The following is a 56,435-nucleotide window of genomic DNA, read 5'->3' as shown; positions in this document are numbered from 1 at the left end:
GTACCCCGGCCCCCTGGACAGCCAGAGGCAGAAGTCTGTTGGCCCATACGGTTTTTGGCCTTGGACTCTACCTGACGGCGCTGCTGTTATCTCTGCTTTAAACGCCGGAAACGGGACGTAAAAAAGCCCGCGAATGCGGGCTTTCAATACAGAGAACGGGATTACAGGTTGATCTGTGGATCCAGTTCGCCGGTTTGATAACGCTTGTACATGGCCTGCAACGACAGCGGCTTGATCTTGGAGCCCATACCGGCACAACCGAAGGCTTCGTAGCGAACGGTACAGATGTCGGCCATGGCTTCCATGGAGGCCTTGAGGAATTTGCGTGGGTCAAACTCAGCTGGGTTTTCAGCCAGGAACTTACGTACCGCACCGGTAGATGCCAGGCGCAAATCTGTGTCGATGTTAACCTTACGTACACCGTGCTTGATGCCTTCAACAATCTCTTCCAGCGGCACGCCGTAAGTTTCAGGGATGGCGCCACCATACTGGTTGATGATCTGCAGCCACTCCTGAGGCACAGAAGAAGAGCCGTGCATGACCAGATGAGTGTTGGGGATACGGGCGTGGATCTCTTTGATGCGGTCGATACGCAGTACATCGCCGGTAGGCTTGCGGCTGAACTTGTAAGCACCGTGGCTGGTACCTATGGCGATGGCCAGGGCATCCACATGAGTGTCGGCCACGAAGCGGGCGGCTTCTTCCGGGCTGGTCAGCATCTGCTCGTGGCTCAGGGTACCTTCGGCGCCGATACCGTCTTCTTCGCCGGCCATGCCGGTTTCCAGACTACCCAGACAACCGATTTCACCTTCAACAGAAACGCCACAGGCGTGGGCGAAGGCCACTGTCTTGCGGGTAACATCGACGTTGTACTCATAAGAGGCAGGAGTCTTGCCGTCAGACATCAAGGAACCGTCCATCATCACAGAGCTCATGCCGAGCTGGATGGAACGCTGACACACGTCAGGGTGAGTACCGTGGTCCTGGTGAATACACACAGGGATATCCGGATACTGCTCGAGGGCAGCCGCCATCAGATACTTGAGGAACTGAGGACGGGCATACTTACGGGCACCGGCTGAAGCCTGCACAATCACAGGGCTGTCAGTGGCTTCGGCGGCCTGCATGATGGCTCGCATCTGCTCCAGGTTGTTAACGTTGAACGCCGGGACGCCGTATCCATGTTCGGCGGCGTGGTCCAGCAGTTGGCGTAGGGAAATAAGGGCCATTTTTTTACTCCAATAATAGGGTGAATTGCTTCACCGAGGTCGCTATCGCTTGGATTTAACTTGATGCTCCCGGCAAAGCCGGGAGCGGTTTCTTTATAATTCTTTTGATTTTGCTCAGTTACCGCGGGCCTTGAGCATGGCCACAGCCGGCAACTCTTTACCTTCGAGGAACTCGAGGAAGGCGCCGCCACCGGTAGAGATGTATGACACCTTGTCGGCAATGCCGTATTTGTCCACGGCGGCCAGAGTATCACCGCCACCTGCGATGGAGAAGGCCGGTGACTCGGCGATCGCCTGGGCGATACGCTTGGTACCTTCGCCGAACTGGTCGAACTCGAACACCCCAACCGGGCCGTTCCAGACTATGGTACCGGCTTGTTGCAGGATAACTGCCAGGGCTTCGGCGCTGTCCGGGCCTATGTCGAAGATCATCTCATCGTCGGCAACCTCGGCCACTGGCTTCAAGGTAGCCACGGCTGCAGGGCTGAACTCCTTGCCAACCACCACATCGGTAGGCACAGGGATATCGCCTCCACGGCTCTGGGCATTGGCCACCAGGCGCTTGGCTTCATCGATAAGGTTGGCTTCATAGAGCGACTTGCCCACAGGATGGCCGGCGGCGGCAATAAAGGTGTTGGCGATACCACCACCCACCACCAGTTGATCCACTATGCCGGACAGAGATTCAAGCACTGTCAGCTTAGTCGACACTTTGGAGCCACCGACAATCGCCACCAAGGGACGCGCCGGGTTGTCCATCGCCTTACCCAGGGCATCCAGCTCTGCCGCCAGCAATGGGCCGGCGCAGGCTATCGGGGCAAACATGCCGACACCATGAGTCGAGGCCTGGGCGCGGTGAGCGGTACCAAAGGCATCCATCACATAGACATCACACAGGGCTGCCAGTTGCTTGGAAAGCGCCTCGTCGTTTTTCTTCTCACCCTTGTTGAAGCGGACGTTTTCAAACACCACCACTTCACCTTGGGCAACTTCGACGCCATCCAGATAGTCTTTTTCCAGACGTACCGGGCAGTTCAGCGCCTTGGCCAGATAATCCACCACAGGCTTGAGGGAAAACTCCTCATTGTATTCGCCTTCGGTTGGTCGTCCCAGGTGGGACATCACCATCACGGCAGCCCCTTTTTCCAGTGCCAACTTGATAGTGGGCAGCGAAGCCCGCAGACGCGCGTCGCTGGTGACCACGCCATCGGCCACAGGCACATTGAGATCTTCACGGATAAGCACACGCTTGCCCTGAAGATCCAGCTCTGACATCTTGATAATTGCCATTTTTACGCTTCCTTCTTAATCAAAAACAAATCTGTTTCACTAAGGACGGCGCCTTCCCTGCCACCCTGGAATAATCTGTTGCAGCCTCTCAGGCGCTGCGGGCCTTGATCATCGCCAGCGCCGTATCCAACATACGGTTGGCAAAGCCCCATTCGTTGTCGCACCAAAGCAACAGCTTCACCAGTTGGCCATCACTGACCCGGGTCTGGGTGCCGTCGACCACGCTGGAGCGCGGATCATGATTAAAATCGCATGATACCAGAGGCTCATCAGTATAGCCCAGAATGCCCTCAAGCCTGCCATGGGTCGCCTGTTCCAGCACCTGGTTTACCTTGGCAATATCCACTCTGTCATTGAGAGTCACAGACACATCTATGGCGGTGACATTAATAGTGGGCACCCGCACTGAAATGGCCTCGAACTTATCCTTCATCTGCGGCAGGATACGCTCTATGCCGCGGGCCAGCTTGGTGTCGACCGGAATAATCGATTGCCCGGCTGCGCGGGTTCGGCGCAGATCGTCGTGATAGGCATCTATCACCTGTTGATCATTCATCGCCGAGTGGATAGTGGTAATAGCACCGCTCTTGACCCCAAAGTGCCGATCCAGCACATCGATAACAGGGACAATACAGTTGGTGGTACAGGATGCGTTGGACACCACAGTGTGTTCGGCGGCCAACAGTTCCTGGTTGACACCAAAGACTATGGTGGCGTCAACATCCGCCGAAGAGGGATGACTTATCAATACCTGGCGGGCACCGGCCTGGATATGAGCCTCGCAGCTCTGTCTATCAGACAGGGCGCCTGTGGCTTCGAACACCAAGTCGACATCCAGCTCGCCCCAGGGCAGTTTGTCCGCCTCCGGCTCGGCCAACAGTCTGATGCTATCGTCCCCCAGTTGCATCATGCCGTCTGCAAGACTCGCGCGGCTATGGAAGCGACCATGGGTGGTGTCATAGTTAGTGAGGTGGACTATGGCCTCGGGCTTGGCCAGTTCATTGATGGCAACGATCTGAATTTGCTGCCTTTTACCCGACTCGTATAAGGCACGGAGAATTGAGCGGCCGATGCGGCCATAACCATTGATTGCGACTCTGATCATGGAGATCCTGTTCCTCTAATGAGGGATGCTGATTGGGTAACGGCCTGTCTTCCTGACAGGCCGTTGCACTTCCTGTGCGGCATTCCATTGCCTGGTTGCCGCACAGTCATTTCCAATCAGGCAGGCGCGGCTCAGGCGAGCAGAGCCTTACCGGCTTCAACCACTTTATCTACAGTGAAACCGAACATCTCAAACAACTGATTGGCAGGCGCTGACTCACCGAAGCTGGTCATGCCAATAATGCGACCGTTCAGGCCCACATATTTATACCAGTAATCGGCTATGCCCGCTTCCACTGCCAGTCGTTTTGTGACATTGGCTGGCAGTACGGCTTCTTTATAAGCCGCGTCCTGTTGGTCAAATACGTCGGTAGATGGCATGGAAACCACACGCACCTTGGCACCAGTAGCAGCCAGCTCAGCCTGTGCCTTAACCGCCAACTCGACTTCGCTACCGGTGGCAATGATGATCAGCTCAGGCGCGCCTTCGCAATCCACCAGCACATAACCGCCCTTGGCCACATCGCTCAATTGCTCGGCGCTGCGTGGCATCTGGGTCAGGTTCTGACGCGAGAAGATCAGTGAAGTTGGGCCGTCTTTGCGCTCTATGGCGTACTTCCAGGCAATGGCAGATTCTACCTGGTCACATGGGCGCCAGGTGCTCATGTTGGGAGTCATACGCAACGAGGCAATCTGCTCAACCGGTTGGTGAGTCGGGCCGTCTTCACCCAGACCAATAGAATCGTGGGTATAGACCTGAATGTTCTGCACCTTCATCAGCGCAGCCATGCGCATGGCATTACGGGCGTATTCCATAAACATCAGGAAGGTGGCGCCGTAAGGTACAAACCCGCCGTGCAGGGCAATACCGTTGATGATGGCGGTCATACCAAACTCACGCACACCATAGTGCAGGTAGTTGCCGCTGGCATCTTCGGCCGAAATAGGCTTGGAACCTGAGTACATGGTCAGGTTGGAAGGCGCCAGGTCGGCACTGCCCCCTAAGAATTCCGGCAGCATTTTACCGAAGGCTTCCAGGGCATTTTGCGAGGCCTTACGGGAAGCAATATTGGCAGGATTGGCCTGTAACTGCTCTATATAGGCTTTGGCATCGACGTCAAAGTTGGCTGGCAGTTCACCGTTGAGGCGACGCTTGAGCTCGGCGGCCAGCGCGGGGTGAGCGGCTTCATAGGCGGCGAACTTGTCGTTCCAACTGCTTTCGGCGGCCTTACCGGCTTCCTTGGCATCCCAGGCGGCATAGATTTCAGATGGGATCACGAATGGGTCGTGCTTCCAGCCCAGGAATTCACGGGCGGCGGCGATTTCAGCATCACCCAGCGGCGCACCGTGGCAGTCGTGAGAACCGGACTTGTTGGGAGAACCGTAACCTATGATGGTCTTGCAGCAGATCAGCGATGGACGCGGATCGGCCTTGGCGGCTTCGATGGCAGCGTTGATAGCTTGCGGATCGTGACCGTCGACACCGGCGACCACATGCCAGCCGTAGGCTTCAAAGCGCTTGGGGGTATCATCACTGAACCAGCCTTCAACATGACCGTCGATGGAGATACCGTTGTCATCCCAGAAGGCGATCAGTTTGCCAAGACCCAGAGTGCCGGCCAGAGAGCAGGCTTCGTGGGAGATACCTTCCATCAGACAGCCGTCACCCATGAAGACATAAGTATGGTGATCGACAATATCGTGACCGTCACGGTTAAACTGAGCCGCCAGAGTCTTTTCCGCAATAGCCATACCTACGGCATTGGTGATGCCTTGGCCCAGAGGCCCTGTGGTGGTTTCGATGCCGGGAGCATAACCATATTCAGGGTGGCCCGGAGTACGTGAGTGCAGTTGACGGAACTGCTTGAGATCTTCAATGCCCAGATCATAACCCGCCAGATGCAGCAGTGAGTAATGCAGCATGGAACCATGGCCGTTTGACAGCACAAAGCGGTCGCGGTCAGCCCATTGAGGGTTCACAGGGTTGTGCTTGAGGTGATCCCGCCACAGGACTTCGGCGATATCTGCCATCCCCATGGGAGCACCGGGGTGGCCGGAATTGGCCTTTTGGACAGCGTCCATACTTAAAACACGGATAGCGTTAGCGAGTTCTTTACGGGAAGACATGCTCTCTCCTGCTTGATCTTAGAGGTCTTGGGCAAAATGGAGCCATATTTTCCCCTACCGGGCAGAAGGACGCAAATAAAATTCGCCCACCCACGGCGCCAAAAGCAGCCCAGGCTTTGCTTTGTGTTTACATTTGCGCCTCATTTGCGAAGCCTGCCGCTCACAAAGCTGTCAACTTGCCTGTCCGCTGATCGCTTTCAACGCAAATGCCAAGGCTGAATTGCCAGAGGAAAAGTCTAGATTCAGATACAGATGAATCTGATAAATTTCAGCAAAATAGCTGAAAATAGTAAAAAAAGATTTGAGTCATTTGAGCCGATTCCTGCGCCATGGCGCACAAATATTTGCGACAAGGGGTGTCATCCAAGTCGAATTCTACTAAAATGGCCGTCTAGATGTAGATGCTTCTACACGTTTGAATTCCACAGACGAGATTTTCCGAATTATGGCAAAACACTTGTTTACCTCTGAGTCGGTCTCAGAAGGACATCCAGATAAAATCGCCGATCAGATTTCTGATGCGGTACTCGACGCGATTCTGGCTCAGGATCCCAAGGCCCGTGTAGCCTGTGAAACCCTGGTCAAGACAGGTATGGTATTGGTAGCCGGTGAAGTCACCACCTCTGCCTGGGTCGATATTGAAGAACTGACCCGTAAAACCGTTCGCGAAATAGGTTATACCCACTCAGATATGGGCTTCGATGCCGACAGCTGCGCGGTACTGAACGCCATCGGTAAGCAGTCCCCCGATATCAATCAGGGTGTAGACCGTGCCGATCCCAAAGAACAGGGTGCCGGTGACCAGGGTCTGATGTTCGGTTACGCCAGCAATGAGACTGACGTGCTGATGCCGGCTCCTATCACTTATGCTCACCAGTTGGTTAAGCGCCAGTCCGAAGTACGCAAGAGCGGCGCTCTGCCTTGGCTGCGTCCCGACGCCAAGTCTCAGGTGACTTTCGCCTACGAAGACAACAAGATTGTCGGTATCGATGCCGTGGTACTTTCTACCCAGCATTGCGGTAGCGTCAGTCAGGCGGATCTGGTGGAAGGCGTGATGGAAACCATCATCAAGCCAGTATTGCCTGCCCAGTGGCTGAACAAGGACACCAAATACTTCATCAACCCAACCGGCCGTTTCGTTATCGGTGGTCCCATGGGTGACTGTGGTTTGACCGGTCGCAAGATCATCGTTGATACCTACGGTGGCATGGCCCGTCACGGTGGTGGCGCCTTCTCAGGTAAAGACCCATCCAAGGTTGACCGTAGCGCCGCTTACGCTGCCCGTTACGTTGCCAAGAACATAGTGGCTGCCGGTCTGGCGGATCGCTGTGAAATCCAGGTGTCTTACGCCATTGGTGTGGCCGAACCGACTTCCATCAGTGTGGAAACCTTCGGTACCGGCAAAGTCTCGCAAGAGCTGCTGATCCAATTGGTTCGTCAGCACTTCGATCTGCGCCCATACGGCCTGACCGAGATGCTGGATCTGGCGCGTCCCATCTATCAAGGCACCGCTGCTTACGGTCACTTCGGCCGTGATGAGTTCCCATGGGAGCAAACCAACAAGGCTGAAGCCCTGCGTGCCGACGCAGGTCTGTAATAGACTCAGCTTGCAAAAAAACCGCCTCAGGGCGGTTTTTTTATATCTATTTATCAGGCGATATCTCAGTAGCAGTGATCGAAATGGGCCGTTTCCATACAGAGGTAACCCAACTGCTCGGCCGATAGCGGCGTGATATCCAACACTTTCATTGGAGTGAATTCGGTATCGGTCAACAGACGGATCTGCACCTGATAACTGTTGCTGCGCCCACAGTCGAAACAGACGCCCAAGGCTTGCAGCAGATAATGCGGCTTGCCATCGATTTGGGCTTCAAAGGCCTTTACCTGTTCGCCCTGCAGTGCCAAAACAGACACCAGGTATCTGACATTATCCCAGGCAGATAGCCTTAGCGACTCACAGGCTTGCAGTAGGGTTTCTGGCGTGTTTTGCATCTTGCTCTCCCGCGTCAAAGCGGCTGTTAGCCCAGCAGCAGATAGAAATCCCTGCCGCAAAGGGTGACAAAGTCCAGGGTGCGCATGCGGCCATCCCGGCTATGGGCACGTATAGACGCCTCGTTGTCCTCGGCGATCAGTGCCAGCCAAGGCGCACTGATGTTGGCTCTGGCGGCGCCGTAAAGCTTATCAAACACGCCCTTGCCACGATAATCAGGATGCACCCAAACCGGGCCGTAATGCAGAGTCTGCTGCCAGTTCAGCTCCAGGTCAAAGCGATTCTGGGCCAGTTGCCGACTGAGAGCCTGACATAAAGGCGAATGCTTGAGTTTATCCCAACTGCCGGTTATCAGATAACCGACTACCTTAGTCGCGTCCAACGCCAGCCACACATGACCGGCGGCCACCAGAGGTTCAAGCTCCTTGGCCGAAAAGCCCTGCCCTTGCATGCCCTGTGTACGCTCTCTGGCACTCAATTCGTCCTGGCCGAAGCGCTGCTCCAGGCTGGCAATCGTCTCAACATCGGCCGCCTCAGCCTGGCGGTATTGCATGGTTTCCGGCATCAAAAAGGCTCAGCAATAAAAGAAGCCGCATTATAGCCAAAGCCTGTTGCAGCCGCACTCGATTTGCGAAATTCCCATACTGCTTCCACACTTAAAGTTGAACTTAAGCCACTCGACTCAGGAAGAGATATGCTCCCGGATACCATAGACCCAGGCAAGAGCCTATTGGAAAATGAAAGCCACAGACTCAACCTTATTCGCTGGATGCATCAATGTGAGCTAATGAAACGTTACTACCAGGCCGACAAAGTCTTTGTGCTGCAAAAGACAGATCAGGGATTCGAAGTCATTGTCAGCGCCGCCGATGCCAGCCACAGGTTCCCGCCCGGCAAGGTATTCTCTGCCGATGAAAGTGTATTCCAGCGAATGGTCGATAGCCCACCCGAGGGCGTCAATCTGGATCTCACCCGCTCCACCAATGATGACAACCCAAAAGAGTTCAGCAATGTCCTGGGGATTCTATCCCGGCCAGTGCTCTGGCCCGACGGCTCGGTATTCGGTTGCCTGTGTGTCATCAATGCCCATGCCAACGAGCAGCAACACATCAGCCCCTATATGTTGGAGCCGTTCCAAATTCTGCTGCAGCAAGACTTGGCGCTCTTATGCCAGAGTCACAGAATTGAGTCGCTGTCCATGCGTGACCGGGAAACCGGCATGCTCAACCACTACGGCTTTATCATGATGGCACCCAGGCAGCTCAATCTCGGCCGCCGCTTCGGTGCTCATTCAGGCATTATTTTTTTCGAGTTGATACCCGGGATGAATATGGATGCCGAAACGCTGGCACGTCACCATAGAGAACTCGGCAACCTGATCCTCAATACCATAAGAACCGCAGATATCGCTGCCCACTATAACGACAGCCAATATGTCCTGCTGGTGTTTGTCGATCTGGAGCGGGATCTAGAGCATATCATCAAACGCCTTGAGCGGCAGATGAGCCAGTTTTCGGCCCCATTACAACTGGACTCCAGCAGTTGCTTTTTCAGCCCTGACTCTGCCGCCAAGCTGGCGCCTATGCTGGAAAGTGCCAGGGCGGGACTCAAGTCATCCAAACAGCAAAAGAAAGAAGCATGAGCCCCTTGATTCAAAGCACAGAAGAGACGTTAAAAAGACCCAGATCCAACAACCGAATTTTTTCATTTTATTAACGCACGCAGTTGGGTATTCTGAGGCAATCCTTGCCATCACAAATACTATAACTATATGCATGCGCAACTGACGGAAAGAACCAGCAGCTTAAGAGACCATCCCAACGACCCTTTGCAACTCGGCCACTGGCAGAGTCGCTTGGTTACTGTCAGAGAGATGTTTCACGCCCAAACTGTGCTGTTACTGCAGCATATGCCAGATACCAAGCTGCAGGTCCTGAGCCACAGCTCGGCGGCTGAAACCCCAACCGAATTTGAAGGTATCGCCTCCCTGCAGCAACACTTTGCAGCTAACCCGGCGGAGACCATCAAGTACCCACTTCATTGGTCCGATGGCAAGCTGTTTGGCGAATTACTGATCCTCAATGGCAAACCCAAGGTGGCATTAGAGCAGTTGCAGTCTTTGCTCGAGCCTATGCTGGCGCTGCTCAAGGCCGAGCTTGGACAGTTGCAACTGATGGAGCAGCTGGAGTCTCTATCTCTGCAGGATGAACTCACCTGTATGCTCAACCCCAGAGGCTTTAACCTGTTGGCGCCGAGGCAACTGAGCCTCAGTCGCCGTTTGGGCTCCCATGCCGGGCTTATGCTGCTGGAAGGCAAGGAGCTGGATTCAAACCGCATTGGCGGACTGCAGCAGGATCAATCCCTGAAAATGCTGGCACGGGTGATACTGGAGAACATGCGCGAAGCCGACATATGTGCCCGATTGAATCACAACCAGTTCATTATTCTGGCATTTGTGGACAGCCAGGCGCACCTGGATATCCTCGCCAGTCGCCTTAAAAAACAGGTCAGCCGCAGTGATTGTGGCCTGCAGTTATTGGTGGGGCAAAGCTTCTTCGCACCGGACTCCCACTTCGAACTCTCACCCATGTTGGAACAGGCAGAGCAAGATCTGCTGCAATATAAAACTTAACGCCAATCCGGGATAAGCCGCTTATGTTGAGTAAACCAAGCTGCGAACTTGGGCGATTATTGCGGTTTTTGCTCCTGAGCCTTGGCCCATTGGATAAAAATAACCACAGGATAAGGGGACATGAATACCAACCCCAAGCCTATCAGTGAGGCAATGGTCAACATTCCACTGACCTCAAGTGCCATATCGGTCAACATGTAAAGCCCAATGCCGCCAAGCAGCATTAACACACCTATCCAATGTAACAATTTCAGAAGGCCTATCACTGAGTTAGCCCTGGATATCACCCTTCTCCCCCTTTTTAATCCGCGCTATTCTTGTCACACTATAGAGGCTTAATAGACTAATGGAAAAATGACCATGATTAAGAAAACCTTCGTAGCCGCTGCGCTGCTATTTGGTCTGGCTGCATGCCAAACCACCCCGGATACCCAAGGTCAGTATCTGCCACTGGAAGGCAGCTGGCATGTAGAAAGCATTATGGGGCAACCCACTATAGATTACAGCCCTGCCCAGTTGGTTTTTACCAATGACGGCAAACTGTCCGGCAACAACAGCTGCAATAACTTCTTCGGAACCTATTCCCAGGAAGGTCAGAAGCTGAAACTCTCACCGGCCGGCAGCACAATGAAAGCCTGTGTCGATGCCCTGATGGCCCAGGAGCAACTGGTGATGCAAGCTTTGCCTCAGGTCACCCAAGGTGAAGTCAGCAATGGCAAACTCTTGCTCAAAAGCGATGACGGCAAGGTGTTACTGCAACTCAGCAGTCTCTGAGTTCTGCCTCAAGTCATAAAAAAACCGCCCTCCGGCGGTTTTTTTATGACTGCAACACACTCTCAGTCGCGCTCATATTGCAAAATTCAGCTGCGCCCTTCCTCTGCAGCGCTGACGGCATTCTGCTCGGCTATCAGAGCACTCTGCTGCATATCGGCGTTATAGTGCTCTATATCCAGCTCATTTTCCGACTTGGCAATCACAGTGGTTGCCACCAAGTCGCCGGACACATTAACGACAGTTCGGGCCATATCCAGAATACGGTCGATACCGGCAATAATCGCCACCCCTTCCAGTGGCAAACCTACAGTGGTCAGCACCAGCGTCAGCATCACCAAGCCGGCACCGGGCACACCCGCAGTACCTATGGAAGCCAAGGTCGCGGTCAGAATAATGGTGATGTAATCGACCCAGGTAAGGTCTATGCCAAAGGCCTGAGCCACAAACAGCGCGGTCACCCCTTGATAGAGGGCGGTACCATCCATGTTGATTGTGGTGCCCAGCGGTAGCACAAAGCTGGAAATCTTCTTGTTCACTCCCAGGTATTCGCTGGCACACTTCATACTGGCAGGCAGACTTCCCGCCGAGCTGGATGTGGTGAAGGCGACCGCCATGGCATTGCTGATCCCCTTGAAGAACTGCAGTGGATTGAGGCGGGCAAACACACTCAATACCAGGCTGTAGAAGCCGACAATATGCAGGAAACACCCGATATAAACGGCAACAATCACCTTAATGAGCGGCAGCAGCATCTCCATGCCGTACTCACCGGCTACCCAGGCCATCAAGCCAAACACCCCATAGGGCGCCAGACTCATTACCATATCGGTCAGCTTGTACATGGCTTCCGCCAGGCTCTCGAATACACGAATCGCTGGCCTGCCATGCTCACCAATCAACACCAGGGCTATCCCCAGTGCCACGGCGAATACTATCACCTGCAGTATCTGCCCTTCGGCCAGAGCCGATACCGGGTTGGTGGGCACTATGTTGATCAGGGTTTCCATTACAGAAGGCGCCTGGGTAACCTTTTCGGTACCGACCTCAGGGGTCATATTCAGCCCGGAGCCCGGACGTATGACTGAACCGACTATCAACCCCAGGCTGATGGCAATGGAAGTGGTCCCCAGATAGAAGGCAAAAGATTTGAAACCTATCCGCCCCATCTTGGCGGTATCCTGCATTGAGGTCACACCCACTATCAGCGAGCAGAACACCAATGGCACTATCAGCATCTTGATGGTGTTGACGAACAGAGTCCCTATGGGCTTGAGATAGATGGCATCTTTACCCAGTATCAGTCCGGTACTCATCCCCAGAACCATACCTATCAGTATTTTCAGCCACAGCGGCAGCCCCGACCAGCGTGACCATAGACGGCCGACAAGTGAAGGTTGGTGTTTTGACATGTGTAAACCTTGATATTTGAAAAAGAGAGGGGCCATATCCTTGGCGGATGGCCGAGATCAGACATCAAGGCCGGTGCGCGAGTTTAGCACAGCTCGCCTGCAGCAAGGATGATCTGTATCACGCTGCCCGGTTACAGGTTTGAGTTCCCTTGAGCCGTTATCTTGAGCCGAGCCAGGGTAATCCAGATAAAACCGGAAATGACGACTTTTAATCCAGTCCCCCTTTGCACCAACATAGGACTGCTGATAAATTGTGCCCGCCCCTACGAGCATGCAAGCAAACAGAACTCAAAGGAATAACTATGCTAATAAGAAAAGGTACCCCAAAAGACACCGAGGCCCTGGTGGCTTTCAACCAGGCGATGGCTCAGGAAACCGAAGGATTGGCACTGGACAGTGACACCCTGAGCCGGGGCGTCAGCACCCTGCTGGAAAATCCCGCCAAAGGTTTTTATCTGGTAGCAGAAATCGAAGGTGAAATCGCAGGTTCCTTGATGGTTACCTTCGAGTGGAGTGACTGGCGCGCCGCAGACTACTACTGGATCCAGAGCGTCTATATCAAGCCAGAGCACAGACAAAAAGGCATCTATCGCGCCCTGTATCAGGAGGTCAAGACGCTGGCCGAAAAGCAAGGTGGGGCAGCCAGTTTCAGGCTCTATGTGGAGCAGGAAAACACCCGTGCCCAACAAACTTACCAATCACTGGGCATGAGTCAGAGCCACTACCTCATGTACGAGGAAAAGCCCGCCTAAGTTCAGCGCAGATATAGATTGTCATGTTAGCCAGGCCACTTTGACTGTGTTGGCAATCACAGGCAAAAAAATGCCGCTCATCTCGATGAGCGGCATTGAAGCTGAAAGAATAGCGCTTAACGCTCGAGCGTCAGTTCCATCTTGGATACAGTTGCTGCATCAATATCCGCTTCTTTGAACAGCAAGGGGCGGAAACGTTTCTCACTGGAGTAGAGCGCGGTCTGATCGGCAAACTCAGGACGCAGAATATTACTGGTCTCTGAGTAGGTAAGTATCCCTTTCGCCTCCGGGCCCTCATCGGTAAAGCTCACCGCCATCATCCAGCTGGAACCATAACGAACCTGATAGCCCTTGGCGCTCAGACCGGAATCCAGCGCTTTGCCGCTCAGTACATCGGTTGCCGGAGCGTAAGAGTGCTGCGGGATAAGCGTGTCGTCACCACTGGTCTTGGTGGAAAATACGTTGAAACCACCCTCGGCATGATGACTGCCGGGCCAGGGCAAACGCACGCCACTGGCGCTGCCATCCGGCAATGAACGCTCGACAAACTGCACACTGCCAAGGGGCGCATCGACGGCAAAACCGGCCGCTTCCAGGTTGAGCGCGGCATGTGCCAGCGCGGTGAGCGCCGAACCGTCAGAACTCAGTCCAGTGGGAGTGGTCGCTGGCTGCAGATAATCAAAGCCTTGGGTCAACATGGTTTTGTCATTGAACAAATGGGCGAATTCCCGAAGCAAGGCGCCGCCTTTACTGTCGTTGTCCTGATGACCATTCCAGGCCTTGAGCGCCGCGCAGGCAGCGCCGATATCCTTGGCAAGGGTACCGACCATTACAGGTTCACTGCCCTTGGCCTCACACTGGGCAATCAGATCATCCAAAACCATTTCGGCCAGATAGCTGCGGTTGTTGAGCACTGCCGCTTCCAGTTCATCCAGGTTGAACTTGCCATCACTACCGGCGGCATCACCAAGCAGCTTGAGTCCCATACGGGTTCTCATGCTCAGTTGGCCACGCTCCGGGCCGTACATGGGGGAGAAATACTCCAGCGGCTCGGCCGGGTTGGTAGACCAGAAGGAGTTATTGGAGTTTTGCACAAAGTCTGTGCGTTCCAACTTGGGCGCCCGCTCGAAAGGCGTGGGGCCATCGAAAGCGAACAGTGAGGTATTGCCCGGCAATATGGTAAAGCCCGCCTGCGCCTTGGCCGCCTTGATCTCAGGGGAAGTCTTCAGCAATACCACAGCCGCCTCGGATAATCCAGGCACGGTAGAGTCATCGATATAGAAGGCGTTGCCTTCCCTGTCGGCATACATGGTGTTATTGAAGATCATGCCGTCATAGTCTTTAAATGCCTGCACAAACTCCTGCTTGTTGGCGGCCATGTTCATCGCCAGCCAGTGATCCACGGGATCCATGGTCGCCATGTTGGCATCCTGCAACATAAAGGCCTGGCCATCATCCCAACCAAAAGGTGCCTGGGTGGCAGGCGCTTCGACTATAGGTCCCTTGGGAGTGGTATAGATATCTTTTTCGGCTACCAACATACCCGCCGGACCGGCATTGACCAGCACCTGCACGGTTTCCTTGCTGATAGGCATAGGCTCACCATCAAACAGATACTGCATTCGGTCGCCGGAAACCAGCTCCAGGTTATAGACCACAAAATGTTCGGCGGTGGAGAAAGTATGGGTCCAGGCGAGATCTTTGTTGAAACCAATATTGATTGGGCCCGGCATGCCGACCAGAGAGCCGCCCATCACATCCAGGTGTCCGGGAATGGTGGCATGGGACTGCCAGAACCTCAGGTTACCTGTATGCGGGAAGTGCGGGTTCCCCAGCACCATGCCCTTGCCGTTTTCCGTCTTGTCTTTGCCAAGGCCCCAGCCGTTGGAGCCCAGTTCACCCGGGTTGGTCTCCGGGGTGGCAATATTGGCGGCTCTGGCAATCAGCTTGCTGTTGATGTCATTGACAAAAGCGGTCTGGGCGGCAGAGGCAGGAGCCGGGCCGACTATTCGCGGCAAATATTCATCACCATCACCCGGATTGGCGTAAAAGATCAGATCCAGGAAGTTGGCCGCCCCCGGTAACAGGGCAATTGAAAACAGGTAGGTCACCACATCTTCAGGTTCAATAGGCTTGACCCAGGGTTGCCCGGCACAGAAGGGCTCAGCCTGTTGCTTGCCTTCGGCCACATCGCTCAAATACCGGTTGTAGCCGGCGACAAACCCGCTGATAAGTGCCCGGGAGTTTTCGCTGAATTCAGGCCATTTGGCCTCGGCCTGAGCTCTGACCTTGAGCGCCTTGTAGGCAAAGTCGGAGATCAGGTTACCATTGTCTTCACGGGCCGGGATCCCTGTGGTGAAGTCCAGGCTGGCATGGGGGCCGAAATACATGGAACGCTCTGAGTTGGCCTTAACAAAACCATCGGCCAGGATGCACAGATTGTCCTGCGCCTGCACATAGCCGTTACCGAATCCCAGGCTTTCCAAATTGTCGGCTTGAATGTGAGGTACACCGAAACTGGTGCGCCGAACGCTGACCGAGAGCTTGCCGTCCGGTGCAAATGCCTGCAGTGTGTTGTCGACCGGAGGCGGATTCTGATCATTGTCGTCATCCGAACAGCCAACGAGTGCCAGGGTGCCTGCCAGCCCCATGGCGTACATGAGTTTGTTGAATTTCATTATAATTATCTCTTTTTTAATGCCATTTATCCGACAAGGCCCAGCCCCTTGAACAATACAACTCCCCAAAAGCCATACGGGTCTGTCATGGCGCTTATGTCGTGTCCCTCGGTGTACCTTGCGTTGTGATTTACGGCGCGTCACAATGACGCCCAACTCAAGGTCGCACCTCCGACCATTTAAACAATGATTTAAACAGTCGTCCACATTAAAGATCCACCAAATAAACAAACATGAAACAAAAACAGTTACAGATAGTGGTGGGTTCTACCAACCCGGTAAAACTCAAAGCCGCCGAGAATGCGGTTCGCGCCCTGCATCCCGACGCCGAAATCCACTGCCAAGCCATGAAGGCGCCATCCGGTGTGGCGGAGCAACCCATGACAGATGCCGATACCCGCCAGGGAGCCATCAACAGGGTGGAATGGTGCAAGGCGAATGCAGATGCCGATTACTATCTGGCAATGGAAGGTGGGGTGGATGATTTTCCCCAGGGGCCGGCCACCTTTGCCTATGTCGTCATAGCCACCAAAGAACGCCTCTGCGTCGGCCGCAGTGCTCACCTGCCCCTGCCGCCCAAGGTTTATGCCGCGCTCAAGGCCGGTGAAGAACTGGGGGATGTGATGGATTCGCTGTTCAATACCGTCAATGTCAAACAGGCAGGTGGTGCAATAGGGCTCTTGACCCAGGGGCATGCTACTCGCGAGAGTATTTATCACTCGGCCTTGCTGCTCGCATCGGCGCCACTGCGTTACCCGGAGCTTTACTGATACCAGTCACCGCTGTTATTAATAACGGCGGTGTTGTTGACCGCCCCACCTCAATCTTTCCCAAGCGACCTGTGTAAATGCGGGACAATTACCAAACCCAGCTGTTGCAAATAGATACAGACTGAGCTAACTTGAATTCAGCATTAGTTGCTTATCGCAACCATTTTATCTTTTTGCGAGGTATCCCCTTAGATGTCCCTCAGTACAAAACCGCTAAATTCGGGCTCATCCAAGCCTGATGTTAAAGAGCCGGGCAATCGCCAGGAACCCTCTCAGGATGAACTGGCCCAGGTTAGCCCTGTGCTCAGACATCTGTCTCGTCATCTGGTACGGCAGCTGGGTATGTTGTCCGGTGCCTGCGGGCAACTGCCGCTGACACCTGTGCAGGCACACACACTGCTGGAGCTGGGACAGCAAGATCTCAGCATTAAAGAACTGAGTAGCCTGCTCAATATCGATAAATCCAATGCCAGTCGTGCCGTCAGTCATCTGGTCAAGAAACAACTGGCCCAAACCAAGGCCAATCCCAGAGACAATCGTTGTCTGCAGGTCAGTCTGACTCCGGCCGGGCATAAGATGTTGAAACAGCTGGATAACCAGCAGGATAATCAATTTGCTGACATTCTTGCCCAGTTGGCACCGAGCGAAGTGACCCAGCTGGAAGCCAGCCTGCGCTGCTACAACAAGGCGATTACCAAAGCCAAGAGCCAACAGGGGGTGGTAATCAGGCCACTACAGGCGGCAGACGATGCCGGGCTGGCCGCCGTGATACGTGCTGTATCGGCCGAATATGGCCTGACTCCCGATAAGGGTTACAGTGTGGCCGACCCGACCCTGGATCACCTGAGTCGCCAATATGGGCAGCCAGGCAGCCGGTATTGGGTAATTGAAAAACAGCAGCAATTGCTCGGCGGTGCCGGCATAGCACCCTTGCCCGGCGAAAGGGGGGTGTGTGAGTTGCAGAAGATGTACTTTATGCCCATAGTGCGAGGCCTGGGGCTCTCCCGCCGTTTGGCACTGCAATGTCTCAGCTTTGCCCGCGAGCAGGGATATAAGGCCTGTTATCTGGAAACCACCAAACTGTTGCCGGAAGCGCTCGGCCTCTACGCCAGTCTGGGCTTTACCGTCCTGCCCAAGCCCCTTGGCAATACCGGCCACAGCGCCTGTGAAATTCCCATGTTGCTGACACTCTAGCCGAGCAAGCCTCTAACCAAGCAAGCCGCTGCCACCGGAGGCTCTGGTGGCAGCTACGGCCCACGCCTAAAAAGCGCACCAACACAATAGATGCAATGCCGCTGTGATTGCTGCAGCTATTCCCGGAGTGTGACTTTGGCAATCGGTTAACTCGGCTGTTCGCCTGCCCAAAGTCCTCAATTGCCACCTCTCCCTTGATTGATTCATCAGCGATGGTGTTATGCAACAGATTGAAATCCAAACCATACTTCCCATTCCTGCACCTCCCGCTCAACAAACTGAAAAACAACAAAAGTGACACGAAAACAGTTTTATTTATTGACAATCAACCTCTGTCACTTGTTAGCTTGCAGATAAGGAAATTAGCGGGAGCTTTCAATGGAATACAGACGTATCCCCCACTCCACTCTGGAAGTGAGCAAACTGTGCCTCGGCACCATGACCTGGGGCGAGCAAAACAGCCAGGCCGACGCCTTCGCCCAGTTGGATATGGCCCTAGCCAAAGGGATTAACTTTATCGACACTGCCGAGATGTATCCGGTGCCGCCAAAACCCGAGACTCAGGGTGAAACCGAACGCATCCTTGGCGCCTATCTCAAGGCCCGCGGCAACAGAGACAACCTGGTGATTGCCACCAAGGTGGCGGCTCCCGGCGGCAAGAGTGACTATATCCGCAGCAAGATGGCACTGGACTGGCGCAATATCCAGCTAGCGGTGGATGCATCATTGCAGCGCCTGGGCGTAGACTGTATCGATCTCTATCAAATCCACTGGCCCCACAGAAACTGTAACTTCTTCGGCGAACTCTTCTATGAGCAGCAGGAGCAGGAGTCGATGACCCCCATCCTGGATACCCTAGAAGCCTTGAGCGAAGTGATCCGCGCCGGCAAGGTGCGCTATATCGGGGTTTCCAACGAAACCCCATGGGGCCTGATGAAATACCTGCAACTGGCAGAAAAACATGGCCTGCCGCGAATTGTCAGCGTCCAGAACCCCTATAACCTGCTGAATCGCAGCTTTGAAGTGGGCATGAGTGAAATAAGCCACCGCGAAGAGTTACCACTGCTGGCCTACTCGCCATTGGCCTTCGGTACTCTCACAGGCAAGTATCTCGACAGTCAGTGGCCAGCAGGCGCCAGGTTGACCCTGTTCAAGCGCTTCGCCCGCTATACCGGCACCGAGTTGGCGCTTGAGGCCACCGAGGCCTACGTCAAGCTGGCCCAAAAATTCCACCTGAGCCCGGCACAGATGGCACTGGCATTCGTCAACTCCCGTCCCTTTGTGGGCAGCAATATCATAGGCGCCACCAATCTGGAGCAGTTAAAGGAGAACATTGCCGCCTCGCAGCTTAAGCTGAGTGATGAACTGCTCGGTGAAATCAACACGCTGTCGAGCCGATTTCGCCTGCCCTGTCCTTAAGGGCTGAGATATTTCGCCTTGCATTGGGCGCACAAATCCATAAAGATCTGTGCGCCCTTTTGATTGAAGATCCACAGCAATGAGCACTCCACAGTTGCGCGCCCAGTTTCCCGCGCTCACCCAGATGTTGGGGGATTATCCCCTGGTCTATCTCGACACGGCCGCCACCAGCCAAAAACCCCGGCGGGTGCTGGAAGCTATGGCGCGTTTTTACCGTGAAGATTGCGCCAATGTGCACAGAGCGGCCCATCAGCTTTCCGCCCGGGCGACCCAGGCCTACGAAGCTGTGCGTGATGCCTTGCAACATTTTATCCATGCCGCCCGGCGGGAAGAGATCATCTTCACCCACGGCACCACCGAAGCCATCAACCTGCTGGCCTGGGGCCTTGGCAAGCGCTTTGGCAAGGATGACCTCATTCTGGTCGACAGCTGCGCTCATCACGCCAATCTGCTGCCCTGGCAACAACTGGTCAAACGCAGTGGTGCCAGGCTGGAACCCATTCCGCTGGATAAAGATCTGCGCCTCGATAAGGCGGCCTTTAGTCTGCTGCTCCAGCAAAAGCCCAAATTGGTGGCCCTCAGCCATGTTTCCAATGTATTGGGTACGGTCAATGACATACAAGCCTTGTGTCAGGATATTCGCGCCGCCGGCGCCATCAGTGTGGTGGATGGTGCCCAGGCCGTCGCCCATCTGCAGTTGGATATGCAGCAACTGGGGTGCGACTTTTATGCTTTTTCCGGCCACAAGATGTATGGCCCCAGCGGCATAGGCGTACTCTGGGGCCGCTATGAATTGCTCGACACCTTGGAGCCACTGCTGACCGGCGGTGAGATGATAAAAACCGTCAGTTTCCAAGACAGTACATTTGGCGACTTGCCCAACCGCCTCGAGGCCGGCACCCCGCCGATAGCCGAGGTCATAGGTCTGGGAGAGGCCGTTGCCTTTCTCGAACAGCAGGACAGACAAGCCCTGGCACTTGCCGAACAAAAACTGCTGAACAAGCTGCAACAGGGGTTATCCGCCATTGCCGGGGTCGAACTTTACGCCGCCCACGGGGATAATCTGGGCGCCGTGGCCTTTAACCTCAAGGGTGAGCATCACCAGGATGTAGGCATACTGCTGGATCAACAAGGCATAGCGGTACGCTGCGGCCATCATTGTGCCATGCCACTGATGTCGCTGATGGGTATCAAGGGCTGCTGCCGGGCCTCTGTGGGGATCTACACTGATGAGCAAGATATCAAACGTTTTCTCGATGCCCTGAGGGCAAGCGCCGAGCTACTGGGATATTGAACCATGACAAAAACACTCTCTGCTGCCGACTTTATCCAATTTGCCAAGCAAACCCAGGCGCCCCTGGCCGACTTATTTGAAGCCGTCTCCTCGGCCAATAATTGGCAGGACAGATACCGCCAGTTGATGCAAGGAACCAAGCTGTTGCCGGCCCTGCCACCCGAATTGCAGACTGAAGCCGCCCGGGTACGCGGCTGTGAAAGCGCCGCCTGGCTCTACCACTGCCAAATCGAGGGCAAGCATCTGTTTATTGCCGACAGCGAGGCCCGTATCGTCAAGGGGCTGATCGCCCTATTGCTGCATGCGGTGAATAACAGCGATAGCCAAACCCTGGCGCAATTTGAGCCCAAGGCTTATCTCAAACAACTGGGTTTGGAGGGGCAACTGAGCCCATCCCGCAGCAACGGCCTCTATGCCCTGATAGGCAGAATCATCGAGCTCAGCCGAGGGTAATGCCATGATGCTTTTTTCAGCGCTTCAACTATCCAGCTCACATCGGAGAATAATTTTGCGGCCTGGTTGGCATTTTTTCAATTAAGCTTCACTTACCATCTGGTTCCAGAGTCGGAGCGTAGCTCAGCCCGGTAGAGCGCTGTCTTCGGGAGGCAGGGGTCGCAAGTTCGAATCTTGTCGCTCCGACCAATCAAACCGCTATCCAAGCGGCACAAAGACTCAAGGGCAGGTTCATTGAACTTGCCCTTGTTGTTTCTGCTCCGTCACACAGCCACAACCATCATCAAGCCGGCCAGCAACAAGCAAGTGCCGAGCACGTATTGCAGCTGCTTCTTGGCCAGCACTTTACAGGTTACCTCCCCCACCATGCTGAGGATCAATACTGTCGCGCCGATCCCCACCAGATAACCCAAGAACAAATTGGAGCCACTGAGGGTCCAGTCGGCCACGCCCAGATTGGCGCTGCCCAGGGTGTAGCCATGGGCGAATGCCAACATGGCGACCATGGCCGCAGCAACATGAGTAGCAAAACAGATATTACCGGCAATCAACATGCCGAGCACAAACATGGACAGGAGGACAAAGGACTTGCTGACGATAAGCGCCACCGAGGTTTGTGCCATCAGGGTACCGGCCAACATCACCAGCACAAACGATAGCGGCACCGCCCACAAGGCTTTACCGCCAAGCTGCGCCGACCAGACGCCGACGCCAACGGCCACCAGCAGACTGGCCAACAACATCAGTGGGTTGAGTTGCATCACCTGCTCGGGAAAGCGTCCCACAACCCCCAGCGACAACAGCAGACTGGCGCCAATACCCAGGAACAGCCAAGATCTGCCAGCAAACAAGGACCGCATCATAAGCACCTCTCACTTGCCGAGTGACTACGCTTTAACCTTATACCTTACGGTAAAAAAATGCTTGACCTGGCACAAATTCCTGACAAAAAACCGACCTTTAATTGACTTGCATAACACAGACTCAGGACTTACTATCCTTGGGTCTTTAAATGTACTTTTGATTAATCCCATGTATTTCCCAATCAACTCATTGCTCATGCAACAGACTTGGTGGCGCAGCCCAAACCGGCGGCGTCAGGATTAAACATAGGTAAAATCATATCTTCCGGGCCGCCATAAGGCGGCCTTTGTGTATCTGTACGTCTTATGGCTCCGGCAATCTCAAGGAGAACAAGATGAAACAGATCATACTCACAGGCGACAGACCCACAGGCAAACTGCATATCGGCCACTATGTCGGTTCGCTCAGGCAAAGAGTCCAGGTTCAGGACGAATTCGATCAGAACGTAATGATCGCCGACTATCAGGCTTTGACCGACAACGGCCATAACCCGGCCAAGGTGACCGACAATATTCTCGAAGTCATGGCCGACTACCTGGCGGCCGGGTTAGATCCGGCCAAGACACGTTTTTGCCTGCAAAGCGCGCTACCGGCGTTATCAGAACTCACCTGTATCTACTTGAACTTGGTGACGGTTGCCCGGCTTGAGCGCAATCCCACAGTCAAGGCGGAGATCCAGCAAAAAGGCTTTGAACGCAGCCTTCCGGCGGGTTTTCTGGTCTACCCCGTCAGTCAGACCGCCGATATTACCGCCTTTCGCGCCACTCATGTGCCTGTGGGTGAAGATCAGTTGCCCATGCTGGAGCAAAGCAATGAAATCGTCCGTCGCTTCAACAATCTGGTGGGGGCTGAAGTGCTCAAGGAGTGTCAGGCAATTCTCAGTGACACAGGCCGCCTCCCAGGCCTCGACGGCAAGGCCAAGATGTCCAAATCCCTTGGCAACACCATAGAACTGGGAATGAGCAGTGACGAACTCAAGCAAGCGGTGTTTTCCATGTATACGGATCCCAACCATCTGAGGGTAGAAGATCCGGGCAGAGTCGAGGGCAATACGGTGTTCAGTTATCTCGATGCTTTCCACCCGGACAAGGCGCTGGTAGCCGAGCTCAAGGCCCATTATCGCCGAGGAGGCCTCGGGGACATGAAGTGCAAACGGATACTCAACGACTGCTTGCAAGAGTTACTCGCGCCCATGCGTGAACGGCGTAGTCAGGCTATGGCAGACAAGGGGCAACTGCTGGCGATACTGCAGCGGGGCACGGAAGAAGCCAGAGCCATCAGTGATGCCGTACTGCAAGATGTCAAAGCCGCCATGGGACTTAATCTATTTCGCTAACCAATGGGTCACTCAGCTGTACTAGCTCAACCCAAGGGGCCATAAGCCCGCCCCTTGGCTGAGCCTCTCGCAGCGCAATCGGTCGGACTTTTCGCTGGCCGGCATTGCCCGCCAAGATGCAACACACTGTCACTGTCTGAGTGACTAATCCCGGCATGACTATAGGGTTAGGGAAGGTGCAAACAAGTCCCATGTGTGCTCTGCGTCGGATTACGGGCCTGGACGCAAGGCGTGGTTCGCAGCAAATGGCCCTAGTCCTTTGCAAGAAGCACAACACAGCAGGCAGGCTTGTAAGCCACGCCCTTCGGGGCTTTCACAGCAACCGGCTCTCTGCGTTATCTGACTTCGACATGCCCCGGCATGCCTTCAGTCAGATGCCTTGAACGCCAATTGCTGTGCAAGCCAGAGTGCAACGAGGACTTATTCGCACCTTCCTTAAAATAGCCAAGTACAGCGATATTCCCTCTGTAATATCCCTTAAGGCATTAAATCCCACTGGCTTGAACCAGCTGAACCTGACCACTTAGTTTACTTTTACCAGCAAATACAGTTTGGTTTGCATTCGGCTTGGTACAGGCTAACAGTTCCATTTTTTAGAAAATTAACTCGCTTTTATTGCGATATTTTTTCTAATTATACGGATTTAAACTGCCGACATTGATTCGAGAGGCAGAAACGAGATGAAACACTCACAGAGACTATTTCCCCTGCTGACACTCATGCTCAGCTTGATATTGCCGGGCTGTTTATTGCCGGGAGATGCCAACGCCGCCGAACAGGGCGTGGCAATCAACTATATCCATGGCGAAGGCCAGGCCAACGGTATCAAACTGGCTTATCAGCTGTATCTGGATACCCTGAAACCTATCAGTGAAGATTTGGAACTGACCCTGGAAGCCAGTATCAACTTTTGGGAATACGGCGAGGATAACCAGCATGATGTCAATCATGTGCTGGCCATGTCACCCATATTGAGATACCCGCTGATGAGGGGGCAATGGCTGGACTTTTATCTGGAGGCCGGGATCGGATTTGCCCTCTTGGATGACAGCCAATTTGCCGGTAAGGATGTCGGCTCACACTATCAGTTTGAAGACAGATTGGGCTTTGCCTTCAAATTTGGCCGTCAGCGCAAACAGACTGTCTCCATCACCTACCTGCATTATTCCAATGCCGGCCTCAGCAAGCCCAACCCAGGGCTCGACTTTGTCAACCTGGCCTACAGCTACCGCTTCTACCCCCCCTTTTAGGGAGTCGGGCCAATCAATTTACCGGATGATTGGCCCGAAAATAGGTCCACTCTTCCACAATGCTGCCATCCGGCAGGTGACAATAGCCTACAGTGCCCTTTTGTTCCTGAACCAGCTCCAGCTTACCGCCGGATTCGACACAAAATACCGATGCCGGATTAGGGCTTCCCACAGTATCTTTCAGACTCTCGGACTCGGTTTTTGCCGCCTCTTCAGAGCAGCCCGCCAACAACAACAGAGTGCCCACAGTCATTACCGTTAATACTCGCATCTTGGCTCCTTACTCAGTCCCTTGGGCGCGCTCAATTGCCGCCGCAGACTTTCCAGTTTCAGCTCAAACAAACTCCAAGCTACAAGGAGATAGCAAGGTCTGCAAGCGAATGAGTCACTTATCCAAGTTAATGATTTGAAAGTTATGAATATTGTTAAAAGTAAGCAGCAATTTTTGCCAAGCAGATCGTGATTTTTCCAATTTGATCAGGCTTGTTTTTTGGTGTTTGACAGTAAAGCGGGTAAAGTGTCGCGGTTATCACCTTTTTTGATACAAGGCATTAGCCTGCAATTGATAAAAGACCTACAAACATAACAATACAGACAAGGGAAGAGTATGAGCGACTCCAACTCCTGTGCGGGCAATGACCTGCGCGAAGTCAAGCAACTGGGGATGTGGGCTTCCATCGCCAGTTTAAGCTATATCTTCTGGCTGGTCGGCGGCATGGAACTGGTTGAACGTATCGCCTACTACGGCGTTAAGGCCAGTGCCGGACTCTATGCCAAGGCGCCGGCTTCCGAAGGCGGCCTGGGTATCAGCCTCAGCGATTACGGTATCATTATTTCAGTCTGGGCCTTACTGCAGACCTTTGTGCCGGTATTTACCGGCGGGATCTCAGATAGGGTCGGCTACAAAGAGACCATCTTTGCCTCAACCGTTATCAAGATCTGTGGCTACCTCTGTATGGCCTTCTTCCCCAGCTTCTGGGGCTTTTTGTTCGGCGCCATGTTGCTGGCGGCCGGTACCGGCATCTTCAAGCCCGGCATCCAGGGAACGCTGGTGCTGTCCACCAACCGTAACAACACCTCCATGGCCTGGGGTATCTTCTATCAGGTGGTGAATATCGGTGGCTTCCTTGGCCCCTTGGTGGCAGTGCATATGCGGCAGCTGTCCTGGGACAATGTGTTCTACGCCTGCGCCGCCATTATCTCGCTCAACTTCCTGTTCCTGCTGACGTACAAAGAGCCGGGTAAAGAGCAACGCCTGGAACGGCAACGTAAGATCAAGTCCGGCGAACTCAAGCAGGAAATGCTTTGGAAAGATGCCTGGAGCGAGCTGAAAAAGCCGGTAGTCATTTACTATATGCTGGTGTTCTCCGGCTTCTGGTTCCTGTTCAACTCCCTGTTTGACGTGCTGCCTATTCATATCGCCGAATGGGTCGATACCAGCGTGATTGTCACCAGCCTGTTTGGCCCTGAAGGCACCAGTAATGGCATACTGCAATTCTGGCTCGGGTTGAACAACGAAGGCACCAAGGTCATGCCGGAAGGCATGCTCAACCTCAACGCGGGTCTGATTATGACCAGCTGCTTCCTGATAGCCGCCCTGACCGCCAAGTACCGCATCACCAGCGCCATGCTGGCCGGCTGTCTGCTGTCTATATTTGCCTTTGTGTTGATCGGTGCCACCCATGCGGCCTGGTTTATCGTGTTGGCAATCGCCATGTTCTCTCTCGGCGAAATGATGATAAGCCCAAAGAAGAACGAGTTTATGGGCAATATCGCCCCCGAAGGCAAGAAGGCCATGTACCTCGGCTTTGTAATGCTGCCACAGGGCATAGGCTGGGGGCTGGAAGGCTATTTCGGCCCCAAACTCTATGAAATCTTTGCCTCCAAAGAGATCTTCTCCCGTGAGATGCTGCTGGATAAGGGTATGTCACAGAACGACGTGGCCGCCATTCCGCAGGGGGAAGCCTTTCATAAACTGGTTGAGTTCACCGGCCAAAGTGGCCGCGAGCTGACCGAGATCCTCTACCAGAGCCACAACATAGGCATGGCCTGGTACATCATAGGCGCCATAGGCACCATTTCCGCCGTCGGCATCTATATCTACGGTAAGTGGCTGCTGAGAATGCAGCAGGCCCAAGCCTGATTTAATACGCCACCTCAGGGTGGCGTTTTTATATATTGATTGTAAATGAGAGCTTGATCCCGCCAAGGGAACGGGCCAAAGTCTATGCTTAAAATAGCCACAAATAGAATGCAACTATTTGTATCCAAGGAAGTTTTATGCTTTTTAACCATCGTCTTCACCGGCAGATAGATTCATTGAAACAACGGCTCGAGAAACAGGGCCAGCAGCACCAGGCGACACTGGAGCAATTGCAGTTGCAACTGGGGCAGCTCAAACAGGAAAGGGACCAGGCTCTGGCGCAAAACCGCGACTTCGCCGCCATGCTGGCCTGCCAGAACCAGGGCGGACTCATGTTGCAATCGGTACGCGAGGCCATGGCCGAAGACGCCGGACGTCTGCTTGAGGAGCAAGGTAAGCTGGAGCAACTCAACGCCCTGTTCGAGCAAACCCGCAGCGCCGTTGCCAGGCTGGGAGAGCGAGCCCATCTGCTCAGTTCACAGTCACAGCATAGTCTGGGGACAGTGGCGCAGTTGGATACCAGTACCCAAAGCATCAGCCAGTTTGTCAGTGCCATTCAGGGCATTTCGGCACAGACCAACCTATTGGCGCTCAATGCCGCCATCGAAGCCGCCCGCGCCGGAGAGGCTGGTCGCGGCTTTGCCGTGGTGGCCGATGAAGTCCGGCAGTTGGCGGCCAAGGCCAGTGACGCCAGCCAACAGATAGAGCAGTTGGTGCAACAGATCATCACTCAGTCGGAAAACATACGAACCCTGACAGATGACAACCAAGGCTGCGCCGATGAAGTGGCCAGCTCGGCGGTACAGATAGACACTGTGGTCACTCAGGTGTTGGCGCAATCGGCGCAGATGCAGCAGGTGATCAGCCATGCCGCGACTGTGTCTTTCCTCAACACCACCAAGCTGGATCATGCGGTATGGAAGCAGAATATCTATGAACTGCTGCAAAACCAGTGTTTTGATCAGCCGGTAAACAGCCACCATGACTGCCGTTTGGGTAAGTGGTACTACGAAGGACAAGGCGCCAGCCTCTATAGCTCACTCCCGGGGTTCCGCGAGTTGGAAGCGCCGCATGCATTGGTGCACGAGAGTGGCCGCCTGGCGCTGGAACACGCCGCAGCCGGCGACACCACAGAGCAGGTAATGGCGCTGCAACGGATGGAAGATGCCAGTATGCAGGTGGTGCAGGCCATAGATAGCATTATCGCCGCAGTTCAGTAGCCGTCAGTAAGCGACCGACTCCACCTCTTCCTGGGTCAACTCTCTGGCTTCGCCCTCGGCCAGAGAGTCATCCAGCACTATCTGAGCTATCTGGCTGCGATGCAGCGCCAGTACAGGGTTACGAAAGCGGCCGAACATGCGTTTTATCTGGTGATATTTGCCTTCCGTGAGTATCACCTCGGCCTCATGGCTTGCCAGAATTTTCAGCTCGGCCGGCGCTGTGATGACGTTTTCAAACTCAAAGAAAAATCCGCCCCTGAAAGCCTCGATATAAGTGTCATCCAGCGGATTGGCCAGACGCACCCGATAACGCTTGGCTTTACTCGATGAAGGCAGGGTCAACGCCTGGGTCCAGCGGCTGTCATTACTGAGCAGCACCAGCCCGGTACTCTGCTTATCCAGGCGGCCGGCGATATGCAGCCCCGGCACCAATGCCGCCGGGGGCAGGCAGTCGAGCACGGTTTTATGCTCGGGATCTTGGGTGGCGCTCACTACTCCGGCAGGCTTGTTCAGCATCCAGTAGACAGGGTTTTGCCGCTGCAGCCATTGCTCATCGAGACGAATATGACTGAACTCATGGATAAGTCTGTCTGCGGCAAACACCTGCTCGTCATCGAGCCAAACCCGGCCATCGGCAAGCAATTGCCTGGCCTGTTTGCGGGGAATATTCAGCTTCCCGGCGAGAAACCTGTCCAGTCGCCCCCTCTTACTGCGCATCGTTTAAGGCGCCTTTAGCTTCAATCCGATAAGCACAGCGACGTGAACCATCCAGGATATGTTCACGTCGACTGACTTCCACCTCAGGCCCCAGCAACTGCCGGAACAATGCCAGCTCAGAGCGACAAAAGTTCTGGCAACTCGTGGCCGCAGCGCAAATGGGGCAATGATTTTCCAGCAGCCAAAAGCCGGTACAGTCCGCTTCAATCTGCGCCATATAGCCTTCACGGCTTCGGATCTCTGCCAGGCATTCCAACTTATCGGCCAGGGAAGCTGCAGTGGCCATCTGGCTCGAATAGCTCTCGAGGCTCTGCTGCTCCCTGTGACTGATGAGTTTATCCAAGCCCTCGTCACCAAAGACCTGACGCACTGAAGTTATCAGTTGCAGGCTCAGCTCATCGTGACGGTCGGCAAACAGCGAGCGACTCTGCTCGGTCAGCGTCCAATAACGCGCAGGTCTGCCACGGCCTTCGGCCCTGTCTTCGGTCCGCACCAGCCCCTCGGCTTCAAGGGCTTGCAGATGTTGACGTACCCCCATACTGGTCAGCCCCAGCTCTGCGGCCAGGCTCTGAGCCGTCTGGGCTCCGTTCAACTTAAGAATGTCGACTATCTTGTCTGTGGTCTTCATGGCACCTCCAGCGCTGATTATGCCCGGATCAGGACGCCGCATCCAGATTAAATAAACTTTTTTGTTTATTTTATCTTTACATTATTAAGTAAAGCACATACCTTATAAAATAATAAATAAACAAAAAGGTTTACTTAACATGAAATACCTAGTCGTCAGCGCCAGCCAACGTTTCCAATCCCAGAGTGCCAAGGTCGCAGAATTCATCACCCGGGAAATAAAGACCAAGCAACTCGCAGAGGCGGAACATTTGGAGCTCTGCGGTTTCAATCTTCCCTTCTGGGATGGTGAGCAGCAAAACAAGGGAGCCGACTGGCAACGGATAGAAGCCAAGGTGACAGCAGCCGATGCTCTGGTGCTTATCACTCCGGAATGGGGCGGCATGGCGACACCTTTGCTGAAGAACTTTCTGCTGATGTGTGACAGCCAACATACGGCCCATAAGCCTGTGCTGCTGGTTGCAGTTGTCTCAGGCATAAGCGGCGCCTATCCCATCAGTGAATTGAGAATGAACGCCATGAAAAACAACAAACTGGTGGCCGTTCCGGATCATTTGATCGTCCGCGATGTCGAGAAAATGCTCAACCCCGAATGCGACAGCATCCGCGATGCCAGATTAAGAGAAAGGATAGGTTATAGCCTGCATATGTTGGCCCAGTATTCAGCAGCACTGGCACAGATACGTTTTGCCCACAGGGACGCCCCCTTTCCCAAACAACAGGAATATTGCTACGGCATGTAAACAAAGGCCCAAACAGGCGTAAAAGGGACAAATATCAATGGAAGGTGCGAACAAGTCCCATGTGTGCTCTGCGTCGGCTTACAGGCCTGGATGCAAGGCGTGGTTCGCAGCAAATGGCCCTAGTCCTTTGCAAGAAGCACAACACCGCAGACAGGCCCGTAAGCCACGCCCTTCGGGGCTTTCACAGCAACCGGCTCTCTGCGTTATCCGACTTCGACAGGCCCCGGCATGCCTTCAGTCAGATGCCTTGAATGCCAATTGCTGTGCAAGCCAGAGTGCCACGAGGACTTATTCGCACCTTCCCAAGGAGAACGCAAATGATACAACTGGAACATCTGAACCTGGTGGTCGCAGACCTCCCCAAGACCCTGGATTTTTACCGCGCCGCCTTTCCTCACTGGCAGATCCGCTGCCAAGGAGAAGGAAGCTGGTATGGCAAGCCACGAAAATGGCTCCACTTCGGTGATGACTATCAATACCTGGCTTTCAGCGATAACGGTGAAGGCAATAACCGCGACTTGAGCGGTCATCAACCCGGGCTGGCCCACTTCGCCTTTGTCACTGCAGACATAGACGGGGTGATCAAGCGCCTGCAGGACGCAGGCTATAGCATAGATAAAGACGGTGCCGACGAGCCCTGGCGCCGCAATGTGTACTTTATAGACCCGGCCGGGTTTGAAGTGGAGTTTGTCCAGTACCTGAGCGACCAGCCAAAGCAGCGCAATCGCCCTAGCTAAGAGCAGTCATAAATAACCTTACAGGCTCCCTCGCCTTCGCTTACTGGGTGGGGGAGCCGCCTTGATTCACTTCTTGGCAAACAGACTGTACAACCAGCCCAGGGTGACGGCACCTTGCCGTAAGACCGAATTCAAAGTAGACCGGCATAAAGACCCAAAAGCCGCTATTGACGGGCATTTCAAGAGCAAAAGGATCTGATGGCGTGGCGCGGTATGGCTAGACTTATACGAAGCCAATATTAGACTTGGCCTCGAGGATAGAGTCATGAGTGTATTTACACGCTTGCTGGCCGTTTCGGACGACAGTAACAGAGGAAAACTGGCCCTGAGAAAAGCGGTGCAACTGGCCAATGCCAGCCATGCCGAGTTCACACTGCTCAGAGTCAAAACCCCTAAATATCATGGTATTGGTCAGTGGCTACAACAAAAAGTGCATCCACAGCCCTTGGTTTCCCATCTAAGGGAAAAGCGTCCACATTACCCATCGAGGGAACTGAACCTTTGCTTGAAGCAGTGTCAGGCCAAGGATCTGCCAACCGCCATTCTCACCGAGCTAAAACAGGCGCATTACGATCTGCTGTTGGTAGAACATCACAGCTACTCAGCCCTGCAGTGTGAATTGGGTCATACAGATGACTGGCAACTGCTGCAACGGGTGTCCCTGCCGGTGATGTTTGTCAGCGACTCTCCCTGGGAGCAACAAGGGTCGTTACTGGCGGCTTTGGAGCTGGATGAAGACACGGAAGATCATTCCCATTTCAATCACAGGTTGCTGCAACAGGCCTTTGATTTTGCCGGTTTGCTGCAACAAAGGCTGCATCTGCTCAACTGCTATCAGGAAGCGGACATCAGTATGGCCTTCGATAACCAGCAACCCGGCTGTCGCTCTCAGAAAGACAATCAGTGGCAAAAACTGCGGCAGGTCGCCAGACCTTTGGCCTTGAGTGACGAGCAGTTGCATCTGGCCAGCGGCATGCCGGATCATGTGGTACCGGAGGCCGCCAACAAATGGCACAGCAACATAGTCATCATGGGCGCGGCAGAGCACAGAGGGTTGCTGAGCGAACTCAACGGCCACGCCTCTGAGCAGATGCTCAATCAACTACAGTGCGACGTGCTGGCCTTAAAGCCCAGTTGCCCCTTGCTGCATTGAATCACTTCAGCGGCCGCCCACCATCGAGTGACAGAGTGCGGCCCGTCATGTAGCGGCTGGTCATCAGATACTTCACGGCGGCCAGCATCTCCTGCTCGCCGCCCTCTTTGGGCAATAATGCCTTGGCAAGCGCCTTTTGCCGGTAGGCGCGATCATCCTGCTCATTGAACAGCATCAGTGCCGGCGCTATGCCGTTGACCTTGACGCCCGGCGCCAGCTTGGCGGCAAATGACAGGGTCAAATTATCCAGCGCCGCCTTACTGGCAGCATAGGCTATGTGCTTCTTACTGCCCTTCTGCGCCACATAGTCGCTGATATGAATGATATCCCGGCTGCCTATCTCATCAGTTTCCAGTAGCGGCGCCAGTGCCAGATTCAACTGATAGGGCACGGAGGCGTGGATCTGCATCATGCTGTCAAAAACCTCTGCGGCATCTGTGTCAGGCTGCTCCGGCATCCAATCCGAGGCGTTGTGAATGATTGCCCGCAGAGACTCATGCTTGCTTTTTACATCGGCAATAAAGGCTTTGATCTCGCTATTTCGCAAGAGATCCACTCGATGCAACTCGGCGCCCGCGGCCTTGAGCTCGTCGATGGCGGCGTAATGGCTGCGATAAGTGCCGATGAGTGGATAGCCCTGAGCCATCAAGTCCCTGGCCATTGCCAGTCCCAGACGCTTTCCGACGCCGGTGATCAAAATAGGCTGCATGTATTTTCCTTCCATTTGTCCGTCGCGCTATTGTTTCACGTTCGGCCGCACTCTGGCCAGTCTCGCCATCCGGGGACCAACAGCTGAGTATCACCTCTTGGAAACCCTATTGAAAATAGACAGATAATCTTGATTAATCGGCAAAATGCCGACCAGCTCGCATATTGGGATTTCAATGCCCTGAATACTTGAATATCGCTTCAGGCTTCAATAATATCGCAACATTAAATAATAACCATTCTCAATAAATTATATTTAACTACAAAGGTTACTCCCATGCGTATCAATCAGTTAATCCTGTTGGCAGCCCTGTTTACCCCTCTGGCCTTTAGTGCCGACAGCAAGTTCGGCGAACCGGTCGATCTGAATATCTTCGTGCCCATTTCCACATTGATGGCATCGCCGAATGACTATGTGGGTAAGGAGCTCACGGTAGAAGGCACCATAGTCTCAGTGTGCAGCAAGCGGGGCTGCTGGATGGAACTGGCAACCGACGACAGCTTTGATCGATTGAGAGTCAAGGTTCGCGATGGCGAGATGGTCTTTCCCGTCAGTGCCCGTGGGCAAAAAGCCTATGCTACCGGAGCGTTAGAGGCAATTGAGCTGGATCTCGAACAGACCCGCGCTTATCTCGGGCATCAGGCCCAGCAACACAACAAGCCCTTCGATCCTGAGTCCGTAACTCAAGCAGTGACTTTCTATCAGTTGCATCCATACGGAGTCGAAATCCGTGATGCTGAGTAACAAGCTGCGCAAAAGGATCCGTTTATTGCACAGAGACATAGGGTATCTGTGCATAGGCATGACTCTGGTGTATGCCATTTCGGGGATTGCCGTCAATCACATCAATGACTGGAACCCCAACTACCAGATAACCCAGAGTGAGAGCCGTGTCGAAGGGTTGAATCCTTCACTGGGTAACAATGACATTCAAAGCCTGTTAAGCCGCCACTTTTCGCTGCAGGATAATATCCGCAGCGGTTATCGTGCCAGCGTCAATGAGTACCAAGTCTTTCTCAAAGATGGCAGCCAACTGAGCGCTAACCTGGTATCCGGCACAGTCTCGGCCGAGATGGTAAACAGCAGGCCATTACTGCAGGCACTCAACTATCTGCATCTTAACCATGCCCGTGACGCCTGGACCTGGATTGCCGACATCTATGCCGCCATGCTGCTATTTTTGGCGCTATCGGCGCTGGTGATGTTGCGTAGTGGCAACCTGCTCAAGAGCCGCAAGACCTGGCTGACACTCACAGGCGTCCTGCTGCCTTTGCTGTTCATTCTGCTGCGCTAACGCACTCTGAGCACAAACGCTATCAGATAACAAAGAACCCGGTCATGGCCGGGTTCTTCTGTTTTCTGCCTCCTTGAAAGGCTTAGTGACCGAAACGGTATTCCACCCCCAGCCAATAGTTACGTCCCTCCTCGGGGAAGCCCTCACTATAGGCGTAGTTGCGGTCAAACAGATTGTTGACCGAGGCATTAACACTCAGCCCCTGCCAGATGCGGTAGTCGAAGCGAATGCCGGTCACTCCGAAACCACTGGCGACCTGATTGCCATTTGAATTGCTGAGGCTGTCGCTGCGAGCTTCCTGACTCAGAATGATGTCCAGCTCCTCCAGCGGAGTCAGCTTAACCCAGGCAAAGAGTTGATGATCCGGCAGGCCGGTAACATCGAGCTGCTCATCCTCAACATCGGCGTGAATATAGCTGTAGCTCAGGCCAACACTGGCCCAATCGCTGAGATCGCCATAAATCCCCAGATCCAGCCCGCTGTAATCTACCCTGCCGCTGTTGCGGTTTTGGATAAGTGTCGGGGTGATGTTATGGGTCAAAATCGCATCGGACACCCGGTTATAGTAGACACTGCTGTCCAACTGCCAGTTAGTCGCCAATGTCGCCTGATAACTGAGCTCCAGGTTGGTCGCTCGCTCAGGCTCCAGATGCGGGTTGACTATGGCGGTTTGGCCATAGGCGGGCCTGAAAGTGGTGTAGCGTTCTTTCAGCGTCGGAAAGCGGCTACGCTGGGATAAAGACAGTTGCAGTGTATCCAGGTTTTCCAAGTCATAGCGGGCCATCACTTGCCAGTTGAAGGCGTGCTGCGAGTTGTCTTCATAGCGGGTCAGGCTGCCATCCTTTTCATGCTTGTAGCCTTCAAGGCTCTTGCGGGAGTCGTAGCTGATGCCCCCTACCAGATCCAGGTTATCTCTCAGTGCCCATTGATACTCCACTGCCGCCGATAGGGTTCTATCCTTGTACTTGTCAAACTCCCCGTCAGGCTCCCCTTGCTCCTTGTGCAGGTCTTCCTTCCAGTGAGCGGCAAACGACAAGATGTCGTCTTTGCGCATATCGATACTGAGCTGCAGGCCGGCACCATTGCTGGCATCGTCATAATGACTGTAGGGGCCTTTTTGTTGCTGCAGGTTTTCCAGGCTCTTGTATATCCTCAGGGTGTTTTCAAATTCATCGCGATAGAGGCGACTGTGCAGCACAACCCCAGGGCTGAACTCTGTATAGCCGCTGTAGTAAAAGCTCTGTTTGTCGTACTGCGGCCATTGCCAATAGGTAGGGCGAATATCGGCTTCAGTGCCGGCATAGGGCGGACTGTTCTTTTCCCCTTCCTGACGGATATAGGTAAAGATGTACTCGTCTGTTTCATTGGGAGTCAGACCAAATTTGGCAGTACCGCGGCTATCGCTGTATGCCGAGTTGGCGCGTTTGCCGTCGCTGCCGGCGATCGGGTTGTCGTTGTCGTGGGACAGGCCGACAAAGTCTTTGTCCAACTTGTTGCCGCTCAATTGGATAAAGCCCCAATCATTGCTGCCAGCCAGACTGGCATCCAGGCTATAACCGTTGTCCTCTCCGCGGGCCCAGCCTTGGGAGGCGCTCAGTTGTGCTTCAAAGCTCTTCTTGGGTCTGCGGGTCGTCAGGTTGATGGCACCGCCCATCATGTTCGGCCCCTGCAGCAAAGAGGCATACCCCTTGGAGACTTCCACCGAGGCCAGATCCGACGCCAGAAAACGCCCCAAGTCCAGATTGCCGTCATAAGGGATGTAAATCGGGATCCCATCAAAAAACAGCGGCACCTGCTTACTGTCAAAACCCCGAACCTTAACCTGAACCTCGTTACGACGACCGGATTTTTGCAGGCTGACCCCGGGAATAATATTCAGCGCCTCGGCCACGTTTTGCTTGTTCAGCATCTTGATGGTGTCTTGATTGACGCTGTCCTGATTGGCGGCAACCGGGCTGCCCCAGACACTGATCCTTTCTATTTTGGTTTCGTTTTTACTCTCAGACTCAGCCACGCTGCCATCGGCAAGCGCCAGCGGAGAAGCCAGCATCAGCGGCAGAATAGAGTAATAGTGCTTTGGTTTCATACTACAGACCTTCAACATTCAATCGATGTATAATTTTTTATATATCGATTATTAAAAAAATACCCGGAGCTCGATGCGAGTCCGGGCAATAACTAATCAGACTCTGACTCAGGCCTGGGGTATCACATCCCAATAAACCATGGCCCAACTGCGATCGCCGGTTCGCAGAGGTTTGCCCTGTTGCTTATGACTCTGGTAATACTCCTGCAACCGCAGTTTTTCGGCGTCATCCAGAGGCCCCAGCGACCAGGCAACGTTGTCTTCAAACTGGGCGTAACTCTCGGCCTGGTTCATGCAACCACTGGACTCGATGAAGTCCACCTTGGGCTTAATGCCCATCTGCTGCAAAATATTCACCGCATACAGATAGTTCGGCAGAGTCACTAGCTTACGGCCTATGGCTTGAATAATGGCGGGATCGATAAAGGTTGAGCTGACGGTATGAGTGGTATAAACCCGCTTGCGAGCCTGGCGATTGAGCTTTTCCAGGGCACTCTTGAGGCAGCCCACCAGAGTCGAGCGCGACGCCACTGCGATATCACACACGGGGATGTCGCTCCAATCATCTTCCCAGGCTCTTTGGATAAGAGTGACATTACTCAAGTCTTCCGCATCGGCGCGGCGCCTGGCCACTTCCAACATGCCGCTGCTGTAATCCAGGCCATAGACGGCACGCATCTTGTCGGCCAGCCCCAGACACACAGAGCCAGGGCCACAACCCATATCCAAAAGCGTGTCGCAATCACTCAAATCCATCAGCTTAAAAAAGCCCTCCAAGTAACTGTCCTTGGGTCTGGCGCAGTTTTCGGCCATCTTCTCGGCCCGTTTATCCCAATGTTCGGCACTCTTGTGGGTGCGTTCCGCCCTTTGCAGGTGCTCGCGGTACATGGCGGCAAAGTCCAGCTCTTCTATTATCATGAAATCACCTTGCTTAAGATTTAACCCTCAGCCGGCACCTTAAAGGTGCTCGGCAATCGCAGACTCACTGACGCCATAGAGCTGCGCCAGTCCCGATACCTGTAACTGCCCGGCCACTGCGCCTTGTCTCAGGCCATGACCGGGTTCCACCAGCGCCACACTGTCAGCCAACAGCTCGGCATGACGCGGATGGTGAGTCGACATCAATACTGCGATTCCCTGCTGTTTGAGTCGTTTAACCTGAGCCAGCAACTTGATTTGATTACCGAAATCCAGGCTGGCGGCCGGTTCATCCATCACCAGCAATCTTGGAGATTGCAGCAAGGCCCTGGCAATCAACACCAACTGGCGCTCGCCGCCGCTTATCTGATCCATGGCACAATCGGCCAGGTGAGCTATATCCAGTTGTTTCAAGACCGCCAGCGCCCGCTTCTGCTCATTCGCGCCGGGCACGGCAAACAGTCCCAGCCGCGACTGGCAGCCCATGAGCACCATTTCCAACACCCGAAAGGAAAAACGGCTCAACTGTGCCTGTGGCACATAGGCCATCTGTTGTGCCAGCTCGCGCTGCGACCATTGATGAATTTGCCTGCCGGCTATCTTTATCTCACCGGCAAGCGGCACCAGCAAGCCAAGCAATGTTTTCAATAAGCTGGTCTTGCCGCTGCCATTACAGCCAAGCAAACAGACGATTTCAGCTTCCGGTAAGCAAAGCTCTACATTAGCCAACAAAGGCTTACCGGCATAGCCCACTGTGACACCTTGCATGCTGGCTATCATTGACCCCGGCCTCCCCCCCTCAGCAGCAAAAACATAAAGAAGGGCGCGCCTATGCAGGCGGTCAAAATCCCCAGCGGCAGCTCAATCGGCGCCAGAGTGCGGGCCAGGGTGTCGGTCAGCAGCAACATAAAGGCGCCCAGCAGCATGGACATGGGCAACAGCCTTCTGAAATCGGCGCCCACCAGCATACGAGCGATATGCGGCACCACCAGCCCGAGCCAACCTATAATGCCGGCGATGGATACCGCCGCCGCAGTCAGCAGTGTGGCCGCCAGAATAAATATCAGCCGGGTTTTTGCTATGTTGAGCCCGAGGCTGCTGGCCTCATCGTCGGCCAGGCTTAACAGATTCATACGCCAGCGCAGCAGCATTAACGGCACCAATCCCATTATCATGGGCAGCAGGCTGGACTTGAGATCTTCCAGAGTGATATCCGACAACCCGCCCATCAGCCAGAAAGTAATGGAAGGCAGCTGACTGTAGGGATCGGCCAACAATTTCATCAATGAAATACCGGCGCCGCACAAGGCGCCAATAGCTATGCCAACCAGAACCAAAGACAACACAGGATCGCCCTGACGACTGAGCCGCGCCAGCAGACATACCAGAGCCACCACCAGCAAACCACCGAGAAAGGCAAACAGCTGGATGTTGTAAACCGATAAGTCCAGATAAATGCCCAATACGGCGCCCAGACCGGCGCCGGCAGAAACGCCCAGAATATCAGGTGATACCAGAGGGTTACGGAACATTCCCTGATAAGCTGCGCCGCTGGCGGCCAAACCGGCTCCTATCATAAGCGCCGCCAAAATTCTGGGCAGCCGCAAATGCCAAAAGACACTGATGCTCTTGCTGTCCAGGGCGGCCACATCGCCACCGATGGCATGCCAAAGCGCCTGCCCCTGCTGCACCAGACTGAGAGGATACTGGCCACTGGCTGCGGCAAAACAGAGAATGCTGAGACAAATTCCGGTCGCCAGTGGGTATTTGATTCTGTCGTTCATTCGGGGCGCAGCAGATTGGCCGCCTGCTCCTCGCTAAGCTCACTGTGGTAAAAATCGCGGTAGAAATCCTTCACCAATGCTTGCTTGGCCAGCTCATCAGCGCCGGACAACAGCAACCTAAGGTAACTCATGCCCAGCAGCCGGTTTATTCCCGGCGGCGAGTCAATCCAACCAAAGGGCTTGTTCGGCAACCAATAGACCCGCTTGTTGCGTACAGCCGCCAGCGTGCCCCAGACAGGATCTTGGCGAATATGGCGGATAAAGGCGGGATCCTGGCTGATGATTAGCTCAGGCTCCCAGGCCATCAATTGCTCCAAAGAAACTTTGGCCAAACCGCGATAGTCACCGGCCTTGGCGACATTCTTAAGCCCAAGCTGTTCTATGGCTTCGGTGTGAATGGAACCTGTGACCCCGGTTTCAAGACCCGTCGCACCGCGGCCGAAATAAAAAGAGATGGGCTCTTCCTGGCTAAGGCCAAACTCTCTGGCATCACTGAGTATTTCGGCCGTGCGCTTTGCAAGAAAATCTGCCCGCTCGTTAGCTCCCAGTACCTGCCCCAGTTTTCTCAATTGCGCCGGGGTGTCTGTGAGTGAACCATCGAGCAGCAGAAACGGCACGCCGCTGATGCGTTCCACCTTTTGCGCCATAGATAAGTAGTTTTGGCTGAGGTTGCCATAGTCGACGACAAGATCCGCATCCAGAGTCATCAGCTTTTCCAGCGAAAGACTGGCATTGCGGCCCACCAAACGGCCCAGTCTCGGCTTTTGCCACAGGCTTGGAGCAAAGCCATGCTGTTGTAACAAGGCCGGCTTGAGGTGGGCATAACCGAGCAGCTTTTCCGGACTCAAGGCCAACAACAGCAGGTCCGCCGGCCCTCCGGCACTGACCACCCGCTTGATATCTGCAGCCGGCGGCAGCGCCAATTGTCCGTTTGGATTCGGCTCAGTCCCATAGGCCGGCACAGGATTGGCCAGCGCAGGGAAACAAACCAACAACCCAAGACTCAAGCCGGCCTTGATAACAATCCTTCTATCCAATCTTGTTTTTCCTCGCCGCCAATCGTTATATACAAAATTATATAACGCTAAAAATTACCTTTCTCCACCCACTTTGGCAATGGATGGAGATCACAATTAAAAGATTTGCAACAGCAATTGCTTAAAGGCGATCAGCGACTGGCAGGATAGCGTTACTCCCAAGGCGAAAATTTACACAATAAATTTTTGGCCGCTTGCTCACTCCTGTTCTAAATTTTAAGCAGCCAAAAACTTTTGTGCTGTGTCACATCGAATGGAATTGGATGCTGTTCTCTCAGCCGTTTGACAGGGAGTCAACCTATGCGCTTTACCACCAAAATCAAGCTTATCAGTCTGCTTATCGTGCTGGTTCCTTTAGTGCTGGCAACGGCATTGGTCAGTTGGCTCGCCAAAGATGAGCTCTATAATCAGGCCGAAGAAAGGCTGCTGGCCGTCAGAGAGATCAAAGAGCGCCAGCTCGATGCCATGTTTGCCAACTTCGGCAACAATCTGGATGCAATCGCGGCCGTGATCCAAAACAGTGAATCACTCAACAGTCTCAGCCAATCCCGCCCCATGCTGGAAGCCCTCAACAAAGAGTTGGGCTTCTACGATATTTTCATCATCGAAGACTCAGGCTTGGTGAAAGACACTGTGACCCATGAAGCCGACTGGGGCAGTAACCTGCGAACCGGGCCTTATGCAGATTCAGGTCTCGGCCGCCTGTTCAGAAGCGCTATCAACAGCAACGGCGCAACTGTGATGGCCGATTTCAGCCCTTATGCCCCCTCGGGCAATGAAGCGGCAGCCTTTATCGGCAAGAGCATTCAATATCAAGGCCGCCCCTTGGTGGTTGCCGCCCAGCTCTCCATCGACAGGATCAATGGGGTGATGCAAATTCGCGAGGGTATGGGCCAAAGCGGTGAAACTTATCTGGTGGGCGCCGACAAGCGCATGCGCTCCGACTCGTTTCTCGACCCGGTCAATCGCACAGTCAAAGCCTCTTTTGCCGGTACAGTCAGGCAAAATGGCATAGATACCCAAGCGGTGGAACAAGCGCTCAAGGGGCAAAGCGGTGTCATGCAGCTCAAGGATTACAAAGGCAATCCAGTGGTTTCATCCTATGCTCCCATAGATGCCTTCGGGGTTCGTTGGGCGCTCTTGGCTGAAATCGATCAGGCCGAAGTCGCAGCACCGGCGCTGCATATGGTTTATGTCGGTGCCATGGTGTGCCTCGGCGCTATAGTGCTGGCACTGCTGGCAGCCAAGCTGGTCAGCAACTTTGTACTGCGCCCCTTGGGAGGCGAGCCTGCCGACATGTGTCAGCTCACCTCAGTGATAGCATCCGGCGATCTCACCAGCACGCTGCAAGTAGCACAGAGCGACAGCCATCTAATGAGCTGGTTGGCCAGAATGCAGAGCAAGCTCAGGGAGATCATCGCCCAGCTCATAGGTATGGGACAGGAGCTGGAATCGGCAGCAGAGCAAAATTCAGCCGCCATCACCCAGGCCGATTGCAGCATTCAACTTCAGGCCAAGGAAACCGACATGCTGGCAACTGCGGTGGAAGAGATGAGCTATGCCGCCGCCGAAGTGGGCCAGAATACTGCCCACGCGGCCGATGAAGTGAACGCCTGTCAGGTCGCCAGCGAAACCTTGAGGCAAAACCTGGATCATACCCGCGCCAGTTTGGAAGTCACCCTCAACAACTTTGCCGAGATCCACAAAGAGGTTAACTCGTTGGAACAGGACAGCCAGAAAATAGGCACTGTGCTTGAAGTGATAGACAGCATTGCCGAACAGACCAATCTGCTGGCGCTCAATGCTGCCATTGAGGCGGCCCGAGCCGGCGAACACGGTCGCGGTTTTGCCGTGGTTGCCGACGAGGTACGTCAGTTGGCGGTCAAGGTGCAGGAAGCCACCCAGGATATAGGCAATGTACTGCAAGGGATCCAGCGCCAATCCGGTTCTTTGGTCAGCCACAGTCAAACCTGCAGCGATGAAGCCGCCTCTACCGCCGAGAAAGCCGAAGGCATGCGTGAAGCGGTCGATGATATCAGTAACCGGCTGCAGACACTCAAGTCCTTGATGAGCCAAACGGCTACGGCAGCCGAGGAACAAACGACGGTATCGGCAACCCTGGCCAAAGGGATTTCCGGCCTCAGTGCCGCGGCCGAGGAAAACAGCACCGCCATCAGCCAAGTGGCCATAAGCACCCGCAGCTTGCTGGGACTGGCGAATCAGCTTGGTGTCACCACAGCTCAGTTCAAGGTCTAAGGCAATTCAATCCACAGTATCGAGCAGCAACCCAGGTTTCTGCTTGATACTGTGAAATAGCCGCTATCTCTCTAGCTAAGGAAAATGCGAAGAAAGTGCGAAATAAGCCCCTTCTCTACACCTGCCAATCTATTTCGGCTTGCTGCCACTGTTTCAACTGCTGATTGATGGCCGAGAAATGGCCGCAGCCAAAGAAGCCACGATAGGCTGACAGAGGCGAAGGATGTGGGCCGCTTAAGATCTTGTGCTGCGGCGCCTTGATAAGCTTGCCTTTCTTAATGGCATGGCTGCCCCAGAGGACAAAAATAATCGGCTCTTCACGCTGATCCAGCAGTTGCAGCGCCCTGTCGGTGAAGGTTTCCCAGCCCGCCTTGGCATGGGAGTGCGCCTTGCCCTGCTCTACCGTCAGCACAGTGTTGAGCATCAAGACTCCTTGCTTGGCCCAGCTCAGCAGATTGCCATGATCCGGGATTGAGAATCCTGGGATGTCGGTCGCCAGTTCCTTATACATATTGACCAGCGAAGGTGGCGTCTTCACCCCGGGTTTAACCGAGAAACACAGGCCATGAGCCTGACCTGGGCCATGGTAAGGGTCCTGACCTATAAGTACCACTCTCACCTTGTCCAGTGGTGTCAGCTCAAAGGCGCTGAATACCTCGTCCTCAGGAGGAAAGATAGCCTTGCCGGCGGCGCGCTCCGCGGCAACAAACTCACTGAGTTGCTGGAAGTAAGGGGCCTGTTGTTCAGCGGCGATAAATGCCTGCCAGTCAGTGGGGAGCGCCATGGTGATAATCCTCTGTGTAAAAGAGGCCATAGCTTAAGAGTGCCGACTGCGGGATACAAGCGCCGAGTGTTGGCTCTGTGGCCTGGATTCAAAGGAACCTGAGTCGATTTTACAAGCCAACCTATTGAGGAGTAAGCCAAGATAACCCACGGACACAGTATTGAGTGACAGCAACTGCAGCCACTGTTGAAGCGACTTTTTGCCCAAATGCCAGGATCTTGGCAAGCAGGCACGGGGATTCAGATCCCAATCGCCAATATTTTTCCTTGGCACAGCGCCTTTTTAGGTTAGAATCGGCCCTCAATCTTTGGCTTAGCAAGAGCGAATATAGTATGTCAGACGACAACAACCAAACCACCATATTCCAGTTAGCAGATCAGTTTATCGCCCTCGCCAATGAGCTGACCCAGCAAGAAGGCGACGTAGGTAAAGTCGGCACCGCCCTGAGATTTGCCGCCGCCCGCTTCAATGCTTTTGAAGCCGCTATCAAGTCTGCCGATCTGGGCGCCGAAAAAGCCAATGCTCTTGAGTGGTTTACCGCCGAATATCGCGACATGCTGGATGACAACCTGGAAGATCACATTGCCAACCCTCCAGTGGTCAACAGCGAAGACGCTGCCGAACCGGCAGGCAACGCCGTGCAGCAATTCAAGATCTGAGTTTCCTGACAACTGCGGGGGCCTGTGTCCCCGCACTATTACACCATTTCGGCTTTCCCTTCTCGGTCCCGTCAGCGCATCACCGTCTCTGCCCTTTCCTTTCTCCCGCGACACTTTCAAAATTTATTTGAATATCTGTTGATTACAGGCGTAAATAACAGCTGGGGTAACAGCAGGGAACAACTACCGGGAAGCGCATATGATACGAGCATTGCAGGACTTGAAAATATTCAGCGAAACCGCCAGACAGGGCAGCCTGTCGCGGGTGGCACAACTGCTTGATCTGACTCCGGCCGCTACCAGCGCAGCCATCAAGCGCCTCGAGGCCCAACTCAACACTGTACTCTTTGTTCGCTCTACCCGCAGCCTGCGTCTGACACAGGAAGGTGAAATCTTTCTGCAGCACTGCAATGAAGCCCTGAATATTCTCGACGATGGTTTTCAGGCGATTCAACAAGGGCAGAGCCTGCTCAAGGGCAAGTTGCAGTTGTCATTGCCATCGGATCTCGGTCGCAACCGTTTGCTGCCGATATTGGATGAATTTATGGAACGCCACCCTCAGGTGAGTATCAGGGTGCAGATAAGCGATCGCCTGACGGATATCTACCGCCAACCCGTCGACATAGTGATCCGCTACGGGCTGCCGGCCGACTCGGCGCTTATCGCCCTGCCGCTTTGCCGTCAAAATGACAGGGTGTTGTGCGCCTCTCCCGACTATATTGCCAGGTTCGGTGCGCCGGGCAGCCCGGAGGAACTGGCAAAGCACAACTGCCTGTGCTTTATGCTGGCCGATGCGACTCACAGCAGGTGGCATTTTCAGTCACAGTCGGGCCAAATCACAGTGCAGGTCAAAGGCGATAGAGTCGCCGATGATGGCGAGTTGGTGCGGCGCTGGGCCGTGGCAGGCAAAGGCATAGCCTACAAGTCGCGGCTCGATATCAGTGAAGAGTTGAGAAACGGTCAACTGCTGCAACTCTGCCCCGAGTGGCGCGGCGAAGAAGCGCCACTCAATATGCTCTGCGCCGACAGACGTCAGCTCAGTCCTTTGGTTATTGCCCTTAGAGAACATCTCGAGCAGGCATTGCAATCACAGCAGTGAATAGATCACCCGCCCGGCCAACAGGATAAGCACCAGGCCACTGAGGCGGTCAATCAACTGTGCCTTTTCTCTCAACTTGGGCAACACTTTGGGTTGAGACAACAGGAAGGCTATCAGAGTGTACCAGAGTCCATCCACCAGCATGGGGGTCAAGACTATGATGCCTCGTCCCAGTAGACTGTCTGCGGCGGCGACAAACTGGCTGAACAAGGCCAGGAAAAACAGCAAAATTTTGGGGTTAAACAACGAAATAGCAATACCGTCGCGGGCAGCTGTCAACATGCTCGTCGGCTTGCCGGCACTGAGTTTTTGCTGCATTCCACCCTTGGATTGCAGCGCCTGAACGCCTAGCCAGGCGAGATAGAGCGCCCCCAATATGGCGATGCCGTTAAACAGCAAAGGGGTGTGTTTCAGCACCACAGCCAACCCCAGCAGAGTGATAAAGGCGTAAACACCTATCCCCAAAGAATGCGCCCAGGCGCAGGTAATGCCCCGACTGCGCCCGCCTCCCAAGGTGTGACGCACCACCATGGCCAGGCTAGGCCCAGGAGACATGGCCCCCAGACACGAGATAGCCACCAATCCCAACCAATCACTCCAATTCATTGTTCCCCCTCAATGAAACACACCATTTTGCCCCGTCTTGTGCGAACAATTAGCCACGAATAACAGACGCCATCCACAACAGGTTGGTCAATATACTCTATGATGCCAGCGCTTTCGAGCCGCCAATTTTCAATTAGTTTTAAGGCTTGCTGACTATACTGAGCGCCCATATAGCTCCCTAACCCCATTGAGGCCCGGATGATACTTACTCTCAGCATACTGGCTCTACTCAGCCTGATAGCGGTGATTGTGCTGCTGTTAATCAAAAAGCGTCGCGGCGCCAAGATCCCCATGGCGGTGATCCTGGTACTGGGGGGAATGGCTTTTTGTGTCGCCGCCGTGGTCAGTTTTGTGTATCGAGGTGAAGATTACGAGGCTTACCGGGAACTGCGCTGGCGGCCCCTAGACAGTCAATCAATCCCGGCCTTGGTGGCCGAAGGCAAGACTGTCTTTGTCGATGTAACGGCCGATTGGTGCCTTGTGTGTCAGGCCAACAAGGCCAATGTGCTCCATAGGGAGCAGATAGTCAGGGCGCTGGCCGAGCCCAATATAGTGCTGATGCGCGGCGACCTCAGCACGCCCAATCCGGCTGTGGAAAGTTACCTGAGATCCCAAGGCGTTGTGGGAACCCCCTACAACCGCGTCCATGGCCCGGCTGTCCCCGAGGGGATCATGATGCCCAGTGTCCTGACGGTCAACGATCTGCTCAAGGTACTGGCTCATGTTCAAGCCAGCCAGTAAGGCACGATATATCGTGCATCTGTACTGACAAGCCCTGTAAGCGGCTCTATACTGGCGCAGTCATCAGTGCCGAAGGAGCCGCCCTTGTCTGACTCAAACAGCTTTTTGCCCGAAAACCGCCTCTTGCTCAATGCCGTCAGTGAAGGCATTTATGGTTTTGATCTTAAAGGTAATGCCGTCTTTATCAACCCGGCCGCCGAGAAGATGACCGGCTGGAGCGCCGCCGAGCTATTGGGGCGCAAGATCCACGACTTTCACCATCACAGCCACGCCGATGGCAGTGTCTACCCCCACGAAGATTGCCCAATCTATCAGACGCTTAAAGATGGTAAAGCCAGAGAAATCACCACAGAGGTCTTCTGGCGCAAGGACGGCAGCTGCTTTCCCGTACACTATAGTTCTACCCCTGTGTGGCAGGACGGTAAGCTCAAGGGTGTAGTAGCGATATTTCGCGACATTAGTCTGCAAAAGCAAACCGAGTTGTCGCTGCGTCAGGCGCTGGAACAGGTGCAGGCGCTGTCGGAACAGCTGGCCTCGGAAAACTCCTGGCTGCAGGCCGAGCTGGAAGACAAGACGGGCACCCAGGAGATTGCCGGTAACAGCCCGATGATCCAAACCCTGCTCAAACAGTTGCGCCTGGTGGCTAATACCGACAGTACCGTGTTGATCCAGGGGGAAAATGGCACAGGCAAGGAGCTGGTCGCCCGCCAGTTGCACCGGCTCAGCAGCCGCAAAGACAAGCCGATGATCTCGGTCAACTGCGCCGCCTTCTCTGCCGGACTCTTGGAGAGCGAACTATTCGGCCATGAGAAAGGCGCCTTTACCGGTGCCAGTCAGCGGCGCAAGGGACGCTTCGAACTGGCCCATAGAGGCACCCTGTTCCTCGATGAAGTGGCCGAACTCAGCCTCGAGGCCCAGTCCAAGCTGCTGCGGGTCATTCAGGAGCAGGAGTTTGAACGCGTCGGCGGCAGCGACAGTATCAAGGTGGATATTCGACTGATCGCCGCCACTCATCACGATCTGCAGCAGCGGGTGGAGCAAGGGCTGTTCCGGATGGATCTCTTCTACCGACTCAATGTCTTTCCGCTCAAGGTCCCGGCACTGAGACAGCGGCGGGAAGATATCCCTGAGCTGGTGCAACAGCTGCTCAAGAGCCTATCATTGAAACTGGGTAAACCACTGGCGGGTGTTGATGGCGATAGTCTGCGGCGGATGATGCAGTATCAATGGCCGGGGAATGTGCGTGAATTGCAAAACCTGCTGGAACGGGAAGCCATTCTTGCCCGTGAGCCAATACTGCATCTCGCTCCCTTGCCCAGTGATACGCCGCTGCCAGCCGTGGGTCAGACCCTGGCCGAAGTGGAAGCGGCCCATATCAAGGCGACACTGGACGCCTGCCAATGGCGAATATCCGGTCCAAGGGGCGCGGCCAGCAGTCTTGGGTTGCCCCCCAGCACCTTGAGATCCCGGATGCAAAAGCTGGGGATCCGCCGCCAGGGCAGTTGAAGCCGAGGCTGAAAACCAAAAACCACAAAAGTCACGATATATCGCCAACTCACGCTATGTCGTGAGTTAATCCCCCTGTACCCAAACAAACATTAGATATAAATCAACAAGTTAATCCTGTATTGGAACTGGCACGCCTCTTGCCATTGCCTAGCCGTGTGTCAGTCGTCATTCAGGAAGTAGCATGGTTCAACAGGCAAGACAGTCATCGGAAGCGATTCCGGTCACTTTTATCCCCTCCCCCCAAGACAAGAAAAGCAGCCACAAAGGCGGCAAAATCCACTTTCGTAGCCAACGCGGTTATTTTCAACGTTGGCGCAGCGGCCTCAACGCCCTGTTGATAGCCCTGTTTCTGTTACTGCCCTTTATCGACTGGCAGGGACGACAGGCCATTTGGTTCGATCTGGCCAATCAACAGTTTTACTTTTTTGGCAGCAGCCTCTGGCCCCAGGATTTTACCCTGTTGGCTTGGTTCTTTATCGCCGCCGCCTTTGCACTGTTTTTTGTGACCCTGTTTTGGGGCCGGGTCTGGTGTGGTTATCTCTGCCCGCAAACCGCCTGGACGTTCGGCTTTGCCTGGGTAGAAGAGAAGCTGGAAGGCAGCCGTAACCAGAGGATCAAGCTGGATGCCTCGCCCATGACGGTCAGTAAGGCCGGCAAGCGCGGCGGCAAACATCTGCTGTGGATGTTAATGTCTCTGATCACCGGCTGTGGCTTTATCGCCTACTTTGTACCGGCCAAGCAGCTGTATCCGGAGATTTTTACCTTCTCCGCCGGTTTTTGGGATAGCGCCTGGGTGTACTTTTTTGCCCTGTGTACCTATCTCAATGCCGGTTGGATGCGTGAGCAGATGTGCCTGCACTGCTGCCCCTACGCCAGATTCCAATCAGCCATGTTCGATTCCTTCACCAAGACAGTGACCTATGATGCCCAGCGAGGTGAAAGCCGTGGCCCAAGAAAGCGCAAGCAAGCCACAGAGCTTGGCGACTGTGTCGACTGTAATCTCTGCGTCGAGGTGTGTCCCACCGGGATAGATATTCGTAACGGCCTGCAATATGAGTGCATCAACTGTGGAGCCTGCGTCGATGCCTGCGATCAGACCATGAGCAAGTTTGGTTATCGCCCTGGGCTCATCTCCTATACCAGTGAAGAGTCACTGACCGGGCAAACTCCGCCACTATGGCAGCGCAAACGCTTTATTGGCTATGGCGCCGCCTTGTTGGCGATACTCTGCACCATGGGGCTGGATATCTACTCGCGGGATCCCATCACGCTCAATGTGATCCGCGACCGCCAGAGCCTGTACCGGGAAACCCTGGATGACGGCATAGAAAACAGCTATCTGCTGAAAATACGCAATAAGACCCAGCAGGATAAGCACTACCAGATAGAGATCAGCGGCGCCCTGCCCTATAAGTTGTCGACCAATAGCGTTAACATCGCCGCCGGCGAGCAGTATGAATTGCCGCTGACCCTGACTGTGCCTGTCGCGCAAATCGACAACAACCGCAGCAATCTGCTGTTTAAAGTGACTGAGGCCGATGCACCAGATAATAGCGTCAGCCAGAAGTCGGTATTTTTTGCCCCTTGAGTTGCCTCAGGGCGGCGAAGTGTTTCACCCTGCTTCGCCGCCCGCTTTTTTATCCTTTACTCTGCTGGGCAATCAGCCCCTGCAGTATGCTTTTCACCTTGCTCTGCTGGTAATCTCCCAGCAGAGAACCATCTTCGGTAAAGGCTTCGTGAGCCTTGGCAAGCGCCAACTGCTCGGGCAATACCAGCGCCCCCAGGTTGAACATCAGCTCGCGGACCGGGGTCAAGCCTCTGAGCCCCCCGAGTGCTCCCGGGCTTGCCGCCATCAGGGCCACCCATTTACCGGCAAATACATTGCCCGCGGGTTGAGTTGCCGGGCGGGACAGCCAATCGATGGCATTTTTCAAGGCCGCAGTTATGGAGCCATTGTACTCGGGGCACACCAGCACCAGACAATCGCTCTGCAACAGCTTTCCCTTGAGTGCCACGGCAGCTTCGGGGGCGCCAAATTCTGCCTCATCATCCTGATTGAGCAGGGGCATGGGAAACGCATTCAGTGTCAGCACCTCAGACTCCAGCCCCAGCTCGGCGGCCACGGCGGCGGCATAATGGGCCAGACGGGTGTTGAACGAGCCTTTTCTCAGGCTACCGGAAATAATCTTTATCCGCAGTTGCTGCATGTTTTTATCCTTAATTACAGTCGATTAACCTATTTATTGAACAGGATTTTTCATTCGCCACCATTGCCTTGGCTGCGCTTTGCCTCTAACCTGAATCCAGATCGTTGCAAAACTTTTTGGCGCAGCATTCAGCACAGCGCAGAAAGTCTCGGGGGAGACAAGGGCCAGAGTTAATATCAGGGCTAAATAAGCGTTCAAAACCAAATAACAATAACAAATCCCAAAGGAAAAGGTGATGACAAGAGTGATACAGAATCAGGTATACGATAGCCAGACTCAGTTGGATTTTTCCCGCTATGACTCTCTTGCAGATATGATAGTCAGTAGTTGTGAGCGTTACGGCGACAAGAGCGCCTTTGCCTGCCTCGGCAAGGCCATCAGCTTCCGGGAACTGGAGAGGGACTCACGCGCCTTTGCCGCTTTCCTGCAACACAACACCCAGTTGCAAGTCGGCGATCGCATCGCCATCCAGCTACCCAATATCAGCCAGTTCGTTATTGCCGCCTATGGCGCGATTCGCGCAGGCCTGGTGCTGGTGAATACCAACCCCCTGTATACCGAGCGGGAATTGATCCATCAGTTCAAGGATTCCGGCGCCAAGGCGCTGGTGGTACTGTCAGATCTCTTGCCCATTCTGGCCAAAGTCGTTGCCAGCACCCCGATTGAAACCGTGATTTCCACCCACCCGCTGGATCTTATCGAGCCGCAAATTCAGCCCAGAACCGGCCTGAAAAATATCGAATTCACCAAGGTCCTTGAGCTGGGACGTCAGCTGGAATTCAACGAAGTAAAGCTGACTCTGGACGATTTGGTGGCGCTGCAATACACGGGCGGTACCACAGGCCTTTCCAAGGGGGCCATGCTCAGCCACAGAAACCTGATTGCCAACGCCCTGCAATGTGAATCCCGTATCGGCGCCAACCTGGTACAGGGAGAAGAGATCTTCGTCGCCCCGCTACCCATCTACCATATTTACGCCTTTTTGGTGAATCTGGTGCTTTACTTCGAGCGCGGCGCTCTGACAGTACTGATTCCCAACCCGAGGGACATAGCCTCGTTGATCAAGACCTTGGCCAAATATCCCTTTACCGGATTTGCCGGGCTTAACACCCTTTTTGTCGGTCTGTGCCACCAGCAAGCCTTCCGTGAACTGGACTTTTCCCATCTGAAGATCACTATTTCCGGCGGTACCGCCCTCACCGAAGCGGCAGCCAAACTCTGGCAACAAACCACAGGCTGCACCATATCTGAAGGCTATGGCCTGAGTGAAACCTCGCCGGTTATCTCCCTCAACGCGCCAGGACTGGAACGTCTGGGCAGCATAGGCAAACCGGTTATTGAGACCCAAGTGCAGATCCTCGATGGCAATGACCAGCCCCTGCCACCGGGTCAAGCCGGTGAACTGGCGGTGCGCGGCCCTCAGGTGATGAGTGGTTACTGGCAAAAGCCCGATGAGACTGCGGCTGTGATGACAGAGGATGGCTTCTTCAAGACAGGAGATATCGCCATTGAGAGTGAAGATGGCTATCACAGCATAGTGGATCGCAAGAAAGATCTGATTATCGTTTCCGGCTTCAATGTTTACCCCAACGAAGTCGAAAACGTGCTGGCCCGCTGTGAGTTGGTACTTGAATGCGCGGTTATCGGTGTTGAAGATGAGCGCAGCGGTGAAGCCGTCAAGGCGGTAATAGTGCTCAAACCTGAGGTCGATGCCGCCAAAGCTCAAGCAGCCATAGAGGCACACTGCCGAGCGGAGCTCGCGGCCTACAAGGTGCCCAAGGTGATAGAGTTTGTCGCCCAACTTCCCAAGAGCACGGTCGGCAAGATACTCAGGCGTGAACTGCGCAAATAAGTCTGATAAAAATGCCGCTTAACTGCGCAACGTAGATCAGATAAGGATCGGTTGACCGATCCTCCTGATGAGAGACAATCGGAAACCTGTTTGTAGGTTTCCGATTTTTTATGTCTATTCAAAACTGCTTTGCCGACTTTCTTGAAGAGAGTCCTGTTGATGTCGCTCAGCTAACCACCTTCTCCGAGCATATTCCTGACGAGTGGATTGCTAAAGCGGTAACACTTTCCGATAAAGCGACGATTCGTCGACGTCGCTTACCGAGTGATATGGTTCTTTGGCTTATTGTTGGAATGGCGTTTTTCCGCAACGAACCGATTGCCGAAGTCGCACGGCGAATGAATGTCTGTGCCGAGGGGTTAGCCGATGAGGAGCTGTTAGCAAAAAGTGCTTTAACGCAAGCAAGGCAACGCCTTGGCAAAGCAGCCCCAGAATGGTTATTTAGGCAATGCAGCCACAGGTGGGGGTTAGAGCGTTACCCTGAGGATACTTGGCAAGGTTTGCAAGTCTTTGCTGTGGATGGCGCGCTTTTTCGAACCGCTGACACACCGGAGCTAAGAGACCATTTTGGGTCAGGGAATACATCCAGTGACAGACAGACGCCTCATCCAGTATTAAGGGTGGTGACCATGATGAATGTTCGCTCTCATGTCATTGTCGATGCCGCTATAAGCCCTTATCGTCGAGGCGAAATTCCTCTTGCTATGCCCTTTATTGACGCCTTACCGGATAACTCCGTGACCTTATTGGATAAGGGGTTTTATGGAGCAGACTTACTCCTTTCTCTCCAAAATAGTGGTGCTAACAGACATTGGTTGTTACCGGCGAAGAAGGGGGTGAAATACACCCTTCTGGACGATGAAGAGAGTGACGACATGCGAGTCGAAATGAAAGTCTCTCCACAAGCACGCAAGAAAAATCCTAACCTACCTGAAACATGGCAAGTGAGAGCCGTGACTTATCAGGTACAAGGTAAGCAAAAAACCGTATTTACGTCTCTTCCCAGAGAGCAGTACGATGCGGAATCAGTCGCGGCGCTTTACCACGAGCGATGGGAAATTGAATTAGGGTATCGAGACATAAAAAGTTCGATGCAACACAATGCGTTAGTGCTGAGGAGTAAGACTGTCGAACTTGTCTATCAAGAGTTATGGGGGCTGCTGCTTGGTTATAACTTGGTGAGACGAGAAGCGAGTCAGGCGGCAGTAGAGCATGGTCGAATGCCCAATGAAATCAGCTTTAAGTACGCTTGTCAGTTCATCGCAAGTCAGCTCAAAGTCATGAGCAAAGCGGTGTCACCAGGTAATACGCCGAAGCGTCTAAACAGTCTGCGAGGAGACTTGTCCATCCTTTTTATAGACAAACGCCCTAAGCCAAATCGGCCTAGGGCGGTAAAAATATCAAAGACCCGATATCCTGTTAATCACAAGGCAGCTCCGCTTAAGTGAACTACGTTGCGCTTAACTGCGGCATTTTTATTGTCAAAGCTTTTTACTTTCAGCGCCCTACTGACGAAAGAAGTCAAGCAGATGACTGAGTGCACAGATGACGTGCACTATCAAAAAGCCAATAAAACCGTGGGCCAGATGTTTGTGCCAGCCTCGCCAGAACAGCGCATCACTGGAGCCTTGGGTCAAATACCAGAGCAGGCCGGTCAGGGTCACACCGAGCAGCAGCAACATCCCCAGCCCTTCTATCAGGCTGAACAGCCCCTTGCCTCCGGCGACCGGTAACTTGCCTTTAAACAAGCCACCGATATCGGCGCCCATCTGACGCCAATCACCGATAAACAGGCTGAAATACTGGCGCCAGCGGCCCGAGGTGCAGTTGCTCACAAGAAATGTCAGCGACAAAGGTACGCACAGGAGCCCGAGATAAACATGGCTCAGATCCCAGAAGCCGGCGCCGGCCCTGATGCTGCGGATCATCATCAGACTGCCACTGCCCAGCACCAGAAACAGGCACAAGAGGATTAACAACAAGTGTTGATGGGCACTATAAAAGCGCCAAAGACGTTGCAACAGAGCCATTTCAGCCTCGCTTTAACCCGCCCTGGAGATCAGAGTTTGCGCCGCCAATTGCTCGGCAAATTCCTGCACCTTGCCCCAATCTGTGTATTCGATGCAGGTATTGGGATCGGTCGGCCCCTTGGTGATCCACATGATGAAACGTATGATATTTCTGTCCATGGCCCCGTAGCCCTGGTAGTCCAGATTACCGCCGAACACAGCCAGTTGCTTGGGCTTCCATTCAGTCTTGGCAAGAAACGCCTGCATGTAAGGGTTGGTTTCAGGGGTATTTTTTTCCGGCTTGCGCGCCACCAGACTCACGGAAAAGAAACCATTGGCCTTGCTTTCCAACTGCTGCTGATGTTGGCGGATATAGTCGAACACCGCGGGATTGTGTTTGCCGTGACGAATACTGGCTCCAATGGCAACCCGATCAAAATCGGCCAGATCCGGCGCATCATCAATCGCCGCCATGGTCACTTGCTGCCCCAGAGCGCCAAGTTGCTTTGCCATAACGTCACAGATCTTGCGGGTCTGACCATGCACGCTGGAATACAGCAGAAGAGTCTTGCTCACCTTAACCCCTAGTAGTTCAATCTCTTAGTACTGGTGTCATCTTAGGTGATCCATTAGCTTATTTACATGAAACAGATCACGGCCAAAGGGCGAAACGCTGTCCAAGCCGCGGAAATACCGGGTAGTTCACAAAAAATAACCGCTGTGGGACCCTTTGAGTAACCGCCCCTCAAGAAGCCTCTATGGCAGTGGAACTCTGGCGCTACAGTGGCTTTACAGGCGGATAATATTTTTCAACAAAGTTTTCTGGTTATCGCCAGGTTCAGGCATTAGCATAAGCTGATACTCCCCAGCCATATTCGAAACAAGATGCAGCAACCAACCCGCAATCCCCAGGCCTTGCTACTGTGGATGACCTTTGTCATGTCCTTGGTATTTGCCGTCTGGCAGGCCCTGCTGAACAACTTTGTTATTGAAAGAGCACAATTTACCGGCGCCGAAATAGGCATGCTGCAAAGCCTCAGGGAGGTTCCCGGGTTTCTGGCCTTTAGCGCCATTTTTGTGCTGCTGTTGATCAAAGAACAGGCCTTCGCCCTGTTGTCGCTGGCGCTGCTGTGTATCGGAGTGGGCATTACCGGTTTCTTTCCCCAGGTATTGGGGCTCTACCTGACGACCATTTTAATGTCGGTCGGTTTTCACTACTTTGAAACCATCAATCAATCCCTGACCCTGCAATGGGTCGACAAGTCCCAGACAGCCGGTTTTATGGGAAAGGCCATGTCATGGCGCGCCGCGGCCGCCCTGGGCGGCTACGGCAGCATCTGGTTGGTGATGACAGTATTCAAGCTGGACTATGTCTGGATGTACAGCCTCATAGGCGCCTTGGGGCTTTTGATGGTGATCACTCTCTACTGCTATTTCCCCAGGTTCGATACCGGCGAAGTTCAGCACAAGAAAATCATCCTCAGAAAACGCTACTGGCTCTATTACCTGCTGACCTTTTTCTCGGGAGCCAGACGGCAAATCTTCATGGTGTTCGCCGGCTTTATGATGGTGGAGAAGTTCGGTTACAGCGTCAGTGAGATCACGGCTCTGTTTCTGATCAACTATGTAGTCAACCTGCTGTTTGCCCCGGCCATAGGCCGCTTTATCGGCCGCATAGGAGAAAGGCACGCCCTGACCCTGGAATATATCGGCCTGGTGTTGCTGTTTATCAGTTATGCCCTGGTGGAGGACGGCCACATGGCAGCGGCGCTCTATGTGATAGATCACCTGCTGTTTGCCATGGCGATTGCCATCAAGACCTATTTCCAAAAAATTGCCGATCCCAAAGACATTGCCGCCACCATGTCGGTCAGCTTTACCATCAATCATATCGCGGCCGTGGTGATCCCGGTATTGCTCGGAGTGCTCTGGCTCAGTTCACCTGCGGCAGTGTTTTATATCGGTGCCGGACTCGCCGCCTGTTCGCTGTTGCTGGCACGCCTGGTGCCCAAGGACCCGGCCCCCGGACGCGAACTCAGTTGGCACAAGGCCCTCGTTGCAGAAACCCAGCAGCAGGAAGCCGGCTGAATTACTGGACAACTAACTGAAAATTATGCATAAAGAAGCACAGTTTTCGCGAGAAGATAATCAAGATGGCAGAGGAAAAACTCCCCAGAGAAATAGAAGAACCCGGTCAGGCATCGGCCCGCAAGAAGGCACTGCGCCTCGGGCGCCTGCTGGGACTCGCCTCTGAGCAGGACTATAAACCCGCCAATGCCAGCGTCGCCGAACGGGCGGCCTTTCGCATCGACAAACAACAAGCCCAGTACCAACGCAACCTGGAAAACATCTACGCCATGGCACTGAGCTATACCCCGTCCGATGTGACCGGGGTGGAGCTGGATCCCGACTGGGTACATCAATTCTTCCAAATGGCCGAGCAGATCCACAATCGCAAGATGCAAGATCTATGGGCTCGGATACTCTCAAGTGAAATCATCAATCCAGGCAATTTCAGCCTGCGTACCCTGGCAACCCTGAAACAGCTGACCTTGAGAGAGGCACACATACTGGAAAAAGCGCTGGGAATGGCGGTCAAGGTCAACAATGAGAGCCGACTCAAGCTTATCAGTGGTTACAGAGTCAGCGGCGGCATAGGCCAGTATTTTCGTAAACACAGCGCGGTCAACCTGGGGTTGTCGCAATTCGGCATGCCCTACTCAAGCATACTCACCCTGGTGGATGGCGGCATACTGCACAGGGGCGAGTTCGAGACCGGCATATTGGACAGCAAGAGCCCGCTGCAACTGCAGATCCAACAGCAACACCTGAAGCTGACCCCCAAATCAGGCCACCTGCTGTTCAGCTACTACCGCTTTACCCCAGTGGGCGATGAACTGGCACTCCTGGTGCGTCCAAGGGAAGACGAAGCCTATATCAATGCGCTGAAGACCTTGTTTACCAAAGACTTCAGCATCAG

The 56,435-nt window shown here is 54.1% G+C and carries 54 protein-coding genes and 1 tRNA gene (2 of these 55 only partly in view); 31 read left to right on the top strand and 24 right to left on the bottom strand.

Annotation, left to right across the window (positions count from 1 at the left end; translation table 11 throughout):
- Positions 1 to 101, top strand: partial view of a DUF2938 domain-containing protein gene (locus ACSHSR_RS04645; RefSeq protein ID WP_045283701.1) — the end only. 391 nt of this gene lie to the left of the window's left edge; 101 of the gene's 492 nt are visible here — the last part of the coding sequence; its start codon lies off the left edge, out of view; the stop codon is at positions 99 to 101.
- Between the two features lie 60 nt (positions 102 to 161).
- On the opposite strand, the gene fba is transcribed toward ACSHSR_RS04645, so the two are convergent.
- The 4 genes from fba to tkt form a co-directional block, all read right to left on the bottom strand.
- Entirely contained in the window at positions 162 to 1,229 is a 1,068-nt protein-coding gene (gene fba, locus ACSHSR_RS04640) for a class II fructose-bisphosphate aldolase (RefSeq protein ID WP_025886945.1), read from the bottom strand.
- Positions 1,230 to 1,343: 114 nt separating this feature from the next.
- Positions 1,344 to 2,519, bottom strand: a complete 1,176-nt coding sequence (locus ACSHSR_RS04635) for a phosphoglycerate kinase (RefSeq protein WP_208135427.1) — start codon at positions 2,517 to 2,519, stop codon at positions 1,344 to 1,346.
- Positions 2,520 to 2,607: 88 nt separating this feature from the next.
- On the bottom strand, positions 2,608 to 3,624 hold the full coding sequence (epd, locus tag ACSHSR_RS04630) for an erythrose-4-phosphate dehydrogenase (RefSeq protein WP_107353187.1): 1,017 nt from the start codon (positions 3,622 to 3,624) through the stop codon (positions 2,608 to 2,610).
- A 131-nt stretch (positions 3,625 to 3,755) separates the two neighbouring features.
- Positions 3,756 to 5,750: a transketolase gene (tkt, locus tag ACSHSR_RS04625; protein WP_208189985.1), complete on the bottom strand. Its 1,995-nt coding sequence runs from the start codon at positions 5,748 to 5,750 to the stop codon at positions 3,756 to 3,758.
- A 445-nt stretch (positions 5,751 to 6,195) separates the two neighbouring features.
- Between tkt and metK the strand changes: the two genes are divergently transcribed.
- Complete coding sequence (metK, locus tag ACSHSR_RS04620) at positions 6,196 to 7,347, top strand: methionine adenosyltransferase (RefSeq protein ID WP_107006086.1); 1,152 nt, start codon at positions 6,196 to 6,198, stop codon at positions 7,345 to 7,347.
- A gap of 65 nt (positions 7,348 to 7,412) precedes the next feature.
- Here the strand turns inward: metK and ACSHSR_RS04615 are convergent, their stop codons facing one another.
- Together ACSHSR_RS04615 and ACSHSR_RS04610 are read right to left on the bottom strand one after the other, a co-directional pair.
- Positions 7,413 to 7,742, bottom strand: coding sequence for a hypothetical protein (locus tag ACSHSR_RS04615; RefSeq protein WP_107110003.1), 330 nt, complete (start codon positions 7,740 to 7,742; stop codon positions 7,413 to 7,415).
- 26 nt (positions 7,743 to 7,768) lie between these two features.
- A complete protein-coding gene (locus ACSHSR_RS04610) occupies positions 7,769 to 8,305 on the bottom strand; it encodes a GNAT family N-acetyltransferase (RefSeq protein WP_107006088.1) in 537 nt (178 codons plus the stop codon).
- 129 nt (positions 8,306 to 8,434) lie between these two features.
- Here ACSHSR_RS04610 and ACSHSR_RS04605 point away from each other — a divergent pair, with 129 nt between their 5' ends.
- Positions 8,435 to 9,382, top strand: coding sequence for a deoxycytidine triphosphate deaminase (locus ACSHSR_RS04605; protein ID WP_028780191.1), 948 nt, complete (start codon positions 8,435 to 8,437; stop codon positions 9,380 to 9,382).
- Between the two features lie 129 nt (positions 9,383 to 9,511).
- Positions 9,512 to 10,372 (top strand): GGDEF domain-containing protein, encoded by an 861-nt coding sequence (locus tag ACSHSR_RS04600; RefSeq protein WP_479631303.1) that lies wholly within the window; start codon positions 9,512 to 9,514, stop codon positions 10,370 to 10,372.
- A 56-nt stretch (positions 10,373 to 10,428) separates the two neighbouring features.
- Here ACSHSR_RS04600 and ACSHSR_RS04595 read toward each other — a convergent pair whose 3' ends face one another.
- The gene (locus ACSHSR_RS04595) at positions 10,429 to 10,638 is read right to left on the bottom strand and encodes a hypothetical protein (protein WP_243890123.1); all 210 of its coding nucleotides are present in this window, start codon (positions 10,636 to 10,638) and stop codon (positions 10,429 to 10,431) included.
- Between the two features lie 94 nt (positions 10,639 to 10,732).
- Here ACSHSR_RS04595 and ACSHSR_RS04590 point away from each other — a divergent pair, with 94 nt between their 5' ends.
- On the top strand, positions 10,733 to 11,146 hold the full coding sequence (locus ACSHSR_RS04590; protein ID WP_025886935.1) for an META domain-containing protein: 414 nt from the start codon (positions 10,733 to 10,735) through the stop codon (positions 11,144 to 11,146).
- An 86-nt stretch (positions 11,147 to 11,232) separates the two neighbouring features.
- Here ACSHSR_RS04590 and ACSHSR_RS04585 read toward each other — a convergent pair whose 3' ends face one another.
- Positions 11,233 to 12,555 carry a dicarboxylate/amino acid:cation symporter gene (locus ACSHSR_RS04585; RefSeq protein ID WP_093982295.1) on the bottom strand — a complete coding sequence of 441 codons (1,323 nt, stop codon included), beginning with the start codon at positions 12,553 to 12,555 and terminating at the stop codon, positions 11,233 to 11,235.
- Between the two features lie 302 nt (positions 12,556 to 12,857).
- Between ACSHSR_RS04585 and ACSHSR_RS04580 the strand changes: the two genes are divergently transcribed.
- On the top strand, positions 12,858 to 13,307 hold the full coding sequence (locus ACSHSR_RS04580) for a GNAT family N-acetyltransferase (RefSeq protein ID WP_025010009.1): 450 nt from the start codon (positions 12,858 to 12,860) through the stop codon (positions 13,305 to 13,307).
- 116 nt (positions 13,308 to 13,423) lie between these two features.
- Here ACSHSR_RS04580 and ACSHSR_RS04575 read toward each other — a convergent pair whose 3' ends face one another.
- A complete protein-coding gene (locus tag ACSHSR_RS04575; RefSeq protein ID WP_167716780.1) occupies positions 13,424 to 15,985 on the bottom strand; it encodes an acylase in 2,562 nt (853 codons plus the stop codon).
- 233 nt (positions 15,986 to 16,218) lie between these two features.
- On the opposite strand from ACSHSR_RS04575, the gene yjjX reads away from it, so the two are divergent.
- From yjjX to ACSHSR_RS04545, 6 genes are all read left to right on the top strand, one after another.
- On the top strand, positions 16,219 to 16,755 hold the full coding sequence (gene yjjX, locus ACSHSR_RS04570) for an inosine/xanthosine triphosphatase (RefSeq protein WP_025010008.1): 537 nt from the start codon (positions 16,219 to 16,221) through the stop codon (positions 16,753 to 16,755).
- Positions 16,756 to 16,947: 192 nt separating this feature from the next.
- A complete protein-coding gene (locus ACSHSR_RS04565; RefSeq protein WP_081782897.1) occupies positions 16,948 to 17,949 on the top strand; it encodes a bifunctional helix-turn-helix transcriptional regulator/GNAT family N-acetyltransferase in 1,002 nt (333 codons plus the stop codon).
- Between the two features lie 378 nt (positions 17,950 to 18,327).
- Entirely contained in the window at positions 18,328 to 19,368 is a 1,041-nt protein-coding gene (locus ACSHSR_RS04560; RefSeq protein ID WP_062793426.1) for an NADP(H)-dependent aldo-keto reductase, read from the top strand.
- 79 nt (positions 19,369 to 19,447) lie between these two features.
- Positions 19,448 to 20,662, top strand: coding sequence for an aminotransferase class V-fold PLP-dependent enzyme (locus ACSHSR_RS04555; protein ID WP_156020126.1), 1,215 nt, complete (start codon positions 19,448 to 19,450; stop codon positions 20,660 to 20,662).
- A gap of 3 nt (positions 20,663 to 20,665) precedes the next feature.
- Positions 20,666 to 21,115: a SufE family protein gene (locus ACSHSR_RS04550; protein ID WP_028780199.1), complete on the top strand. Its 450-nt coding sequence runs from the start codon at positions 20,666 to 20,668 to the stop codon at positions 21,113 to 21,115.
- A 112-nt stretch (positions 21,116 to 21,227) separates the two neighbouring features.
- Positions 21,228 to 21,304 (top strand) — tRNA-Pro (locus ACSHSR_RS04545).
- Positions 21,305 to 21,378: 74 nt separating this feature from the next.
- Here ACSHSR_RS04545 and ACSHSR_RS04540 read toward each other — a convergent pair.
- Positions 21,379 to 21,978 (bottom strand): HupE/UreJ family protein, encoded by a 600-nt coding sequence (locus tag ACSHSR_RS04540; RefSeq protein WP_083390334.1) that lies wholly within the window; start codon positions 21,976 to 21,978, stop codon positions 21,379 to 21,381.
- 335 nt (positions 21,979 to 22,313) lie between these two features.
- Between ACSHSR_RS04540 and trpS the strand changes: the two genes are divergently transcribed.
- On the top strand, positions 22,314 to 23,315 hold the full coding sequence (trpS, locus tag ACSHSR_RS04535; protein WP_025010003.1) for a tryptophan--tRNA ligase: 1,002 nt from the start codon (positions 22,314 to 22,316) through the stop codon (positions 23,313 to 23,315).
- 680 nt (positions 23,316 to 23,995) lie between these two features.
- Complete coding sequence (locus ACSHSR_RS04530) at positions 23,996 to 24,565, top strand: acyloxyacyl hydrolase (protein ID WP_479631302.1); 570 nt, start codon at positions 23,996 to 23,998, stop codon at positions 24,563 to 24,565.
- Positions 24,566 to 24,578: 13 nt separating this feature from the next.
- On the opposite strand, the gene ACSHSR_RS04525 is transcribed toward ACSHSR_RS04530, so the two are convergent.
- Positions 24,579 to 24,836 (bottom strand): putative hemolysin, encoded by a 258-nt coding sequence (locus tag ACSHSR_RS04525; RefSeq protein WP_045283693.1) that lies wholly within the window; start codon positions 24,834 to 24,836, stop codon positions 24,579 to 24,581.
- A gap of 336 nt (positions 24,837 to 25,172) precedes the next feature.
- Here ACSHSR_RS04525 and ACSHSR_RS04520 point away from each other — a divergent pair, with 336 nt between their 5' ends.
- Both ACSHSR_RS04520 and ACSHSR_RS04515 read left to right on the top strand, forming a co-directional pair.
- A complete protein-coding gene (locus ACSHSR_RS04520; RefSeq protein WP_117200356.1) occupies positions 25,173 to 26,708 on the top strand; it encodes an MFS transporter in 1,536 nt (511 codons plus the stop codon).
- 137 nt (positions 26,709 to 26,845) lie between these two features.
- Entirely contained in the window at positions 26,846 to 27,928 is a 1,083-nt protein-coding gene (locus tag ACSHSR_RS04515) for a methyl-accepting chemotaxis protein (protein ID WP_221060644.1), read from the top strand.
- 3 nt (positions 27,929 to 27,931) lie between these two features.
- Here the strand turns inward: ACSHSR_RS04515 and ACSHSR_RS04510 are convergent, their stop codons facing one another.
- Both ACSHSR_RS04510 and ACSHSR_RS04505 read right to left on the bottom strand, forming a co-directional pair.
- Positions 27,932 to 28,645 (bottom strand): 16S rRNA pseudouridine(516) synthase, encoded by a 714-nt coding sequence (locus ACSHSR_RS04510; protein ID WP_479631301.1) that lies wholly within the window; start codon positions 28,643 to 28,645, stop codon positions 27,932 to 27,934.
- Positions 28,635 to 29,273: a helix-turn-helix transcriptional regulator gene (locus ACSHSR_RS04505; protein ID WP_071238576.1), complete on the bottom strand. Its 639-nt coding sequence runs from the start codon at positions 29,271 to 29,273 to the stop codon at positions 28,635 to 28,637. The genes ACSHSR_RS04510 and ACSHSR_RS04505 overlap by 11 nt, the downstream gene beginning before the upstream one ends.
- 139 nt (positions 29,274 to 29,412) lie before the next feature.
- On the opposite strand from ACSHSR_RS04505, the gene ACSHSR_RS04500 reads away from it, so the two are divergent.
- From ACSHSR_RS04500 to ACSHSR_RS04490, 3 genes are all read left to right on the top strand, one after another.
- Entirely contained in the window at positions 29,413 to 30,015 is a 603-nt protein-coding gene (locus ACSHSR_RS04500) for an NADPH-dependent FMN reductase (RefSeq protein ID WP_479631300.1), read from the top strand.
- Positions 30,016 to 30,332: 317 nt separating this feature from the next.
- Positions 30,333 to 30,752 carry a VOC family protein gene (locus ACSHSR_RS04495; protein WP_479631299.1) on the top strand — a complete coding sequence of 140 codons (420 nt, stop codon included), beginning with the start codon at positions 30,333 to 30,335 and terminating at the stop codon, positions 30,750 to 30,752.
- A gap of 265 nt (positions 30,753 to 31,017) precedes the next feature.
- Entirely contained in the window at positions 31,018 to 31,905 is an 888-nt protein-coding gene (locus ACSHSR_RS04490; RefSeq protein ID WP_479631298.1) for a universal stress protein, read from the top strand.
- 1 nt (position 31,906) lies between these two features.
- On the opposite strand, the gene folM is transcribed toward ACSHSR_RS04490, so the two are convergent.
- Positions 31,907 to 32,614: a dihydromonapterin reductase gene (gene folM / locus ACSHSR_RS04485; protein WP_208183103.1), complete on the bottom strand. Its 708-nt coding sequence runs from the start codon at positions 32,612 to 32,614 to the stop codon at positions 31,907 to 31,909.
- A 276-nt stretch (positions 32,615 to 32,890) separates the two neighbouring features.
- Between folM and ACSHSR_RS04480 the strand changes: the two genes are divergently transcribed.
- Both ACSHSR_RS04480 and ACSHSR_RS04475 read left to right on the top strand, forming a co-directional pair.
- Entirely contained in the window at positions 32,891 to 33,358 is a 468-nt protein-coding gene (locus ACSHSR_RS04480; RefSeq protein WP_025009997.1) for a DUF4920 domain-containing protein, read from the top strand.
- On the top strand, positions 33,348 to 33,908 hold the full coding sequence (locus tag ACSHSR_RS04475) for a PepSY-associated TM helix domain-containing protein (RefSeq protein WP_109247547.1): 561 nt from the start codon (positions 33,348 to 33,350) through the stop codon (positions 33,906 to 33,908). Before ACSHSR_RS04480 ends, ACSHSR_RS04475 begins: the two co-directional genes overlap by 11 nt.
- 82 nt (positions 33,909 to 33,990) lie before the next feature.
- On the opposite strand, the gene ACSHSR_RS04470 is transcribed toward ACSHSR_RS04475, so the two are convergent.
- The 5 genes from ACSHSR_RS04470 to ACSHSR_RS04450 form a co-directional block, all read right to left on the bottom strand.
- Positions 33,991 to 35,994, bottom strand: coding sequence for a TonB-dependent receptor plug domain-containing protein (locus tag ACSHSR_RS04470; protein WP_368880967.1), 2,004 nt, complete (start codon positions 35,992 to 35,994; stop codon positions 33,991 to 33,993).
- A gap of 108 nt (positions 35,995 to 36,102) precedes the next feature.
- Positions 36,103 to 36,912, bottom strand: a complete 810-nt coding sequence (locus tag ACSHSR_RS04465; protein WP_479631297.1) for a class I SAM-dependent methyltransferase — start codon at positions 36,910 to 36,912, stop codon at positions 36,103 to 36,105.
- A 39-nt stretch (positions 36,913 to 36,951) separates the two neighbouring features.
- Complete coding sequence (locus ACSHSR_RS04460; RefSeq protein ID WP_037436757.1) at positions 36,952 to 37,692, bottom strand: ABC transporter ATP-binding protein; 741 nt, start codon at positions 37,690 to 37,692, stop codon at positions 36,952 to 36,954.
- A complete protein-coding gene (locus ACSHSR_RS04455) occupies positions 37,689 to 38,696 on the bottom strand; it encodes a FecCD family ABC transporter permease (RefSeq protein WP_479631296.1) in 1,008 nt (335 codons plus the stop codon). The genes ACSHSR_RS04460 and ACSHSR_RS04455 overlap by 4 nt, the downstream gene beginning before the upstream one ends.
- Positions 38,693 to 39,733 carry an ABC transporter substrate-binding protein gene (locus ACSHSR_RS04450; protein WP_479631295.1) on the bottom strand — a complete coding sequence of 347 codons (1,041 nt, stop codon included), beginning with the start codon at positions 39,731 to 39,733 and terminating at the stop codon, positions 38,693 to 38,695. The genes ACSHSR_RS04455 and ACSHSR_RS04450 overlap by 4 nt, the downstream gene beginning before the upstream one ends.
- Positions 39,734 to 40,033: 300 nt before the next feature.
- On the opposite strand from ACSHSR_RS04450, the gene ACSHSR_RS04445 reads away from it, so the two are divergent.
- Entirely contained in the window at positions 40,034 to 41,989 is a 1,956-nt protein-coding gene (locus ACSHSR_RS04445) for a methyl-accepting chemotaxis protein (protein WP_025886912.1), read from the top strand.
- 115 nt (positions 41,990 to 42,104) lie between these two features.
- On the opposite strand, the gene ung is transcribed toward ACSHSR_RS04445, so the two are convergent.
- Entirely contained in the window at positions 42,105 to 42,773 is a 669-nt protein-coding gene (gene ung / locus ACSHSR_RS04440; RefSeq protein WP_025009991.1) for a uracil-DNA glycosylase, read from the bottom strand.
- Between the two features lie 332 nt (positions 42,774 to 43,105).
- Here ung and ACSHSR_RS04435 point away from each other — a divergent pair, with 332 nt between their 5' ends.
- A complete protein-coding gene (locus ACSHSR_RS04435; protein WP_028780219.1) occupies positions 43,106 to 43,432 on the top strand; it encodes a DUF3144 domain-containing protein in 327 nt (108 codons plus the stop codon).
- A gap of 199 nt (positions 43,433 to 43,631) precedes the next feature.
- Positions 43,632 to 44,531, top strand: coding sequence for a LysR family transcriptional regulator (locus ACSHSR_RS04430; RefSeq protein ID WP_028780220.1), 900 nt, complete (start codon positions 43,632 to 43,634; stop codon positions 44,529 to 44,531).
- On the opposite strand, the gene ACSHSR_RS04425 is transcribed toward ACSHSR_RS04430, so the two are convergent.
- Entirely contained in the window at positions 44,520 to 45,137 is a 618-nt protein-coding gene (locus ACSHSR_RS04425; protein WP_054744580.1) for a LysE family translocator, read from the bottom strand. The genes ACSHSR_RS04430 and ACSHSR_RS04425 overlap by 12 nt on opposite strands.
- Positions 45,138 to 45,335: 198 nt before the next feature.
- On the opposite strand from ACSHSR_RS04425, the gene ACSHSR_RS04420 reads away from it, so the two are divergent.
- The 3 genes from ACSHSR_RS04420 (at position 45,336) to ccoG (ending at position 48,975) form a co-directional block, all read left to right on the top strand.
- Entirely contained in the window at positions 45,336 to 45,878 is a 543-nt protein-coding gene (locus ACSHSR_RS04420) for a thioredoxin family protein (protein WP_037436755.1), read from the top strand.
- A gap of 51 nt (positions 45,879 to 45,929) precedes the next feature.
- The gene (locus tag ACSHSR_RS04415) at positions 45,930 to 47,384 is read left to right on the top strand and encodes a sigma-54 interaction domain-containing protein (protein ID WP_181317261.1); all 1,455 of its coding nucleotides are present in this window, start codon (positions 45,930 to 45,932) and stop codon (positions 47,382 to 47,384) included.
- Positions 47,385 to 47,568: 184 nt separating this feature from the next.
- Positions 47,569 to 48,975 (top strand): cytochrome c oxidase accessory protein CcoG, encoded by a 1,407-nt coding sequence (ccoG, locus tag ACSHSR_RS04410; RefSeq protein ID WP_144221378.1) that lies wholly within the window; start codon positions 47,569 to 47,571, stop codon positions 48,973 to 48,975.
- A gap of 49 nt (positions 48,976 to 49,024) precedes the next feature.
- Here ccoG and ACSHSR_RS04405 read toward each other — a convergent pair whose 3' ends face one another.
- Positions 49,025 to 49,594: an NADPH-dependent FMN reductase gene (locus ACSHSR_RS04405; RefSeq protein ID WP_044733786.1), complete on the bottom strand. Its 570-nt coding sequence runs from the start codon at positions 49,592 to 49,594 to the stop codon at positions 49,025 to 49,027.
- A gap of 235 nt (positions 49,595 to 49,829) precedes the next feature.
- Between ACSHSR_RS04405 and ACSHSR_RS04400 the strand changes: the two genes are divergently transcribed.
- Complete coding sequence (locus ACSHSR_RS04400) at positions 49,830 to 51,446, top strand: AMP-binding protein (RefSeq protein WP_107110016.1); 1,617 nt, start codon at positions 49,830 to 49,832, stop codon at positions 51,444 to 51,446.
- Positions 51,447 to 51,556: 110 nt separating this feature from the next.
- Positions 51,557 to 52,894: an IS4 family transposase gene (locus ACSHSR_RS04395; protein WP_186264650.1), complete on the top strand. Its 1,338-nt coding sequence runs from the start codon at positions 51,557 to 51,559 to the stop codon at positions 52,892 to 52,894.
- Between the two features lie 57 nt (positions 52,895 to 52,951).
- Here the strand turns inward: ACSHSR_RS04395 and ACSHSR_RS04390 are convergent, their stop codons facing one another.
- Positions 52,952 to 53,476 carry a cytochrome b/b6 domain-containing protein gene (locus ACSHSR_RS04390; RefSeq protein ID WP_479631294.1) on the bottom strand — a complete coding sequence of 175 codons (525 nt, stop codon included), beginning with the start codon at positions 53,474 to 53,476 and terminating at the stop codon, positions 52,952 to 52,954.
- 12 nt (positions 53,477 to 53,488) lie between these two features.
- A complete protein-coding gene (gene hemG / locus ACSHSR_RS04385) occupies positions 53,489 to 54,031 on the bottom strand; it encodes a menaquinone-dependent protoporphyrinogen IX dehydrogenase (protein ID WP_025009982.1) in 543 nt (180 codons plus the stop codon).
- A gap of 309 nt (positions 54,032 to 54,340) precedes the next feature.
- On the opposite strand from hemG, the gene ACSHSR_RS04380 reads away from it, so the two are divergent.
- Together ACSHSR_RS04380 and ACSHSR_RS04375 are read left to right on the top strand one after the other, a co-directional pair.
- Entirely contained in the window at positions 54,341 to 55,543 is a 1,203-nt protein-coding gene (locus tag ACSHSR_RS04380) for an MFS transporter (RefSeq protein WP_071238591.1), read from the top strand.
- A gap of 65 nt (positions 55,544 to 55,608) precedes the next feature.
- On the top strand, positions 55,609 to 56,435 hold the 5' portion of the coding sequence (locus ACSHSR_RS04375) for a TIGR03899 family protein (protein ID WP_144132700.1). 4 nt of this gene lie beyond the right edge of the window; 827 of the gene's 831 nt are visible here — the first part of the coding sequence; the start codon lies at positions 55,609 to 55,611; its stop codon lies beyond the right edge, outside the window.

The organism is Shewanella sp. VK101, from assembly GCF_056497865.1.
The sequence above is the reverse complement of the archived record's forward strand: the minus strand, read 5'-3'. Positions and strand labels throughout refer to the sequence as shown.

What these genes read in the sequence shown, in the direction of transcription:
- fba (WP_025886945.1), bottom strand. Translation starts at nt 1,229, where the DNA reads ATGGCCCTTATTTCCCTACGCCAACTGCTGGACCACGCCGCCGAACAT.
- ACSHSR_RS04635 (WP_208135427.1), bottom strand. Translation starts at nt 2,519, where the DNA reads ATGGCAATTATCAAGATGTCAGAGCTGGATCTTCAGGGCAAGCGTGTG.
- epd (WP_107353187.1), bottom strand. Translation starts at nt 3,624, where the DNA reads ATGATCAGAGTCGCAATCAATGGTTATGGCCGCATCGGCCGCTCAATT.
- tkt (WP_208189985.1), bottom strand. Translation starts at nt 5,750, where the DNA reads ATGTCTTCCCGTAAAGAACTCGCTAACGCTATCCGTGTTTTAAGTATG.
- metK (WP_107006086.1), top strand. Translation starts at nt 6,196, where the DNA reads ATGGCAAAACACTTGTTTACCTCTGAGTCGGTCTCAGAAGGACATCCA.
- ACSHSR_RS04615 (WP_107110003.1), bottom strand. Translation starts at nt 7,742, where the DNA reads ATGCAAAACACGCCAGAAACCCTACTGCAAGCCTGTGAGTCGCTAAGG.
- ACSHSR_RS04610 (WP_107006088.1), bottom strand. Translation starts at nt 8,305, where the DNA reads ATGCCGGAAACCATGCAATACCGCCAGGCTGAGGCGGCCGATGTTGAG.
- ACSHSR_RS04605 (WP_028780191.1), top strand. Translation starts at nt 8,435, where the DNA reads ATGCTCCCGGATACCATAGACCCAGGCAAGAGCCTATTGGAAAATGAA.
- ACSHSR_RS04600 (WP_479631303.1), top strand. Translation starts at nt 9,512, where the DNA reads ATGCATGCGCAACTGACGGAAAGAACCAGCAGCTTAAGAGACCATCCC.
- ACSHSR_RS04590 (WP_025886935.1), top strand. Translation starts at nt 10,733, where the DNA reads ATGATTAAGAAAACCTTCGTAGCCGCTGCGCTGCTATTTGGTCTGGCT.
- ACSHSR_RS04585 (WP_093982295.1), bottom strand. Translation starts at nt 12,555, where the DNA reads ATGTCAAAACACCAACCTTCACTTGTCGGCCGTCTATGGTCACGCTGG.
- ACSHSR_RS04580 (WP_025010009.1), top strand. Translation starts at nt 12,858, where the DNA reads ATGCTAATAAGAAAAGGTACCCCAAAAGACACCGAGGCCCTGGTGGCT.
- ACSHSR_RS04575 (WP_167716780.1), bottom strand. Translation starts at nt 15,985, where the DNA reads ATGAAATTCAACAAACTCATGTACGCCATGGGGCTGGCAGGCACCCTG.
- yjjX (WP_025010008.1), top strand. Translation starts at nt 16,219, where the DNA reads ATGAAACAAAAACAGTTACAGATAGTGGTGGGTTCTACCAACCCGGTA.
- ACSHSR_RS04565 (WP_081782897.1), top strand. Translation starts at nt 16,948, where the DNA reads ATGTCCCTCAGTACAAAACCGCTAAATTCGGGCTCATCCAAGCCTGAT.
- ACSHSR_RS04560 (WP_062793426.1), top strand. Translation starts at nt 18,328, where the DNA reads ATGGAATACAGACGTATCCCCCACTCCACTCTGGAAGTGAGCAAACTG.
- ACSHSR_RS04555 (WP_156020126.1), top strand. Translation starts at nt 19,448, where the DNA reads ATGAGCACTCCACAGTTGCGCGCCCAGTTTCCCGCGCTCACCCAGATG.
- ACSHSR_RS04550 (WP_028780199.1), top strand. Translation starts at nt 20,666, where the DNA reads ATGACAAAAACACTCTCTGCTGCCGACTTTATCCAATTTGCCAAGCAA.
- ACSHSR_RS04540 (WP_083390334.1), bottom strand. Translation starts at nt 21,978, where the DNA reads ATGATGCGGTCCTTGTTTGCTGGCAGATCTTGGCTGTTCCTGGGTATT.
- trpS (WP_025010003.1), top strand. Translation starts at nt 22,314, where the DNA reads ATGAAACAGATCATACTCACAGGCGACAGACCCACAGGCAAACTGCAT.
- ACSHSR_RS04530 (WP_479631302.1), top strand. Translation starts at nt 23,996, where the DNA reads ATGAAACACTCACAGAGACTATTTCCCCTGCTGACACTCATGCTCAGC.
- ACSHSR_RS04525 (WP_045283693.1), bottom strand. Translation starts at nt 24,836, where the DNA reads ATGCGAGTATTAACGGTAATGACTGTGGGCACTCTGTTGTTGTTGGCG.
- ACSHSR_RS04520 (WP_117200356.1), top strand. Translation starts at nt 25,173, where the DNA reads ATGAGCGACTCCAACTCCTGTGCGGGCAATGACCTGCGCGAAGTCAAG.
- ACSHSR_RS04515 (WP_221060644.1), top strand. Translation starts at nt 26,846, where the DNA reads ATGCTTTTTAACCATCGTCTTCACCGGCAGATAGATTCATTGAAACAA.
- ACSHSR_RS04510 (WP_479631301.1), bottom strand. Translation starts at nt 28,645, where the DNA reads ATGCGCAGTAAGAGGGGGCGACTGGACAGGTTTCTCGCCGGGAAGCTG.
- ACSHSR_RS04505 (WP_071238576.1), bottom strand. Translation starts at nt 29,273, where the DNA reads ATGAAGACCACAGACAAGATAGTCGACATTCTTAAGTTGAACGGAGCC.
- ACSHSR_RS04500 (WP_479631300.1), top strand. Translation starts at nt 29,413, where the DNA reads ATGAAATACCTAGTCGTCAGCGCCAGCCAACGTTTCCAATCCCAGAGT.
- ACSHSR_RS04495 (WP_479631299.1), top strand. Translation starts at nt 30,333, where the DNA reads ATGATACAACTGGAACATCTGAACCTGGTGGTCGCAGACCTCCCCAAG.
- ACSHSR_RS04490 (WP_479631298.1), top strand. Translation starts at nt 31,018, where the DNA reads ATGAGTGTATTTACACGCTTGCTGGCCGTTTCGGACGACAGTAACAGA.
- folM (WP_208183103.1), bottom strand. Translation starts at nt 32,614, where the DNA reads ATGCAGCCTATTTTGATCACCGGCGTCGGAAAGCGTCTGGGACTGGCA.
- ACSHSR_RS04480 (WP_025009997.1), top strand. Translation starts at nt 32,891, where the DNA reads ATGCGTATCAATCAGTTAATCCTGTTGGCAGCCCTGTTTACCCCTCTG.
- ACSHSR_RS04475 (WP_109247547.1), top strand. Translation starts at nt 33,348, where the DNA reads ATGCTGAGTAACAAGCTGCGCAAAAGGATCCGTTTATTGCACAGAGAC.
- ACSHSR_RS04470 (WP_368880967.1), bottom strand. Translation starts at nt 35,994, where the DNA reads ATGAAACCAAAGCACTATTACTCTATTCTGCCGCTGATGCTGGCTTCT.
- ACSHSR_RS04465 (WP_479631297.1), bottom strand. Translation starts at nt 36,912, where the DNA reads ATGATAATAGAAGAGCTGGACTTTGCCGCCATGTACCGCGAGCACCTG.
- ACSHSR_RS04460 (WP_037436757.1), bottom strand. Translation starts at nt 37,692, where the DNA reads ATGATAGCCAGCATGCAAGGTGTCACAGTGGGCTATGCCGGTAAGCCT.
- ACSHSR_RS04455 (WP_479631296.1), bottom strand. Translation starts at nt 38,696, where the DNA reads ATGAACGACAGAATCAAATACCCACTGGCGACCGGAATTTGTCTCAGC.
- ACSHSR_RS04445 (WP_025886912.1), top strand. Translation starts at nt 40,034, where the DNA reads ATGCGCTTTACCACCAAAATCAAGCTTATCAGTCTGCTTATCGTGCTG.
- ung (WP_025009991.1), bottom strand. Translation starts at nt 42,773, where the DNA reads ATGGCGCTCCCCACTGACTGGCAGGCATTTATCGCCGCTGAACAACAG.
- ACSHSR_RS04435 (WP_028780219.1), top strand. Translation starts at nt 43,106, where the DNA reads ATGTCAGACGACAACAACCAAACCACCATATTCCAGTTAGCAGATCAG.
- ACSHSR_RS04430 (WP_028780220.1), top strand. Translation starts at nt 43,632, where the DNA reads ATGATACGAGCATTGCAGGACTTGAAAATATTCAGCGAAACCGCCAGA.
- ACSHSR_RS04425 (WP_054744580.1), bottom strand. Translation starts at nt 45,137, where the DNA reads ATGAATTGGAGTGATTGGTTGGGATTGGTGGCTATCTCGTGTCTGGGG.
- ACSHSR_RS04420 (WP_037436755.1), top strand. Translation starts at nt 45,336, where the DNA reads ATGATACTTACTCTCAGCATACTGGCTCTACTCAGCCTGATAGCGGTG.
- ccoG (WP_144221378.1), top strand. Translation starts at nt 47,569, where the DNA reads ATGGTTCAACAGGCAAGACAGTCATCGGAAGCGATTCCGGTCACTTTT.
- ACSHSR_RS04405 (WP_044733786.1), bottom strand. Translation starts at nt 49,594, where the DNA reads ATGCAGCAACTGCGGATAAAGATTATTTCCGGTAGCCTGAGAAAAGGC.
- ACSHSR_RS04400 (WP_107110016.1), top strand. Translation starts at nt 49,830, where the DNA reads ATGACAAGAGTGATACAGAATCAGGTATACGATAGCCAGACTCAGTTG.
- ACSHSR_RS04395 (WP_186264650.1), top strand. Translation starts at nt 51,557, where the DNA reads ATGTCTATTCAAAACTGCTTTGCCGACTTTCTTGAAGAGAGTCCTGTT.
- ACSHSR_RS04390 (WP_479631294.1), bottom strand. Translation starts at nt 53,476, where the DNA reads ATGGCTCTGTTGCAACGTCTTTGGCGCTTTTATAGTGCCCATCAACAC.
- ACSHSR_RS04380 (WP_071238591.1), top strand. Translation starts at nt 54,341, where the DNA reads ATGCAGCAACCAACCCGCAATCCCCAGGCCTTGCTACTGTGGATGACC.